At 70.9% G+C, this 48,775-nt stretch carries 43 protein-coding genes; 16 read left to right on the forward strand and 27 right to left on the reverse strand.

The genetic code is table 11. The features are described from left to right. From M3C17_RS10940 to M3C17_RS10960, 5 genes are all read right to left on the reverse strand, one after another. On the reverse strand, positions 1 to 382 hold a 382-nt coding region (locus M3C17_RS10940), incomplete at its 3' end, for a nucleoside-diphosphate kinase (RefSeq protein WP_259977754.1). Between the two features lies 1 nt (position 383). Further along, positions 384 to 803 (reverse strand): DUF4233 domain-containing protein, encoded by a 420-nt coding sequence (locus M3C17_RS10945; RefSeq protein WP_259977755.1) that lies wholly within the window; start codon positions 801 to 803, stop codon positions 384 to 386. Further along, a complete protein-coding gene (locus M3C17_RS10950) occupies positions 800 to 2,152 on the reverse strand; it encodes a folylpolyglutamate synthase/dihydrofolate synthase family protein (protein WP_259977757.1) in 1,353 nt (450 codons plus the stop codon). The genes M3C17_RS10945 and M3C17_RS10950 overlap by 4 nt, the downstream gene beginning before the upstream one ends. Next, on the reverse strand, positions 2,149 to 5,538 hold the full coding sequence (gene ileS / locus M3C17_RS10955) for an isoleucine--tRNA ligase (protein WP_259977758.1): 3,390 nt from the start codon (positions 5,536 to 5,538) through the stop codon (positions 2,149 to 2,151). The genes M3C17_RS10950 and ileS overlap by 4 nt, the downstream gene beginning before the upstream one ends. A 324-nt stretch (positions 5,539 to 5,862) precedes the next feature. Continuing rightward, on the reverse strand, positions 5,863 to 6,714 hold the full coding sequence (locus M3C17_RS10960; RefSeq protein ID WP_259977759.1) for an endonuclease domain-containing protein: 852 nt from the start codon (positions 6,712 to 6,714) through the stop codon (positions 5,863 to 5,865). Between the two features lie 636 nt (positions 6,715 to 7,350). Between M3C17_RS10960 and M3C17_RS10965 the strand changes: the two genes are divergently transcribed. Next, the gene (locus M3C17_RS10965) at positions 7,351 to 7,995 is read left to right on the forward strand and encodes a pentapeptide repeat-containing protein (protein WP_259977760.1); all 645 of its coding nucleotides are present in this window, start codon (positions 7,351 to 7,353) and stop codon (positions 7,993 to 7,995) included. Here the strand turns inward: M3C17_RS10965 and M3C17_RS10970 are convergent. From M3C17_RS10970 to M3C17_RS11020, 11 genes are all read right to left on the reverse strand, one after another. Then, positions 7,985 to 9,493, reverse strand: a complete 1,509-nt coding sequence (locus tag M3C17_RS10970) for an ABC transporter ATP-binding protein (RefSeq protein ID WP_259977761.1) — start codon at positions 9,491 to 9,493, stop codon at positions 7,985 to 7,987. The two genes, M3C17_RS10965 and M3C17_RS10970, sit on opposite strands and share 11 nt — an antisense overlap. After that, positions 9,490 to 10,302 carry an ABC transporter permease gene (locus M3C17_RS10975; RefSeq protein ID WP_259977762.1) on the reverse strand — a complete coding sequence of 271 codons (813 nt, stop codon included), beginning with the start codon at positions 10,300 to 10,302 and terminating at the stop codon, positions 9,490 to 9,492. Before M3C17_RS10975 ends, M3C17_RS10970 begins: the two co-directional genes overlap by 4 nt. Further along, the gene (locus M3C17_RS10980; RefSeq protein ID WP_259977763.1) at positions 10,299 to 11,243 is read right to left on the reverse strand and encodes an ABC transporter permease; all 945 of its coding nucleotides are present in this window, start codon (positions 11,241 to 11,243) and stop codon (positions 10,299 to 10,301) included. The genes M3C17_RS10975 and M3C17_RS10980 overlap by 4 nt, the downstream gene beginning before the upstream one ends. Before the next feature lie 47 nt (positions 11,244 to 11,290). Next, entirely contained in the window at positions 11,291 to 12,904 is a 1,614-nt protein-coding gene (locus M3C17_RS10985; RefSeq protein WP_259977764.1) for an ABC transporter substrate-binding protein, read from the reverse strand. Between the two features lie 95 nt (positions 12,905 to 12,999). Then, positions 13,000 to 14,523 (reverse strand): serine hydrolase, encoded by a 1,524-nt coding sequence (locus M3C17_RS10990; RefSeq protein ID WP_259977765.1) that lies wholly within the window; start codon positions 14,521 to 14,523, stop codon positions 13,000 to 13,002. Beyond that, a complete protein-coding gene (locus tag M3C17_RS10995) occupies positions 14,520 to 15,233 on the reverse strand; it encodes a type 1 glutamine amidotransferase (RefSeq protein WP_259977766.1) in 714 nt (237 codons plus the stop codon). Before M3C17_RS10995 ends, M3C17_RS10990 begins: the two co-directional genes overlap by 4 nt. Further along, a complete protein-coding gene (locus M3C17_RS11000) occupies positions 15,230 to 16,342 on the reverse strand; it encodes a dipeptidase (RefSeq protein ID WP_259977767.1) in 1,113 nt (370 codons plus the stop codon). Before M3C17_RS11000 ends, M3C17_RS10995 begins: the two co-directional genes overlap by 4 nt. 1 nt (position 16,343) lies before the next feature. Continuing rightward, on the reverse strand, positions 16,344 to 17,234 hold the full coding sequence (locus M3C17_RS11005) for an aminotransferase class IV (RefSeq protein ID WP_259977768.1): 891 nt from the start codon (positions 17,232 to 17,234) through the stop codon (positions 16,344 to 16,346). A 30-nt stretch (positions 17,235 to 17,264) separates the two neighbouring features. Beyond that, a complete protein-coding gene (gene menC / locus M3C17_RS11010; protein WP_259977769.1) occupies positions 17,265 to 18,413 on the reverse strand; it encodes an o-succinylbenzoate synthase in 1,149 nt (382 codons plus the stop codon). Further along, positions 18,410 to 19,105, reverse strand: coding sequence for a MurR/RpiR family transcriptional regulator (locus M3C17_RS11015; protein ID WP_259977770.1), 696 nt, complete (start codon positions 19,103 to 19,105; stop codon positions 18,410 to 18,412). Before M3C17_RS11015 ends, menC begins: the two co-directional genes overlap by 4 nt. Beyond that, on the reverse strand, positions 19,102 to 19,884 hold the full coding sequence (locus M3C17_RS11020) for a GNAT family N-acetyltransferase (protein WP_259977771.1): 783 nt from the start codon (positions 19,882 to 19,884) through the stop codon (positions 19,102 to 19,104). The genes M3C17_RS11015 and M3C17_RS11020 overlap by 4 nt, the downstream gene beginning before the upstream one ends. Positions 19,885 to 19,976: 92 nt before the next feature. On the opposite strand from M3C17_RS11020, the gene M3C17_RS11025 reads away from it, so the two are divergent. From M3C17_RS11025 to M3C17_RS11060, 8 genes are all read left to right on the forward strand, one after another. Beyond that, on the forward strand, positions 19,977 to 21,125 hold the full coding sequence (locus tag M3C17_RS11025) for a M20/M25/M40 family metallo-hydrolase (protein WP_259977772.1): 1,149 nt from the start codon (positions 19,977 to 19,979) through the stop codon (positions 21,123 to 21,125). Positions 21,126 to 21,442: 317 nt separating this feature from the next. Further along, entirely contained in the window at positions 21,443 to 23,248 is a 1,806-nt protein-coding gene (locus tag M3C17_RS11030; protein ID WP_259977773.1) for an ABC transporter substrate-binding protein, read from the forward strand. 70 nt (positions 23,249 to 23,318) lie between these two features. Beyond that, complete coding sequence (locus tag M3C17_RS11035; RefSeq protein ID WP_259977774.1) at positions 23,319 to 24,362, forward strand: ABC transporter permease; 1,044 nt, start codon at positions 23,319 to 23,321, stop codon at positions 24,360 to 24,362. Continuing rightward, a complete protein-coding gene (locus M3C17_RS11040) occupies positions 24,359 to 25,273 on the forward strand; it encodes an ABC transporter permease (RefSeq protein WP_259977775.1) in 915 nt (304 codons plus the stop codon). The genes M3C17_RS11035 and M3C17_RS11040 overlap by 4 nt, the downstream gene beginning before the upstream one ends. Position 25,274: 1 nt before the next feature. After that, positions 25,275 to 26,924: an ABC transporter ATP-binding protein gene (locus M3C17_RS11045; protein ID WP_259977776.1), complete on the forward strand. Its 1,650-nt coding sequence runs from the start codon at positions 25,275 to 25,277 to the stop codon at positions 26,922 to 26,924. Continuing rightward, on the forward strand, positions 26,921 to 27,886 hold the full coding sequence (locus M3C17_RS11050) for an LD-carboxypeptidase (protein ID WP_259977777.1): 966 nt from the start codon (positions 26,921 to 26,923) through the stop codon (positions 27,884 to 27,886). The genes M3C17_RS11045 and M3C17_RS11050 overlap by 4 nt, the downstream gene beginning before the upstream one ends. After that, entirely contained in the window at positions 27,883 to 28,716 is an 834-nt protein-coding gene (locus M3C17_RS11055) for a serine hydrolase (protein ID WP_259977778.1), read from the forward strand. The genes M3C17_RS11050 and M3C17_RS11055 overlap by 4 nt, the downstream gene beginning before the upstream one ends. After that, the gene (locus M3C17_RS11060; RefSeq protein WP_259977779.1) at positions 28,713 to 29,525 is read left to right on the forward strand and encodes a serine hydrolase; all 813 of its coding nucleotides are present in this window, start codon (positions 28,713 to 28,715) and stop codon (positions 29,523 to 29,525) included. The genes M3C17_RS11055 and M3C17_RS11060 overlap by 4 nt, the downstream gene beginning before the upstream one ends. Positions 29,526 to 29,620: 95 nt before the next feature. Here the strand turns inward: M3C17_RS11060 and M3C17_RS11065 are convergent, their stop codons facing one another. After that, on the reverse strand, positions 29,621 to 30,670 hold the full coding sequence (locus M3C17_RS11065; RefSeq protein WP_259977780.1) for a P1 family peptidase: 1,050 nt from the start codon (positions 30,668 to 30,670) through the stop codon (positions 29,621 to 29,623). 157 nt (positions 30,671 to 30,827) lie between these two features. Here M3C17_RS11065 and valS point away from each other — a divergent pair, with 157 nt between their 5' ends. Both valS and M3C17_RS11075 read left to right on the forward strand, forming a co-directional pair. Beyond that, a complete protein-coding gene (valS, locus tag M3C17_RS11070) occupies positions 30,828 to 33,422 on the forward strand; it encodes a valine--tRNA ligase (protein ID WP_259977781.1) in 2,595 nt (864 codons plus the stop codon). After that, positions 33,422 to 33,634, forward strand: coding sequence for a hypothetical protein (locus tag M3C17_RS11075; RefSeq protein ID WP_259977782.1), 213 nt, complete (start codon positions 33,422 to 33,424; stop codon positions 33,632 to 33,634). The genes valS and M3C17_RS11075 overlap by 1 nt, the downstream gene beginning before the upstream one ends. Positions 33,635 to 33,722: 88 nt before the next feature. Here the strand turns inward: M3C17_RS11075 and M3C17_RS11080 are convergent, their stop codons facing one another. From M3C17_RS11080 to tdh, 4 genes are all read right to left on the reverse strand, one after another. Then, the gene (locus M3C17_RS11080; RefSeq protein WP_259977783.1) at positions 33,723 to 33,941 is read right to left on the reverse strand and encodes a hypothetical protein; all 219 of its coding nucleotides are present in this window, start codon (positions 33,939 to 33,941) and stop codon (positions 33,723 to 33,725) included. Next, entirely contained in the window at positions 33,938 to 34,558 is a 621-nt protein-coding gene (locus M3C17_RS11085) for a transcriptional regulator (RefSeq protein ID WP_259977784.1), read from the reverse strand. The genes M3C17_RS11080 and M3C17_RS11085 overlap by 4 nt, the downstream gene beginning before the upstream one ends. Before the next feature lie 73 nt (positions 34,559 to 34,631). After that, the gene (locus M3C17_RS11090) at positions 34,632 to 35,810 is read right to left on the reverse strand and encodes a glycine C-acetyltransferase (RefSeq protein WP_259977785.1); all 1,179 of its coding nucleotides are present in this window, start codon (positions 35,808 to 35,810) and stop codon (positions 34,632 to 34,634) included. Next, positions 35,810 to 36,853 carry an L-threonine 3-dehydrogenase gene (gene tdh / locus M3C17_RS11095; RefSeq protein ID WP_259977786.1) on the reverse strand — a complete coding sequence of 348 codons (1,044 nt, stop codon included), beginning with the start codon at positions 36,851 to 36,853 and terminating at the stop codon, positions 35,810 to 35,812. Before tdh ends, M3C17_RS11090 begins: the two co-directional genes overlap by 1 nt. An 81-nt stretch (positions 36,854 to 36,934) precedes the next feature. Here tdh and M3C17_RS11100 point away from each other — a divergent pair, with 81 nt between their 5' ends. The 3 genes from M3C17_RS11100 to M3C17_RS11110 are packed head-to-tail and all read left to right on the forward strand — an operon-like array spanning position 36,935 to position 40,448. Then, on the forward strand, positions 36,935 to 37,870 hold the full coding sequence (locus M3C17_RS11100) for a LysR family transcriptional regulator (RefSeq protein ID WP_259977787.1): 936 nt from the start codon (positions 36,935 to 36,937) through the stop codon (positions 37,868 to 37,870). A 9-nt stretch (positions 37,871 to 37,879) separates the two neighbouring features. Next, a complete protein-coding gene (locus M3C17_RS11105; protein WP_259977788.1) occupies positions 37,880 to 39,931 on the forward strand; it encodes a M3 family metallopeptidase in 2,052 nt (683 codons plus the stop codon). A gap of 19 nt (positions 39,932 to 39,950) precedes the next feature. After that, positions 39,951 to 40,448, forward strand: coding sequence for a GyrI-like domain-containing protein (locus tag M3C17_RS11110; RefSeq protein ID WP_259977789.1), 498 nt, complete (start codon positions 39,951 to 39,953; stop codon positions 40,446 to 40,448). A 125-nt stretch (positions 40,449 to 40,573) separates the two neighbouring features. Here M3C17_RS11110 and clpX read toward each other — a convergent pair whose 3' ends face one another. Together clpX and M3C17_RS11120 are read right to left on the reverse strand one after the other, a co-directional pair. Next, a complete protein-coding gene (clpX, locus tag M3C17_RS11115; RefSeq protein ID WP_259977790.1) occupies positions 40,574 to 41,842 on the reverse strand; it encodes an ATP-dependent Clp protease ATP-binding subunit ClpX in 1,269 nt (422 codons plus the stop codon). Positions 41,843 to 41,970: 128 nt separating this feature from the next. Then, the gene (locus tag M3C17_RS11120; protein ID WP_259977791.1) at positions 41,971 to 43,722 is read right to left on the reverse strand and encodes a GAF domain-containing protein; all 1,752 of its coding nucleotides are present in this window, start codon (positions 43,720 to 43,722) and stop codon (positions 41,971 to 41,973) included. 168 nt (positions 43,723 to 43,890) lie between these two features. Between M3C17_RS11120 and M3C17_RS11125 the strand changes: the two genes are divergently transcribed. Further along, a complete protein-coding gene (locus tag M3C17_RS11125; protein WP_259977792.1) occupies positions 43,891 to 44,559 on the forward strand; it encodes a response regulator transcription factor in 669 nt (222 codons plus the stop codon). A gap of 100 nt (positions 44,560 to 44,659) precedes the next feature. Here M3C17_RS11125 and M3C17_RS11130 read toward each other — a convergent pair whose 3' ends face one another. The 4 genes from M3C17_RS11130 to M3C17_RS11145 are packed head-to-tail and all read right to left on the reverse strand — an operon-like array spanning position 44,660 to position 47,940. Then, entirely contained in the window at positions 44,660 to 45,937 is a 1,278-nt protein-coding gene (locus M3C17_RS11130) for an arginine deiminase (protein WP_259977793.1), read from the reverse strand. Next, a complete protein-coding gene (locus M3C17_RS11135) occupies positions 45,934 to 47,316 on the reverse strand; it encodes an amino acid permease (protein WP_259977794.1) in 1,383 nt (460 codons plus the stop codon). The genes M3C17_RS11130 and M3C17_RS11135 overlap by 4 nt, the downstream gene beginning before the upstream one ends. Beyond that, a complete protein-coding gene (locus M3C17_RS11140) occupies positions 47,306 to 47,491 on the reverse strand; it encodes a hypothetical protein (RefSeq protein WP_259977796.1) in 186 nt (61 codons plus the stop codon). The genes M3C17_RS11135 and M3C17_RS11140 overlap by 11 nt, the downstream gene beginning before the upstream one ends. Beyond that, entirely contained in the window at positions 47,488 to 47,940 is a 453-nt protein-coding gene (locus M3C17_RS11145; RefSeq protein WP_259977797.1) for a universal stress protein, read from the reverse strand. The genes M3C17_RS11140 and M3C17_RS11145 overlap by 4 nt, the downstream gene beginning before the upstream one ends. 144 nt (positions 47,941 to 48,084) lie before the next feature. Between M3C17_RS11145 and M3C17_RS11150 the strand changes: the two genes are divergently transcribed. After that, positions 48,085 to 48,744 (forward strand): BON domain-containing protein, encoded by a 660-nt coding sequence (locus M3C17_RS11150; RefSeq protein WP_259977798.1) that lies wholly within the window; start codon positions 48,085 to 48,087, stop codon positions 48,742 to 48,744. Positions 48,745 to 48,775: the final 31 nt, after the last annotated feature.

Here is a 48,775-nt window from a genome sequence, read left to right on the forward strand (position 1 = left end):
ACTCGGGGCTGTCCGAACCGTGCACGAGGTTCTGCTGCACCTTGAGGCCCCAGTCGCGACCGAAGTCGCCGCGGATCGTGCCAGGAGCAGCGGTCGTGGGATCGGTGGTCCCGGCGAGGGAGCGGAAGCCCTCGATCACGCGGTTGCCCGCAAGGCGGATCGCGACCGACGGCCCCGACATCATGAACTCGAGCAGCGGCTCGTAGAAGGGCTTGCCCTCGTGCTCGGCGTAGTGCGCGGCGAGCAGATCGCGGTCGGGCTCGACCAGGCGGATGTCGACGAGCGCGTAGCCCTTCGCCTCGATGCGCGCGAGGATCGCGCCGGTGAGGCCGCGGGCGACGCCGTCGGGCTTGACGAGGACGAGGGTTTCTTCGGTGGCCATGTCATTCACTCTCTGTGTCTGCGTTCTGCGCGGTCGACGCGTCGGAGGGACGTCGTGCATCCAGCCGCGCCCCCATGATGGTCGCATACGCCCACATGCCGCCGAAAATCAGCACGACCAGCAGCACGGCCGGAACCGCGATCGCCGCCAGCGCCACGACGACCTGCACGATCCACCCGGCGGCGATCGCCCAGGGCCGCGTGATCATCCCGGCGATCACGATGCAGGCCACGGCGAGCACCGCACCGCCCACGATCGCCCACCAGGGCTCGATGCCGGCGGGGAGGGCCTTGAGGCCGAACATGGTCAGGCCGACCAGGAACACCACGAGCGCCTCGAAGCCGAGCACGATCGGGGCGAGCTTCTGCACGAGGGTGCGCGGGCGACGCGGCGGACGCGGTGCGGCGGCGGCGGTGCTCATGCGCGCCACCCCGACTTCCAGTCCTCCTCCTCGGAGAGCGCGATCGCCTCGCCGGCGAGCACCACGGAGCCCGCGATCACCACGGCTCGACGCTCGGACGACGCCGCCCACTCGCGCGCGGCGTCGGCGGCGTCCGCCAGCGACGGATGCACGGTGGCGCGCTGCCCCGCCTGTTCCACGAGGTCGGCGATGGCGTCCGCGTCGTTCGCGCGATCGGACTCCGGGGCGGTCGCGAACACGTGCGCCGCGACGGGCGCGAGCCGCTGCACGATCCCGGCCGCGTCCTTGTCGGCGAGCACGCCCAGCACGAGGCCCCACTCGTCGAAGTCGAAGCTGTCGTCGAGGGCCTGAGCGAGCGCCGCCGCGCCGTGCGGATTGTGCGCGGCGTCGACGATCACCGTGGGGGCGATGCCGAGCAGCTGCAGCCGCCCGGGCGACGTGCTGGCCTGCAGTCCGTCCGAGATGATGCCGCCCGCGATGGCCTGCGAGGCGCCGCCGATCAGCGATTCCACCGCGGCGACCGCGAGAGCCGCATTGTGCCCCTGATGGGCGCCGTACAGCGGCAGGTACTCCTCCTCGTACTGCCCCGCGAGGCCGCGGATGGTGAGCAGCTGCCCGCCGACCGCGAGCTTCTGCTCCGCGAGACCGAAGTCCTCGCCCTCGAACGCGATCGTCGCCCCGCGCTCCGCGGCGACACGGCGCAGCACCTCAGCGGCCTCCGCCGGCTGCTGCGCGGACACCACAGCGGCGCCATCCTTGATGATGCCGGCCTTGACCTGCGCGATCTCCGCGATCGTGTCGCCGAGGCGGTCCGCATGGTCGATGTCGATCGGGGCGAACACGGCCACGTCGCCATCGGCCGTGTTCGTGGAGTCCCACTCGCCCCCCATGCCGACCTCGAGCACCAGCACGTCGACCGGGGCATCCGCCACCGCCACGAACGCCAGCACCGTCAGCAGCTCGAAGAACGTCAGCGGCTCCTCGCCCGCGGCCTGCAGCTCCGCATCCACGATCTCGACGAACGGCTCGATCTCGTCCCACGCATCGGCCACGGCCTCGTCGGCGATCGGCTCGCCGTCGATCATGATGCGCTCCGTGAAGCGCTCCAGGTGCGGGCTCGTGAACAGTCCGGTGCGCAGGTCGTGCGCCCGCAGCAGGCTCTCGATCATCCGCGCCGTCGACGTCTTGCCGTTGGTGCCCGTGATATGGACCACGCGGTACGTGCGCTGCGGGTCGTCCAGGTAGGCGAGGATGCGTGCCGTGCGCTCCTTGCGCGGCTGCACCCACCGCTCCCCTGCTCGGCTCAGCAGCGTCTCGTAGACGGAGTCCGCCCGGTCCCTCGCGCTCATGCGCCCACCTTCTCCAGGTTCGTGTCGATCGTGACGAGCAATGGCGCCTTCCCGGCACCGAGCGCCCGCGCACCGCTGCGGTGCACGCCGTCGCCAGGGCTCGTGACCTCGTCGACGAGCCGGTCGAGGTCCTCCGTCGGCTGCACGGCGAACGCCACCGCGAGGGTCTCCGCAGCGATCAGGGCCGCGTGCGCCTCCAGGGCCGCCGCCTCGTCGGGGGCGGCGTTCAGCGCCAGCACGATCCGATCGCTGACCTCCAGCCCCGCATTCTTGCGCGCCTCCTGCACGACACGGATGGCGTCGCGGGCGATGCCCTCCGCCTCCAGCTCCAGCGTGGTGTCGGTGTCCAGCAGCACGAATCCGCCGGACGGCACGATCGCCAGCGCCTCGCCCTCCGGTCGCCCCGAGGTCTCCAGCACGAGCTCGTACTCGGCGGGCTCCAGGGCGATGCCGCCCGCGGTCACCACGCCGTCGGCCTCCGACCAGTCGCCGGAACGAGCCGCCTGGATCGCCTTCTGCACGTCCTTGCCCAAGCGCGGTCCTGCCGCTCGGGCGTTGACGCTCAACCGGTGGCTGATGCCGTACTCCGCCGCCGCGTCGTCGGTGAGAGTCACGAGCTCGACCGTCTTCACGTTCAGCTCCTCGCGCAGGATGTCCTCGAACTGGTCGAGACTGCCCGCCAGGGGCGAGACCACGGTGAGTCGAGCGAGCGGGAGCCGCACGCGCAGCTTCTCCTTCTTGCGCAGCGCGTTGCCGACGCTCGACAGCTCCCGCACAGCGTCCATCGCATCGCGGATGTCGTCCGCCGCCGGGTACTGCGCGGCGTCCGGCCAGTCCTGCAGGTGCACGCTGCGACCGCCGGTCAGGCCCTGCCACACGCGCTCGCTGATCAGCGGCACGAGCGGCGCCGCCACCCGGCACAGGGTTTCGAGAACGGTGTAGAGGGTATCGAACGCCTCGCGGCTCTTCGGGTCGTCGGTCACGCCCACCCAGAACCGGTCGCGCGAACGGCGGATGTACCAGTTGGTCAGCACCTCGGCGAAGTCGCGCAGTCGCGCGGAGGCCGTGGTCGAGTCGAGTCCCTCCAGGTCGGCGCGCACCTCGCGCACCAGGTCGCCCAGGCGCGCCAGGATGTAGCGGTCCAGCACGTCGGTGGAATCGGTGCGCCACGAGGCCTCGTACCCGCCGTCGCCCGAGGCGTTGGCGTACGTCGCGAAGAAGTACCACGAGTTCCACAGCGGCAGCAGGAACTCGCGGACGCCGGCGCGGATGCCCTCCTCCGTGACGATGAGGTTCCCGCCGCGGAGCACCGCACTCGACATGAGGAACCAGCGCATCGCGTCAGAGCCGTCCCGGTCGAGCACCTCGGACACGTCCGGGTAGTTGCGCAGCGACTTCGACATCTTGTAGCCGTCGCTGCCCAGCACGATGCCGTGGCAGCTGACGCCCGTGAACGCCGGGCGGTTGAACAGCGCGGTCGACAGCACGTGCATGACGTAGAACCAGCCGCGGGTCTGGCCGATGTACTCCACGATGAAGTCCGCCGGGGAGTGCGAGTCGAACCACTCCTGGTTCTCGAACGGGTAGTGCACCTGCGCGTACGGCATGGAGCCGGAGTCGAACCACACGTCGAACACGTCCTCGATGCGGCGCATGGTGCTCTTGCCGGTGGGGTCGTCCGGGTTCGGCCGCGTGAGGTCGTCGATGTACGGCCGGTGCAGGTCGACCTCGCCCTCCGGGTTGCGCGGCAGCGTGCCGAAGTCGCGCTCCAGCTCCTCCAGAGAGCCGTACGCGTCCACGCGCGGGTACTCCGGGTCGTCGCTCTTCCAGATCGGGATCGGCGAGCCCCAGTAGCGGTTGCGGCTGATGGACCAGTCGCGTGCACCCTCCAGCCACTTGCCGAACTGCCCGTGCTTCACGTTCTCGGGCACCCACGTGATGGGCTCGTTGTTGGCGAGCAGGTCGTCCTTGATGTCGGTGACGCGGATGAACCAGCTCGACACCGCCTTGTAGATCAGCGGGTTCCGGCAGCGCCAGCAGTGCGGGTAGGAGTGCTCGTAGCTCTGCAGCCGCACGAGTCGCCCGTTGTCGCGGATGATCCGCACGAGCGGGCTGTTCGCATCCATCCAGAGCTCGCCCGCGACGTCGGTCACGTTCGGCAGGAAGCGTCCGCCGTCGTCGAGCGACAGGATCGTCGGGATGCCCGCGGCGCCGGCGACGCGCTGGTCGTCCTCGCCGTAGGCCGGAGCCTGGTGCACGATGCCGGTGCCGTCCGTCGTGGTGACGTAGTCGTCGACCAGGATGCGCCAGGCCTGCTGCGTGCCGTAGGTCTCCTCGTCGGCGTAGTAGTCGAACAGTCGGTCGTAGGTGACGTCGGCGAGCTCAGCGCCGCGCAGTGTCGCGTCGACCGCGGCGAGCGCCTCCTCCGGGCTCTCGTACCCGAGGTCCTTGGCGTAGCCGCCCAGCAGGTCCTTCGCGAGCAGATACCGATGCGCCGAGGACTCCACCGCGACGAGGTCGGCGGAGGGTGCACCACGGCCCTGGTGCACGTCGGCGGCGCCCGCGGGGCCCGCGGGAAGCACGACGTACTCGATGTCGGGGCCCACGGCGAGCGCCAGGTTCGTCGGCAGGGTCCACGGCGTGGTGGTCCAGGCGAGGGCCCGCACGCCGGTGAGGCCGAGTGCCTCGGCCTTGGCCCCGGTGAGCGGGAAGGTGACGGTGACGGACGGGTCCTGCCGCATCTGGTACACGTCGTCGTCCATGCGCAGCTCGTGCGCGGACAGCGGCGTCTCATCGCGCCAGCAGTACGGGAGGACGCGGTAGCCCTCGTACGCGAGGCCCTTGTCGTACAGGGTCTTGAAGGCCCAGAGCACGCTCTCCATGTACCCGAGGTCGAGCGTCTTGTAGCCGCGCTCGAAGTCGACCCAGCGGGCCTGACGGGTGACGTAGTCCTGCCACTCGTGCGTGTACTTCAGCACCGAGGAGCGCGCCTTCTCGTTGAAGACGTCGATCCCCATGTCCTCGATCTCGCTCTTCTCGGTGATCCCGAGCTGCTTCATCGCCTCGAGCTCAGCGGGAAGGCCGTGCGTGTCCCACCCGAACACACGGTCGACCTTGTGCCCGATCATGGTCTGGAAGCGCGGGAACACGTCCTTCGCGTAGCCCGTGAGCAGGTGCCCGTAGTGGGGCAGGCCGTTCGCGAACGGCGGGCCGTCGTAGAACACCCACTCCGGCGCGCCCTCGCGCTGCGCGATCGAGGCGCGGAAGGTGTCGTCGGTCTTCCAGAAGTCGAGCACCTCCTGCTCGATCTGCGGGAAGCGGGGGCTCGGCGCCACAGTGGCGGCCTGGTCGGCGGCGGGGCCGAAGGAGGAGCGCGGGTAGGTCATGGTGTCTCGCAGTGGTCGTCGTGGCGGATGCTGCTGCGAGGACGACCCTCGCGGACCGCGGTACCACCTCGCGTGCCGCGTCTCGCGACGCGACCACTCTCACTGCGGCTGTGACGGGCCTGCCCCGCTCGGTTCTACTGGGCCGTGACCGTGGGTCGCGACCGTTCTTCCGAGAGCTCCCCGGTGATGGCCGGATCGATGCTCGTCCTCCCAGTGTACGCATGCCATGGGCTGCGCGCCCGCCGGCCGGTGGCCGGTCGCAGATTCCGTCCGACGTCGCACCGGAACGGGCATGCCCTGCGTCCTCGGACAGAATCTGCGACATCACGCCGTCCGTGCATGAGCGAGTCCCTGCGCGATGGCACGCATGATCAGATCCTGGACGACGGGCCACTCCCGCATCATCTGGTGGTAGCCGATGCGGATGACGTGATAGCCGCGGAGTTTCAGTTCCGCGTCGTGACGGTTGTCCGCATCGCGCTGAGCGCCGACGTGCGTGCCGCCGTCGATCTGCAGCACCAGCCGCTCGCCGATCAGCGCATCCACGCGATGACCCGCGATCCACGTCTGGGAGTACAGCGGAAGGCGCAGCCAGCGCAGCCGGAGCCGGAGGTACGTCTCCAGCCCCGCATCCGCGAACGGGATCGCCTCGCCCAGCAGCCGTCGGCCGGCGGGGCCCCATCGCAGGCTCGTCAGCCTTTCGCGGTCGACCAGTCCCTTGTTCAACGCCGACTCCCAGGTCGCGAGGGCCTGTTCGTACGGCTCGCACGTCGCGACGAGGCTCAGCACGTTCTCGATGGGGTCCTCCAGAGCATCGGGGTGACGGGGGACGAGGGGCTTCGCCCAGTGCACGCACGCCTCGCGCGGTTTGCCGCCGCGGCTGCCCGGGGTGGCGGCGAGGTGCAGTCGCGGATTCTGATCGTGCACCCAGATCCCCAGGCGCCGCGCCTGAGTGACACACGTCAGGACCGCTCCGTGCCGGGCAGCGAGGAGCCGCAGCGGGTCGGCGTCCGGCAGCGCCACCCACCCGACTCGCACGCGAGAGATCATCCGTTCAGCGACCGCGGTCTCGATGTCATACCGACTCACGCATCGTTCCCCGAGCCGTGCCACCCGTGCGACCCCGTCGACTTCGCGCATCGCCTGCAGCAGCCGCGCCCGCCTCATCTCGTCCATGCCCTCATGCTGCGCGCCTGCCGCATCCCGCTTTGGCCCCGCCCGAGCCTTTCCCCGCTCGCTGTGCACAACTCGCTCCTCTTCCGCATCGTGCAGCCTCGCCCCCGCCTCTCCCCCTACTTCCCCCCTCCTTCCCCTGCTCCTCCCTTCTTCCCCTACCCACGTCCTCCCGCGGCTTCCGCCGGTCGCACGGCTTCGCATATCCGCATCCCCGTCGCAGGATTCCTCCCGCCGACCTGCGCACCCGTGCGGATCAGCGACATCCCACACGCCCACGCCACCTCCCCTCCCGCTTCGCAGTCGCCTCCCTGCCCATGCCAGCTCCCGCGGGCCCCACTCCCCACGTGCCCCGCAGATTCGCGTCCGCGTCGCAGAGTTTCGCCCACAGACCTGCGCCGGTACTCGAATCTGCGGCGCACAGCACCCTTCCGGGGGTCCTGGTGGGTCCCGGTGGCGATGCCAGAGGCTCGAGGCGGCAGGCGCCCGAGGACGCGCATTCGCACTCGGGTCGCAGGAATGAGAGCAGCGTGTGCGTCGCGGAGGCGAAACTGCGACGCGAACGAGACACAGACACAGACACAGACACAGACACAGACACAGACACAGGGTGTCGGAGGGAGGACATAGCCTCGGAGGATGCCGCGCACGTCCCCCGTCCCGCCCCGTGTCTCCGCCCCCGACCTGCCTCCCGTGCTGGAGCCGCACGAGCCCACGCGCGGCGCCGACCTGCTCGCCGCGTCACTGGAACTCGCCGGCACCGCAGACCTCGCCCATGCCACGGTCGAGCAGTGCGTGCTGCGTGCGGATGCGGAGAGCGTCGACCTCACCGGGGCCACGCTCCTGGACGTGGAGCTGCCCGACCCGCGTATCGCGTCGCTCCGCCTGCGCACGTCCAGCATCCGCCGCCTCCGGATCACCGGTGGCCGCATCGGTACCCTCGACCTCAGCGAGGCACGAGTGGCGGAGCTCGAGCTGCGGGACGTGCGCATCGACTACCTGAACCTCGGAGCCGCCCGCGCCGAGGATGTCGATGTCGTCCGCTGCACGATCCGCACGCTCGACCTGCCGCGGGCCGAACTCACGAGGGTCCGGTTCCAGGAGACCCGCAGCGACGAGCTCGATCCGCGGGGGCTGCGCGCCAAGGACCTCGATCTGCGCGGTCTCGACGCGCTGTCCTACCTCGACGTGCAGAGCCTCCGCGGGGCGACGCTGTCCTCCCTCCAGGTGCAGCAGCTCGCCGCGGTGATGGCGGCGGGACTCGGGATCCTCGTCACCGACTGACGGGACCGCTCGCGTCCAGCAGCTCTCGTGTGAACGCGTGCTGCGGTGCGGCGAACACGCGAGCCACCGCGCCCCGCTCCACGATCCGCCCCTGCTGCATCACGATCACCTCGTCCGCAACCGCCCCCATCACGTCGAGGTCGTGCGAGATGAGCACCATCGTCAGGCCCCGCTCCCGCTGCAGCCGGGCGAGCAGCCGGAGCACCTTCTCCCGCACCGAGGGGTCGAGCGCCGATACCGGCTCGTCGAGCACGAGCACCTGCGGGTCGGCGGCGAGCGCACGGGCGATCGCGGCGCGCTGCCGCTGTCCCCCGGAAAGGGCAGCGGGCCGGCGCTCGGCGAGTTCGGGCGCGAGACCGACCTCGGCGAGCAGCTGGGTCACCCGGCTCCGGCGAGCGGCACGCGGCACCCCTCCGGCCTCCAGCGCCTCGCGCAGCGAGCGTCCCACCGTCCACCGCGGATCGAACGCCCCGAGCGGATTCTGGTGCACGAGCTGCACCCCAGGGGCGCCCGTCCACTCCAGGGTGCCGACATCCGCCGTCTCGACGCCGACGAGCATGCGGGCGAGCGTGGTCTTGCCGGAGCCCGACTCCCCGACGACGCCGAGCGTGCACCCCTCCCGGACCGTGAACGTCGCGTCGACCACGGCCGCGGTGGAGCCGAACGACTTCGACACCCCGGTCGCGACCAGCACAGGACGGGGGTCGTCCGTGCGGGGCGGACGCGGTGCATGGGCGGTCGCGGCGATCAGCAGCCGCGTGTGCTCGTGCTGCGGATCCTCCAGCACGTCCGCCACGGCGCCCGATTCCACGATCACGCCGTCCTTCATCACGAGCACCCGGTCGGCGAGGCGACGCACGGCCGCGAAGTCATGGCTGATGAACACCACCGCCGTCCCGTCGTCGGCGATCCGCCGCAGCAGTGCGAGGATGCGGGCCTGGACGGTCGCATCGAGGGCCGTCGTCGGCTCGTCCGCGATGAGCACGGCGGGGGCGCCCGCGAGTGCGGAGGCGATCAGCGCGCGCTGCCGCTGTCCCCCGGAGAGCTCGTGCGGGTACTGGCGGGCGCGACGTTCGGCCTCCGGCATCCACACGCGCCGCAGCAGCTCCTGCACCCGCTGTGTCACCGCCGTCCGTCCGCGCACCAGCCGGTGCAGCCGCAGGGGCTCCGCGACCTCCGCGCCGATGCGCCGCAGCGGATCGAGCGACACGAGGGCATCCTGCGCGACCAGGCCGATGCGCGCTCCGCGGAGCCGACGCCACCCGTGCTCACCCGACGTCGTGGCATCCGCACCGTCCACCGCGAGTCGCTCCACCGTCACGGCGGCGCCGCCCGGAGCGAGGCCGAGCAGGGCCCTCGCCGTGAGCGACTTGCCCGCGCCGGACTCCCCCACGATCGCGACGACCTCCCCGCCGTCGACCATGAACGACACGTCATCCACAACCGTCCTTCCGCCGAAGCGGATGCGCAGCCCGCGCAGCTCGAGCGCCGCGGTCATGCGTCCCTCCCGTCGGCCCGCGCCCGCAGGATCCGCCCGATCACGGTCGCGCACACCACCGTGAGGGTGATCGCGAGCCCGGGGAACACCGAGACCCACCACGCCTGTCCGAGCACGTTGCGCCCGCCCGCGAGCATGAGGCCCCACTCCGGAGTCGGCTCAGACGGCCCGAGACCGAGGAAGCTGAGGCCGGCCGCGGCGAGGATGCTGGAGCCGATGCCGATGGTGGCCAGCACGCTGAGGGCACCGAGCACACCGGGGGCGACGTGCCGTCGGAACGCGCGCAGCGGCGGAACGCCCAGGATCCGTGCGGCCTCGACGTGCTCGGCCACCCGCAGCGTGCGGGTCTGCACGCGCGCGAGCCGGACGTAGACGGGTGCGGCCGCGAGTGTGACGGCGATCGCGATGTTCACGGGACCCGGCCCCAGCACCGCGACCACGACCAGGGCGACCAGGAACTCGGGAAACGCCATGAGCACGTCGTTGACCCGCATGAGCGCGAGGTCGACCCCGCGGGGCGCGGTGCCGGCCAGCGCGCCGATCAGAAGTCCGGCGGCGAGGGCGATCGCGGTCGCCAGCAGACCGATCCCGACCGAGCGCCCTGCGCCGAACACGACCCGGGAGTACACGTCGCGACCGCTCTGATCGGTGCCGAACAGGTGCGCGCCGCTCGGCGGCAGCAGCGCCGCGCGCACGTCCGTCTGCAGCGGGTCGTGTGTCGCGAGCAGACCGGGCCAGAGCGCGGCGACGCCCACGACCGCCAGGACCGCGACGGCGACCCCGAGCCCGATGCGCTGCGCCCCCGTCATCGCGCTCCTCGTGAGCTCGACGTGCGCACGCGGGGGTCGAGCAGCGGATGCACGAGCTCGACGACGATGTTCACGACCACGAACACCAGGGCGCTCAGCAGGATGATCCCGGTGAGGACGGGCAGATCCCTGTCGCTGATCGCGGCGAGGGTCACGCGTCCCAGTCCTGGCCGCGCGAAGACGGTCTCCACGAGCACCGCCCCGCCGAGGACCGACCCGGTGAGGTACGCGGCGAGGGTCACCGCGGACGACGCTCCGTGCCGGAGGCCGTGCCGCACCGTGAACCAGGAGGGGCTCGCGCCGCGGGCCCGCACGGTCTCCGCGAACGGCATGCCCTCCGCCTGCACCAGCGCATCCCTCAGCACCTGGCTGAGCAGTGCCGCGACCGGGAGCGCCAGCGTGACGGAGGGCAGCACGAGCGTGGCGGGGTTGCGCGCCCCGGACACCGGGAACCAGCCGAGACCGAAGGCGAACACGCTGAGCAGCACGAGCCCGATCCAGAACACGGGCGAAGACAGCACCACGAGCTCCACCCCTGCCGCGACGGCTCGACCCGTCCGGCCCCGCACGAGCACGGTCACCGCGAGCGCGAGCACGACCGCGATCAGCAGGGCCAGTGCCGACAGTTGCACGGTGGCACCGAGCTGCCGCCCGATCACCTCCGTCACCGGGAGCCGCAGCTGGTAGGACTCGCCGAGATCGCCGCGCACGAGCTGCCCCAGGAACGTCAGGTACTGCTCGAACGGCGGACGGTCCAGCCCCAGGTCGGCGCGGATGCCGTCCTTGACCGCCTCGCTCACCTGCGCCTGGGGCCCGAGCATGACCGACACCGGGTCACCGGGGATCACCCGGAACGCCAGGAACGCGACGGTCGCAGCTCCCCACAGCACGACGACGAGGGAGGCGACGAGTCCCGCGATGCGGACGAACGCAGCCTTCACGGATCCGTCACCCCGCCCTGCTCCCCTCGATCGACGGCCGAGGGAACTCAGCCGAGGGTCACATCGTAGAACAGCGGCCGACCGTAGATGTCGTACTGCAGGTCGGCGACGCGCTCGCCGACCGCCGTGATCGCCGAGGGGCTGTAGAGCGGGACGATCGCCGTGTAGGTCGCGTTCCACTCCTGCAGCTGCGTGTACAGCGCGTTCCTCGTCTCCTGGTCGCTCGATCCGACGGCCTGCTCCAGCAGCGCGTCGACCTCGGGGTCGGTGACCTGGGAGGCGTTCTGGAAGCCCTCGCTGTGCAGGTGCGCGCGGAGGAAGTCGGCATCGGCGCCGGAGAAGCCCCAGTCGGTGAGATCGAAGGTCTTCGGCTCGTACTGCGCGTTGTAGGCGCCGGGTTCCAGCACCTCGCGCTCGACCTCGAACCCGATAGCCTTGAGGTCCGACTGGATGGCGTTGGCGAGAGCGGCCCTGTCGTCGGGCACCGGGGTCCAGGCGATCCAACGCACGGAGAGACGCTGGCCGTCCTTCATGCGGATGCCGTCGGTGTCGCGCTCGGTCCAGCCCGCCTCGTCGAGCAGGGCGTTCGCGGCGTCCTGGTCGACGGGCCACGAGCCCTCCAGCGCGGCGTCGTAGCCGGGGGTGGTCGAACCGAGGATGCTCCACGCGCGCGGGAACTGCCCGAAGTAGATCTCCTCGACCGCCGCGTCGATGTCGATGCCGCGGGCGAAGGCCTGACGCACCTTCTCGTCGGCGAACACGCCGTACTTCTCGTTCAGGTACAGCGAGTAGGGCAGGCCGGGGTACTCGACCGAGTCGACCGTGACGCCGTCGCCCAGCTCCGACACCTGGCTCGGCGGGATGTTGCTGGCGAGGTCGGCCTCACCGCTGCGCACCACGCCGGTCCGCACGGACGCCTCCGGCTGGATCGCGACGCGCAGCGTCTGGAACGACGGCGCCTTCTCTCCGTGCGGGCCCCACGCGTAGTCGTCGTTGCGGGTGTACACGATCTCCTGGTCGGCGGTGTACTCCGTGAGCTCGAACGGACCCGTCCCGACGGTGATGCCAGGGCCTCCCGCCGCGAGCTGATCCGCCGACTCGGCGAGCACGGCCGGTGAGTAGAAGCCCAGTTGCGGCGTGCTGGCCGCCTGCAGGAACGGAGCGTACGGCTGGCTGAACGTCACGCGTGCCGTGTGCTCGTCCACGACCTCGGTGCCCGTGTAGAAGTCGGCGCCCATCATGCTCGCCGCCTGCTTGGACGCGGTCTCCGGGTCGGCGATGCGGTCGAGGTTGGCCTTGACCGCAGCCGCGTCGAACGGCTCGCCGTCCGTGAAGGTCACATCATCGCGGAGCGTGAAGGTGTAGGTCGTGCTGTCGTCCGACACCTCCCAGTCCGTCGCGAGCCACGGGGTGAAGCTGCCGTCCTGCTCCTGGAAGACGAGCGAGTCGAGCACGGCCCGCTGCACCATCCCGGACACGTCGAGCTGGCTGACCTGCGGATCCATGTGACCGGCGGCGAGGTTGGCGCCCTCGATCGACCACACGAGCTCGTCGCCGGCCGCGCCGTCGGAGGACGGTCCGGCGCAGGCGCTCAGCACCAGGGCGGTGGCGGCGGCGAGCGCAGCGGCGGGCAGGAGACGACGCACGGGGGTGGCGGGCATGACGGTCCTCAGAACGAACGGGTCGGGATGACTCCATCCTAGATCCGATTTTTGGACTCGGTCGATCTGTGTCGCGCCGCGGCCTCGCGTCCGTCTCAGTCGGCAGGCAGCTCCACGCGGTGACGGTCCGCGGGCGCCGGCAGCTCGCCCTCGATCCGCGTCTCCCCTCGCGGCACCACGGCCGTGGCCAAGCCCTGCACGCGCGGCTCCGGCAGCCCGACGAGCCGCACCTCGACGCGCAGGTCCGCCCGAGCGCCCGCGATGCGCCAGCGCAGCTCGGCCTCGTCCGCCGCCCTGACCACCCGCTCGGCGAAAGGCGCCTGCGTGGCCGCCAGCCCGCCGACCTCCTCGAGCTGCGCGGCGAGGCGCGCGTCGCGCACCGGAGCAGGCACATCGGCGAGGACGTGCCCGGCGAGGAAGGGGTACTCCGTGGCCGGACGGCCCGCGAGGATCGCCGCGTCGATGGCGCGCGCAGCCGTCACGGTCTCGCGCCAGGGCCGCACGACGGCCGAGGGGGCCTCGATGCGCCGCAGAAGCTCCCCCAGCGCCGTGCCGGCCACCCGCCGGGCGCCGAACTCGTCCGAGTTCCCGAACGCGACCACCCCGACTCCCGTCGCCGCGTGCCACCGCATGTGCGAGGAGAATCCCGGGAGCCCGCCGGAGTGCTGCACGACCCGCCCGAACCGCTGATCCTCCTCGACGAAGAGGCCGTAGCCGTACCCGGCGCCCGCGAGGTTCCGCCCGTCGAACATGCCGGACGGCACCGGGATCGGGGTCCGTGGCTGCTGCAGCTCGATCCGCGAGGCCGGAGCGAGCACGTCCGGGGCCACGGGGTCGTCGCCGAACGCCGAGCCCAGGAACCACATCCAGGCTGCGATGTCGTCCACGGTGCTGAACATGCTGCCGATGCAGCCGAGGGCGCCCGACCCCACGAACGGCTCCGGGGTGAAGCTGCCCCCCTCGTCGAAGGTGCGGAAGCCGCCCGCGAGCGCGTCCGCGGCATAGCCGTCCGCCGTATGTGCGGTGCGGCGGAGACCCAACGGCTCCAGCAGGGTCTCCCTGACCACGTCGTCGACCGGGCGCCCGGTGACGACCTCCACCACGCGCCCGAGCAGCGACTGCCCCAGGTTGGAGTACTGGTAGGTCGTTCCGGGGGCCGCGGCGAGCGGCACGCCGGCCGCGCACAGAGCCGCGATCTCCGCCCTGCTCACCCCGAGATGCCTGTCCACCCAGGCGTTGTCCTCTCCGAGACCCGAGCGGTTGGACAGCAGCTGCTCCCCGGTCACCGTCGCCTCGTGTCCGCGGTGGTGCAGGCGGACCGAGGGAAGGTACTCCGTGATCGGGGCGTGCAGGTCGATGAGCCCGCGGTCGCGCAGCGCGAGCACCGTCGCGGCGAGGAAGCTCTTCGACATCGAGGCGATGCGGAAGACCGTGTCGCGGGTGGTCGGGGCGTCGTCGGCGCGAGGGTGGCCGTGTGCGGCGAACGCCCGCACCTCGCCGCGCTCGCACACGGCGGCGAGCGCTGCAAGGGCGAGCCGGCGCGCGCGCTCGTCCAGCCCGAGCGCGAGCGCGGCTTCCGCGGTGTCGTCGGTGAGGGCGGCGTGCAGCTGCGCACTCATGCGGCCGTCTCCTCCTGGACCTCATCGGCGAAGGCGTCGATGAGCCGCCGACTCGCCGCGGTGTTGTGGTCGTCGACGCGTTCCGCGGCGGCGATCAGCTCCGGCAGGGAACGCCCCTCGCCGCGCAGGGCCGCGTCGTCCCAGCGGGCGAGGTCCGCGGCTGACGCCTCGGGGTGGAACTGCACGCCGCGCACCTTCGTCCCCAGACGGAAGGCCTGATTCTCGATCGCGGCGCTCGATGCCATGAGCACGGCCTGGGGCGGGAGACGGGTGATCATGTCCTGGTGATTCTCGATCATCGGGGCCTCGTCCCCCAGCGCGGAGAACACCGCGTCCGCGCGGCCCTCCACCGTAGGACGGATAGGGGTGGCCCCGCGTTCGATCGGGCCCGTCTTCGCCTTCACCTCTCCCCCGGCGACATGAGCGAGCAGCTGGCCGCCCAGGCAGATGCCGAGCGTCGGCAGATCCCTGGCGATGGCCTCGGTCGCGAGCGCCCGCTCGGCCGCGAGCCAGGGCGCACGCTCGTCGTCGTCCGGCATCAGTCCGCCTCCGAGGAGCACAAGCCCGGCATAGCCGTCGAGCGTCAAGGGAAGAGCCTGCTCCGCCCCGACCACGGCATCAATCGCGATCCCGCGCTCCTCCAGCCACGCGCCGAGGCGCCGGGGGCCGGAGCTGGCCGAGTTGACGATCACGAGCACGCGCGCGGTCATGAGGCGCCCTCGCGCGTCGCCGTGTCGACGGCCGGCACGACCGCCGCGGCGGCGGGGCTGCCCGCGCGACCGGCGAGGAAGGCCTCGTGGTCGGGGTCGGACGCCTCCAGGACGCGCAGCACGTTCTCGTGCGCGGCGGCGGCGAGGTCGTCCTCCGTCCAGCCGCGGCGGCGCAGCTCCGCGAACAGGGCGGGATACGTCGACACGTCGCCGAGCCCGTCCGGCATCACGTCGCTGCCGTCGTAGTCGGCCCCGATGCCGACGGCCTGCGGCCCGGCGACCCGGCGGATGTGGTCGAGGTGATCGGCGGCGTCGCTCACGCCGACCGTCGGGGGGTCGCCGACGGCGCCCGCCTCCCACCAGTCGCGCCGGGCCTGGGACAGGAACGTCGGCACGAACGGGACCATCACCACACCGCCCTGCGCGCCGATCGCCGCGAGCACGTCGTCCGGGACGTTCCTGGGGTGGTCGCAGAGCGCGAGCGCGCCGGAATGGCTGACGATCACCGGACGGGTGGTCTCGGCGAGCGCGTCCCGCATGGTGCTCGGCGCGACGTGCGAGAGGTCGACCAGCACGCCGATGCGGTTGAGCTCGCGCACGACCTCGCGCCCGAACGCGGTCAGGCCGTCGTGGCGCGCCTCGTCCGTGGCGGAGTCCGCCCAGTCGATCGTGCGCGACCAGGTCAGGGTCAGGTAGCGGGCGCCGAGCCGCGCGTACTGCCTCAGCACCGCGAGCGAGCCGCCGAGCTGGTCGCCGCCCTCCACGCCGATCAACGAGGCGATGCGTCCCTCCGCCATGGCCGCGCGCGCCTCGGCCGCGGTGCGCGCGAACGCGAGACGGTCGGGGTGGGCCTCGACCAGCCGGTGCACGAAGTCGATCTGCTCGAGCGTCGCCACCACCTGCTCGGCGCCCTCAAGCACCGGGTCCACCCAGACCGACCAGAACTGACCGGCCACGCCGCCGTCCGCCAGGCGCGGCAGATCGGTCTGGGTCGCCGGCACCGATCCGGCGAGCGCGTCGACGCCGTAGCCGAGCAGGGTTCTGCTCGCCCACGCCAGGTCGTTGTGCCCGTCGATCACCCGGTCGAGCGGGCGCTCCTCTTCAGCCATCTCAGTCCTCTCGTGCGTCCAGCACCGCGTTCATGCGCGCGGTGAGCTCGTGGTGGATCGGGACGGCGGCGCCGTCGAGAGCACGCACCGGCACGGCGCCGCGCGTGCTGGAGCACAGCCACAGGGCGTCCGCGCGCTCCAGATCGTCTCGCGACAGGGTCGCGGTCAGCGTGGTCAGGTCGGCGAGTCCCGCGAACACGTCGCCCTGCGTCGTGCCCGGGAGCACACCGAGCTCGGGCGGTGGCGTCACCAGAGTCCCGTCGAGCAGGGCGATCACGGTGGAGCGCGGTCCCTCCAGGACGAAGCCGTCGCCGCTGGTGAAGATCACGTCGTCCGCGCCGCGGCGCCTGGCCTCGCGCAGCGCCGCCTCGTTCACGGCATAGGCGAGGGACTTGGCCCCCTGCAGCAGCCAGGGTGCGGTCTGCATCACGTCGTGGCGGTAGCCGCGGTCGAGCACCACAGCCGTCGTCCCGTCTCTCCGCACCCGCTCCGGGTCGGCGCCCGCGAAGCCCAGCACCCACCCGGTCGGTCCGGCCGGTTCGATCTCGTCGCCCCTGGTCATTGCGAACTTGACCGAGGCGAGTTCGCCCGCCCGCAGCACCCCAGGCCGCGACACCGCCTCCGCGGCCGCGCGCACCGTCGTCCGCCACAGCTCCCGTCGCGGGGCGGGCAGCTCGAGCAGCGCAGCGGAGCGCGCGAACCGGTCCAGGTGGGCTTCTAGCGCCTGGGGCGCGCCGCGCCGGACCACGGCTGTCTCGAAGACGCCGTCGCCGCGGGTGACGCCCAGATCGGTCGCCCGGATGATCGGCTCCCGCGGATCCACCGCACGGATGTGCTCCTCCCCGTCCGCCCCTGCGGTCAGGTCGAGCCGGTACAGCAGCAGTGCACGCATGGTCGTCCGATCCTCGCCGTCGTCCTCGTGTCAGCCTGCGCTCAGTGCGGCATCGCGCACGCCCGCCGCTGCCGAGTCGAACACGCGGGACGCCTCGTGTTCGATGCGCGCGACACGGACCCGGTGACCGATGCCGGGCGCAGTGGGCACCCGCACCCGTCCGGACGCCGCCACCACCGGCGGCTCGATGATGTCGCTCTCGTAGTACTTGTCCGAACCGGAGACGTCCGACGGCAGCAGGAAGCCGGGCAGCGCGGAGAGCGCCACGTTCGCGGCCCTGCCCACCCCGAACTCGTGCATTCCGCCGCACCACACCGGGATCCCGGCGTCGAGGGCCAGGTCGTGCGCGTTCTTCGCCACCTGCAGCCCGCCCATGCGGGACACCTTGATGTTGAGGATGCGCGCGGCACGCAGCCGGATCATCGCCCGCAGGTCGCCCAGCGCCACGACCGACTCGTCGAGGCAGACGTCGGTGTCGAGCCGCGCCTGCAGCTCCGCGTGCGCCACCAGTTCGCGCGGCGCGTACGGCTGCTCGATCATCGTGAGCCCCTCGCGGTCGAGGCGCGCGAACACCGCGGCGGCCTCGTCGTCGTCGGGGTAGGCGCCGTTCGCGTCGACGTGGAGGTCCAGGTCCGGGTGCGCGGCGCGCACGGCCCGCACGGGCTCGACGTCCCATCCCGGCGCGATCTTCAGCTTGACCCGCGGGTACCCCGCGTCGCGCTGCAGCTGCACCTGCGCGAGCAGCTCGTCGATGGACGGCTCGATGCCGAGCGACACCCCGGCGACCACCTCGTCGCGCGTGCCGCCGAGGGCCGTGGCGAGCGCGATGCCGTTGGCGCGGGCGTACAGGTCCCACACCGCTCCGGAGAACCCGGCCTTGGCGAACTCGTGCCCGCGCACCCGCGCCCAGGTCCGCTCGAGGTCGGACGGCTCGTCCCCCTCTGCACCGAGCAGCGCGGGCACCAGGTAGCGGGTCGCGATCTCCCAGGCGGTGGCCGTGGTCTCCGCGCCGAAGTACGGATCGCTCGGCGACGCGATCTCGCCCCACCCCGTGCGCCCGTCGGCGTCGGTGACCTCGACGAGCACGTGCTCGATGCCGGACTTGCGGTGCGAGCTGGTCTCGAAGCTGTGGCGCAGCGCCTGGCGCAGCGTGAACAGACGGATGCGGGCGATCTTCACGCGTCCTCCGTCCCCTCGGTCCGCGGCCGGGGCTGCTCCGGGCCATAGAGGCCGAGCCGTGCGACGAGGCGATCGCGCTCCGCCAGTCGCCGTCGCGCCCCCTTGGCACTCGCCGTGGTCAGAGCACTCAGCAGATGGCACACGGCGGCGACCGGGGTGGGCGAGTCGGCGTACGAGGCCGAGCCGGTGCGCACCCGGATGAGCGAGGTCGCGAGCGGCGCCAGCGGGGCGTCCTCGCTGTCGGTGATGACGACGAGCTGACCGCCGGCCTCCCGGAAGAGCCGGCCGAGGCGGACGGTCTCCTCACGGTACCGTCGCAGCGAGAAGGCGATGAGCACGTCCGATGCCCGCACGTCGGTCAGCACGGTGAGCGGCTGCAGGGCATGCCCGTCCACGAGGAAGACGTTCGACAGCGTGGCCGACAGGTCGGCCGTGAGCAGCTGCGCGTACGCCGCGGCCTTGCCCTCTCCCGCGACGTAGCGACGCCGGGCGCCGAGCAGCAGCGCCGCCGCCTGCGGCACCTGCGCCGAGCGACTGAGCTCCTCGAAGGTCTGCGCGAGCGTGCGCTGCTCCGTCTCGATGATGCGGGCCTGGATGCTCTCGGCCGACTGGTTGGTGCGGATGCGCTCGCCGAAGCGGTCGCGCGGCGAGACGAGATCCCGATCCTCGTGGTCCTGGCCGTGGTCGCTCATGCCGTGCCCTCCCCTGGTGTCGCGCGGTAGACCGCGGTCTGCTCGTCGAGGCGCACCGCCGCGACGAGGATCTCGCCGCGCTGGAACGCGTCGGTCATGGTGCGTGCGAGATCGCGTCGCAGGATCGCACGGTCGTCCGCGGCGAGGTCGTCCGGCCGGGCGGGCACGGCGATCCAGCGGCCGCCGTCGTCGGCGACGGCGCGCCCCCAGTCCCGGCGTCCGAGCGCGGGAGGCGGGGGGACTGCGCGCCGGACCGCCGGCGTCTCCGCGCACAGATCCCAGGCCACGACGAGACGGTCGGTGTCGGGGCGGGCGTAGTAGTCCGGCTCGAACGCGATGCCGACCGCTCCGAGAGCGTTCAGGTTGAAGTGCGCATTGCGCGACAGCAGGGGGTCGAACGTCCAGCGCATGATGCGCTGCCCCCAGCCCAGGGCGACGGTGCGCTGCGCGAGCTTGAGCGCCTGCCCAACGCCCCGTCCCTGATGCTCCGGATCGACGGCGGCGGCCTGCGAGTAGTGGAACACCGACCCGTCGGTCTCGCACCCGGCGAATCCGTAGGCGAAGCCGATGAGCGTGCCGTCGTCGTCGAAGGCGCCGATGGCCGAGCCGCCGTTGCGGGTGAGCGCGGTCAGCAGATTGGTGTTCAGCGCGTACTCGCTCTCGGTGTAGCGGAAGACCCGCGCGTACAGCGCGGCGGCGTCGCGGAACTCGATGTACTGGGTCAGCTCGCGGCAGCCGTAGCCGATGCCCGCGTCGGCGGCCACGGAGGAGTGAGGCACGATACGTTTCCTAAGATCGAAGAGTTCTGCTGCTTCGAGCGATGTTATCGGCGGGTTGCAGCGGGATCAAGAGCCGGATACGGTTCGTAACCGTGACGACTTCTTCGACGGCGCACGCGGCGGACCACTCCTCAGACGACATCATCGCACTCGTGCGCGAACTCGTGCTGATCGAGACGCCGAGCCGGGACAGGGACGCGAGCGCGCTGATCGCCGAGCTCGTGGCGACGCACTTCTCCGCCGTGGGCGGGCACGTCGAACGCGTCACCACCGAGGCGGGAACCGACCTCGTGATCGACGTGCCTGGCACCGGCGCCCCGCTCCTGCTCATCGGACACACCGACACGGTCTGGCCGCGCGGGACCCTCGACGCCGAGGTGCCGTGGACGATCGACGGCGACATCGTGCGCGGCCCTGGCGCCTACGACATGAAGGCCGGCATCGTCGTCATGCTGGAGACCCTGCGCGAACTGCAGGAGCTCCCGCTCGACAGGCGCAGGGCCGTGCGGGTCGTGCTGGTGTCGGATGAGGAGATCGGCTCCCCCGCATCGGGACCCCTGCTGGCCGCACGAGCCGATGGCGCGGTGGCCGCGATCGGCTTCGAGTCCCCGCACCCGGATGGCGCCCTCAAGGTCGGGCGTCGCGGCAGCGCGCGTGTGCGACTGAGCGTGACCGGACGCGCCGCCCATGCCGCCCTCGATCCCGAGCACGGGGTCTCCGCCGTGGACGAGCTCGTCGACCAGCTCCTGCGGGTGCGTCGCCTCACCGAGGACCCGGCACTGCCCGGCCCCGTGCTCTGCAATGTCGGCACCATCTCCGGTGGCGCGCGCACCAACGTCGTGTCCGCACAGGCCGAAGCGGAGATCGGGCTGCGTTTCGTCGACCCCGACACCGAGCACCGGGTGCTGGGAGCGCTCGCCGCGCTGCGTCCGGTACGGGACGGCGCCCGACTGTCGGTGGAGGTGTTGAGCGCGCGGCCCGCGTGGCAGGCATCGGCGCAGGACGCGGATCTGCTCGATCGCATCGCGCGGGCGGGAGCGACCATCGGCCAGACGGTGGACGGCCGCCCTGCCGCCGGCGCCGGCGACACGAACCTCCTCGGCGGGCTCGGTCTGCCGACGGTCGACGGCTTCGGGCCGCGCGGGGGCGGTGCGCACGCGGTGGACGAGCACTTCCTGCGTTCGTCCTTGCACGAGCGCATCGCACTCCTGCGCGCCGTGCTCACGATCCCCGCGGAGTGAGGATACGATTCCCGTTCGTGCGCCGCGCGCGTCTCGAACAGGGATACGTTCCGGATCACTTCCCGTCGGGGAGGCCGCTTCCGGTGACCGTCGACGGAGTGCGCATCCTGCCAGCCCCGTGTTTCCGCTGTGTTACGCGCTCTGCACATCCCAAAGCGCGATCCCTGCATCGCACATTTCTTGCGCGATACGCATCCGATCTCTTGACCCCGGGGCCGACTTCCGCTTGCATGGTCTGCACCGACCCGGCTTCATCGTGGATCCGGGCGGCGCCCGAAGGGACTTCTTCCATGCGTCTTGCCCCCCGCTCGAAAACAGTGCGAAGTCTGACCGCCGCCGCGATCGCCTCCGCGCTCCTCGTCGCCGCCCCGGTCGGTGCCGCTCAGGCCCAGTCCGTGAGCGCGGCGACCGAATCCCCCGCCGCAGACACCACGCTGCGCATCGCGACCTCGGGATTCGTCGACACGTTCAACCCGTTCATCTCGATCTATCTGACGCCGACGAACATCATCCGGTACGTGTACGAGTCCCTCGTCCAGAACGACGCCGAGGACGGCTCGCCCACCAAGGGCCTCGCCGACTCGTGGGAGGCCTCGGACGGCGGGCAGACCTGGACCTTCACCCTGCAGGACGACCTCGTCTGGTCCGACGGAGAGCCCATCACCTCGGCGGACGTGAAGTACACCTACGACCAGATGATGACCGTGCCCGCCCTCGGCACCGCGAACGGCAACCTCGTCTCCAACTTCGACACCGTCGAGGCGCCCGACGACAAGACCGTCGTCATCTCCCTGAAGACGCCGCAGGCGCCCAACCCCGGTTCCGAGATCCCGATCGTGCCGAAGCACATCTGGGAGGAGGTCGACGACCCCACCACGTTCGCCAACGACTCCGACGTGGTCGGCTCCGGGCCGTTCCTGCTCGACAGCTACTCCGCCAACCAGTCCATCGAGCTCAAGGCGAACGAGAACTTCTGGCGCGGCGCCCCGAAGATCGACGCCATCCAGTACGTGTACTACACGAACTCCGACGCCCAGGTGCAGGCGCTCAAGGCCGGGGACGTCGACCTGGTGACCGGCCTCACCCCCACCCAGTTCGGCGCGCTCGAAGGCGTCGACGGCATCACGACCCACTCGGGTGAGGGCCGCCGCTACCACTCGATCAGCATCAACGTCGGCCAGCAGACGCGCGACAACGTGCCCTACGGCACGGGCAACGCCGCGCTCAAGGAGCTCGAGGTCCGCCAGGCGATCCGGCTCGGCACCGACACGAAGACCCTGCTCGACAAGGTGCTCGACGGCGAGGGCACGCTCGCCACGAGCTTCATCCCCGCCTCCTTCCCGAAGTGGCACCTCCCGGAGGACGACGACGTGATCGTCGACTTCGACCCGGAGGCCGCCCAGGCGAAGCTCGACGAGGCCGGCTGGGCGCCCGGCGCGGACGGCATCAGGGAGAAGGACGGTCAGCGTCTCAGCCTACGACTGCTCATCGACGCCGACGACGCCAACGAGCAGTCCATCTCGGACTTCTTCGTGCCGTGGATGAAGGACATCGGCGTCGAGATCACGGTCGAGTCGACCGATTCCGACACCATCAGCGCGAAGGCCGTCTCCGGCGACTACGACCTCTACTTCAGCGGCTGGTCCGTGAACCCCGACCCCGACTACCAGCTCGGCATCAACACCTGCGGCAACCTGCCCACCGGGACCGACGGCGCCGGCGGCACCACGCAGGACGGCTACTGCAACCCTGAGTTCGACGAGATGTACGCGCAGCAGCGCTCCGAGATCGACGAGGAGAAGCGCCAGGAGATCGTGCACGACATGCTGGCGCTGAACTACACCGGCACCGCGCAGATCGCGACCTGGTACGCGAACTCGCTCGAGGCGTACCGCTCCGACCGCTTCACGGGCTTCACCCTGCAGCCCAAGGACGGCGGCATCATCGCCAACCAGGCCGGCTACTGGGGCTACCTCACGGTCGAGCCGGTGGAGGGCGCGACCGAGGGCGGCACCGGCACCAACACCGGCCTCATCATCGGCGGCGTCGTCGTGGGGGTGATCGTCGTCGGAGCCTTGGTCTTCTTCCTGATCCGACGTCGGAACATCGCCGACGTCGAATGAGCCCAGCGAGACGCCGCGGGCGGCGGGCATCCGCCCCCGCGGCGTCTCCCGGTCCGCAGTTAGGAGACCCATGTCGAACGCGGTACCCCCCTCCACCTCCGCCATCGCCACGAGCGCCGCCGCCGAGGAGCAGCCGAAGGGCGTCGGCGCCCTCCGCTACGTCCTGAGCAAGCTCGGCGGCGCGGCCATCAGCCTGGCGATGGTGATCCTCCTCGGCTTCTTCGCCTTCAAGATCCTCCCCGGCGACCCGGTGGCCTCGATCGCCCGCGAACGCGGCATGAGCCCGGAGCAGGCCGATCAGCTCCGCGAGCAGCTGGGGCTGAACAAGCCCCTGTGGCAGCAGTTCTTCGACTATCTCGGGAACGTGTTCACCCTCAACTTCGGTACGAGCTACGTGTACCGCACCTCGGTGTCCGAGCTGATCGGCGACTACTTCTGGAACACGATCCTCCTGACCGGCACGGCGGCCGTGATCGCGATCGCCCTCGGTCTCTGGCTCGGGCAGAAGGCCGCCTGGAAGCACGGCTCCACGTTCGACCGCATCGTCTCCGGCACGTCGCTCGTGTTCTGGTCGGTGCCCACGTTCTGGCTCGCGCTGCTGCTGCTGATGGTCTTCGGCGGCACGCTGCACTGGTTCCCCACCGGGGGCATGGTCTCCCCCAACCCGCCCGCCGACCCCGTGGGTGCCGTGCTCGACGTGATCTCGCACATGGTGCTCCCCGTCATCACGATGGTCGCGGTCGTGTACGCGCAGTACCTGATGGTCATGCGCAGCTCGCTCCTGGAGGAGATGGGCGCCGATTACCTGACCACCGCGCGTGCCAAGGGGCTTCGGGAGGATCTCGTCCGCCGCCGGCACGCCGTGCCCAACGCGCTGCTCCCGACCGTTACGCTCGTGTTCATGCACATCGGCGGCCTGATCGCCGGTGCGGTCACGGTCGAGACCGTGTTCTCCTGGCCCGGGCTGGGCAAGCTCACGTTCGAGGCCATCTCCGGCCCCGACCTCCCGCTGCTCCAGGGCACCTTCGTGGTCTTCTCGACCATCATCATCGTGATGAACCTCATCGCGGACCTCATCTACCGTCAGCTCGACCCGAGGGTGAGGCGCGCATGAGCACGGCATCTCCATCCATCCGTTCACCCCGCGCCCTGGCCTGGCATCGCCGCGGCACCGCGTTCGCCGACTTCTGCCGCCAGTTCGCGCAGCACCGCGCCGGCATGATCGGCCTCGTGTTCCTCGTGATCGTGGCACTGATCGCGATCTTCGCGCCCGTGATCGCCCCCGCGAGCATGCTCGACGTCACCAAGCTCGTGGATGTGCAGCGCTTCGCCCCGCCGTCCTGGGAGCACCCGCTCGGCACCGACCATCAGGGGCGGGAGATCTGGGTGCGCATGGTGTGGGGCGCCAGGGTGTCGCTGCTCGTCGGCCTCGCCGCGACCGCCATGTCGATGATCATCGGCACGCTGGTCGGGCTCTCGGCCGGGCACTTCACCGGCTTCTTCGGCGGCCTGATGATGCGCATCATCGACTTCTTCCTCGTGCTGCCGTCGCTGATCCTCGCGATCGTGCTTTCGTCGGTGCTGAGCCGCGGCGTCTGGACCATCATCATCGCGATCGGCCTGACCTCCTGGGCCGGCACGGCCCGCGTGGTGCGCGCGCAGACGCTCTCGGTCGAGTCCCGCGACTACATCGAGCGCTCCCGGGCTCTCGGCGCCGGCCACTGGCACATCATCATGAAGCACCTGCTGCCGGGCGTCCTCCCCCTGGTCCTCGCCAACACCACCCTCACCGTGGGATCGGCGATCATCTCCGAGTCGACGCTCGCCTTCCTCGGTCTCGGCGACACCACCCTGCAGTCGTGGGGGTCGATCCTGAAGAACGCCATGGACGTCTCCGCGGCGACCAGCGGCTACTGGTGGTACGTGCTCGTGCCCGGCGTCGCGATCGTCCTTGTGGTGCTGTCGTTCACCCTGATGGGACGCGCCGTCGAGAACATCACCAACCCGACGCTGAGGAGCCGTTGAGATGCCCGACCTGATCTTCGACGACGTCTCGATCACGTACCGCACCTCCGGCCGCTCCGGTCGGGACGAGGTCACGGCCGTGCGCAACGTCTCACTCACCCTCCCGGCCGGGCAGACCCTCGGCATCGCCGGCGAGTCCGGCTCCGGCAAGTCCACCCTCGCGATGAGCGTGCTGCGCCTCCTGCCGCGCAATGCCCGGCTCAGCGGCCGGGTGCTGCTGGGCGACCAGGACGTGGCGACCCTCTCGTTCGGGCAGCTGCGCGCCGTCCGCTGGGCGCAGACCTCGATCGTGTTCCAGGGCGCCATGCACTCGCTGAACCCGGTGCGCACGGTCGGCTGGCAGCTGCTGGAGGCTCTGGAGCTGCACGCCTCCGACCGCTGGAAGACCGAGAAGGCCCGCAAGGAGCGGGTGCGCGAGCTGATGGACGTCGTGGATCTGCCTCCGCAGAAGAGCGAGGCCTATCCGCACGAGCTCTCGGGCGGTCAGAAGCAGCGCGTCATGATCGCGATGGCGCTCGCGTGCGATCCCGAGGTCATCATCGCGGATGAGCCGACGACGGCACTCGACGTGATCGTGCAGAAGCAGATCCTCGACATGATCTCCCGACTCGTGGCCGAGCGCGGCATCTCGATGCTGATGATCAGCCACGACCTCTCGGTGCTCGCCACGGCGTGCGACCGGATCGCGATCATGCGCGACGGGGAACTCGTGGAGGTCGGGGAGAGCTACGCGGTGTGCACCGCGCCGGAGCAGGCCTACACCCGCCAGCTCGCCGACGCCTTCCCCACGATCGGCGACCCCGCCTCGCGCATGGCCCCGGTGACCCGCCACGGCCGGAACGCGGACGACGTGCCGGAGATCACGCACGGCGACGAGGTGCTGCTGGAGGCGCAAGGGCTCAACGTCACGTACCGCTCCGGCGGGCGCCCCGTGCACGCGGTGCGCGACGTCGACCTGACCGTCCGTCGGGGCGAGATCGTCGCACTCGTCGGGCAGTCCGGATCGGGGAAGTCCACGCTCGCTCGTGCACTCATGGGGCTGCAACCCGCCGACGCGGGGTCGCAGATCCTCTTCGGCGGCGCACCGATTCCGTCGAAGGGACGCGGCCTCGCGCGATTCCGCTCGCAGGTGCAGCTCGTGCTGCAGGACCCGTGGGCGGCGCTGAACCCCAAGCACAGCGTGTACGAGTCCGTGGCAGAGGGGCTGCGAGTGCAGCGGTACCCCGGGGACGAGCGCGAGCGCGTCGCCCAGAGCCTCGCCGATGCGGAGCTCACTCCGCCGGAACGGTACTTCGGCGCGATCCCGCAGGAGCTCAGCGGCGGGCAGCGGCAGCGCGTCGTGATCGCCGGCGCTCTCGCCGTGCAGCCGCAGCTGCTCATCGCGGACGAACCTGTGGCGTCGCTCGACGCCTCCGTCCGCGGCGAGATCCTGGGGCTGCTACTCGACCTGCGGCGAAGGCTCGGCCTGTCGGCGCTCGTCATCACGCACGACCTCGGCCTCGCGTGGAACATCGCCCACACGGTCGCCGTGATGTACCACGGACAGATCGTGGAGCACGGCCGCACCGAGGATGTGCTGCTGAACCCGCAGCACGAATACACCAGGCACCTGCTGTCGGCCGCACCGCGCATCGAGGAGAAGACGGCATGACCACCGCGACCGAGGCGACCGTGTCGCCGTACCTGGACACGGCCCCGCTGCAGCCGGGAGACACCGTGGCGATCGTGTCGCCCTCCGGGCCCGGGAACGAAGAGAACACGCAGCGCGCCGTCGGCTACTACGAGTCGTGGGGGCTGAACGTCCGGGTGGGCGCGCACGTGCTCACCCCGCACCCGCGCGCGTCCTACCTCGCGGGACCGGACGACCTCCGCCGTGCCGACCTCGTCGACGCGTGGCTGGACCCCGAGGTCGACGCGGTGATCACGGCACGCGGCGGGTACGGGGCGCTGCGGCTGCTCGACGGCATCGACTGGTCGGCCATGCGACACGGGGCCCTCCGCCGCGACGGACGGCCGAAGCTCCTCACCGGCTCGTCCGACGTGACGGCGCTGCACGAGACCTGGCGGGCGCACCTCGGCGTGGCCACGCTGTTCTGTCCGATGGCGGGCAACAACGTGTTCCGCGACTCGGAGCGGGTGCGCGACGACGTGCAGCGGTGGCTGTTCGAGCCCTGGCGCGGACGGGAGCTGATCGGCCCGAAGACCGAGATCATGACCCCCGGTCGCGCCGAGGGCCGCTTCAGCGGAGGCAACCTCAGCCTGCTCGCGGCCGGGCTCGGCGCCCCCGAGGCAGCCGTGCCCGCGCCGGGCATCCTCTTCCTGGAGGACATCACGGAGGAGCCCTACCGACTGGACGGCTTCGTGACCCAGCTGCGGCGGGCGGGCCGTCTCGCGCAGGCCACGGGCGTGGTGCTCGGGTCCTGGCACGAGTGCGGCGACCTGGAGCTCGTACATGCTCTGATGCGCGACGAGTTCCAGGACACAGGGGTCCCGGTGCTGTGGGAGCAGGGCTTCGGTCACGACCCGCACGCGCTCACCGTCCCCCTCGGCGTCGACGGGGTGCTGGACGCCACGGGCGACGAGCCCCGCCTGACGGTCGGGCTCCCCGCATGATCGCGCTGCCGCCCCTGGACCCCCGTGCGACGTGGTCCGTCCGGATCCTCGATGCCGACACCGGCGAGGTCCTGTCCGAGCACGAGCCGCACACGCAGTGCGAGACGGCGAGCATCGGCAAGATCTTCCTGCTGCTCGAGGTCGCCCGCCGCCTGAAGTCCGGCGCGCTCGCCGCCGACGACCGCATCGACATCCCCGACGAGCACAGGGTCGAGGATTCCGGGCTCCTCTACCGCATGCGCGACCAGCGCGTCACGGTGCACGACGCCGCCCTGCTCGTGGGCGCGGTGAGCGACAATCTCGCCACGAACGCGCTCATCCACCTGTGCGGGCTCGACGCCGTGCGCGCCGTCGCGCCCGCGCTCGGCTACCGGGACACCGCGCTGCACGACTACATCCGCAACGAGCGCACGCCCGACCTGCCCTGGACCCCGTCCTACGGCACCGCGGCGGAGCTGTCCGACGTGATGCGGCGGCTCGGCGCCGGCGAGGCCTTCTCCCCTGCGATCAGTGCGCGCGTGCTGGACTGGCTCGCTGCCGACACGGACACGTCCATGACCGCGGACTCCTTCCTCCTCGACCCGCTCGCCCACGTCGAGGCCGAGTATCAGGGCATGGTGCTGCGCCACAAGACGGGCAGCGTGGGGTTCGCGCGCGTCGACGTCGGACTCCTGCGCGGCCCGGCGGCGGCGGTCGCCTATGCAGTGGCGGCGAACTGGAAGGGCTCGCCCGTGGACCTGCGGGCGCCCGTGCTCGACGACATGCGCGCCGTCGGGGAGAGCATCCGCGCGCACGTGACGGGGCGCCCGCGCGACGCGGAGGACGCATGAGCGCGATCGATGTGGAGCTGCCCTCGAGCGACGGCACCGTGTGGTCTGTGCTGGTGCAGGACATCGACTCGGGCGAGGTGCTGTTGGCGCACGACCCGGAGGCCGTGCAGGACACCGCGAGCGTGGGCAAGATCTTCCTGCTGCACCGGCTGCTCGCCGAGGTCGACGCGGGCACGCGCAGCCTGGAGGATCGGGTGACGAGGCGCCCCGTGGAGGCCATCGAGGACTCCGGCCTCTGGTACCTGCTGCAGGCCGACGAGCTGTCGCTGTATGACGTCGCGGCGCTCATCGGGGCGGTCAGCGACAACGCCGCGACGAACACCCTCGGCCGCGTGATCGGCATCCCCGTGGTGCAGGAGCACACCCGAGCGCTCGGCTACACGGCGTCCGGCCTCGACGACATCGTGCGCTGGCCGATCCCTCCCGGAGCCCCGCGCACGCTCTCGCACGCGAACGCCGCGGAGCTCGTGCGCTTCATGTCACGGCTGGCCGACGGTGCCGATCTGTCACCCGCCTCTGCCGACACGCTGCGGCGCTGGCTCGGCGCCGGCATGGACCTGTCGATGGTGGCGTCGGCGTTCGACCTGGATCCGCTCGCGCACTGGGGTTTCGACCGCGGCGTGTGGCTGCTCAACAAGACCGGGACGATTTCGCGGGTGCGCGCCGACACGGGCATCGTGATGTCGCCCACGCGGCGCCTCGCCTATGCCGTGCTGGCGAACTGGAACCGCGACGCCGACCGCAGGGGTCCCGCGCTCGCTGCGATGCGGCGCATCGGCGAGGGTATCCGCGACGCGCTCGCCGACTGACGCGGTTCACAACTCAGGAGTTCCGTCCGCAGTCGGTGCCGAACCGGCCGCTCCCGGCGCTCGCGGCGCGGTTCTCCTGAGTTGTGCGCAGGAACTCAGACGACCCCGGCGCGCGCGAGCCGTTCCCGCACCCGGTCGACCGGCACCGCATGGGCCGTGCGCCCCTCGGGCCCCACGGTGGTCTCCGCAGCGAGCACGGAGTTGATCAGCGCTTCCTCGACCGCGTCCATGGTCGCGGCGAACAGCGGCGACAGGTCGTCGTCGGCCGCGAGACCGCCCGCCGCAGGGTCGTGCACGGAGAACGCGATGGCGTAGTCCCCGCTGCCCTGGGCGTAGTCGGCCCCTACGCCGCGCATCGCGAACACCGCACGGTTCGCGACCCGGCCGAGCTGGCGCCCGTCGACCGGGGCATCCGTGGCGACGACGATCATGCACGAGTTGCCGACGGGCTGGGCCGGGTCCGACCCCAACAGCTCCTCCGCGGGCAGCGGCACCCCCGCGATCCGCAGTGTCCCGCTGAAGTTGGTCTGCACGAGAGCGCCGACCACCGACGACCGCCCGGCGACGTCGACCAGACGCGAGGCCGTACCGATACCGCCCTTGTATCCGAGGGCAACGGTTCCGGCGCCGGCACCGACGCACCCCTCGGCCACCGGGCCCGGCGCCGCCGCAGCCAGTGCCGTCGTCACCTGCTCCTCCTCCACGGCCCGCCGACGGATGTCGGAGAGGAAGCCGTCGTTCGTCTCTCCCACCACCGGATTCAGCGTCGTCGTCCGCGCGTGCATCGGCGTCGCCAACAGGTGCCCGAGGAGCGCGTCGGCGACGCGGAACACCGACAGCGTCGAGGTCAGCAGGATCGGCGTCTCCACCGCCCCGAGCTCGCGGAGCTGCGTGGCGCCGACGAGCTTTCCGTAGCCGTTCCCGACGGAGAGGTTGGCGGGCAGGCTGCGGCGCTCGGCGGTGAGGGCGTCGGGCACGATCGCCGTCACGCCCGTGTGCAGGCCGTCGCCGTGCAGCGTGGCATGGCCGACCCGCACACCCGGGACGTCGGTGAGGGCGTTCGCCTGGCCGCGCGCGAAGGCCCCGGACGGGACGCCGAGATCGGCGAGACGAGGACGGGAGGCGGGCGACGACGGCGGTGTCATGCCCCGATCCTTCCAGCGGCGGCGGGGCGGGCCGCAGCGCCGCGCCGGATGCTCCTCCGGGTCGAGCGTCCCGCTTCCCCGCTCGGTAGACTGGGCGGCACCACCCACACTCAGGCACGCTCACACAGTGCCGCATACATCGCTCGAGGAGTCCTTCATGTCCGCCATTCCCGACAAGCCCGCACTCGAAGGTCTCGAAGCGAAGTGGGACGCCGCCTGGGCGGAGCAGGGCACCTACCTGTTCGATCGTCTGCGCGCCGCCGAGCTCGGCCGCGAGGGCGTCTACTCGATCGACACCCCGCCGCCCACGGCCTCCGGGAGCCTGCACATCGGCCACGTGTTCTCCTACACGCACACCGACGTCAAGGCGCGGTACGAGCGCATGCGCGGCAAGACCGTGTTCTACCCGATGGGCTGGGACGACAACGGGCTGCCGACCGAGCGCCGCGTGCAGAACTACTACGGCGTGCGCTGCGACCCGTCGCTCCCCTACGACCCCGACTTCACTCCCCCGTTCGAGGGCGGTGACAACAAGTCCAGCCGCGCGGCCGACCAGCAGCCGATCAGTCGCCGCAACTTCATCGAGCTGTGCGAGCGACTGACGGTCGAGGACGAGAAGCAGTTCGAGTCGCTGTTCCGTCAGCTCGGGCTCAGCGTGGACTGGACGCAGACGTACCGGACGATCTCGGACGACACGATCCGCCAGAGCCAGCTCGCGTTCCTGCGGAACCTGGAGCGGGGTGAGGCCTACCAGGCTCTCGCGCCGACGCTGTGGGACATCGACTTCCGCTCCGCCATCGCGCAGGCGGAACTGGAGGACCGCGACCAGCAGGCGGCATATCACACCATCTCCTTCCCGTTCGCGGACGGCTCCGGCTCGATCCCGATCGACACCACCCGCCCGGAGCTCCTCCCCGCGTGCATCGCGATCGTGACGCACCCCGAGGGTCCGCACAAGCACCTGATCGGCACGAAGGTGCGCACGCCGTACTTCGGTGCCGAGATCGAGATCCACGGTCACCACCTCGCCCAGCCGGACAAGGGCACGGGCGCGGCGATGGTCTGCACCTTCGGTGACGTGACCGACATCATCTGGTGGCGCGAGCTGCGCACCGCGACCGGCGACGACCTGCCGAACATGACGACGATCGGCCTCGACGGTCGGTTCCTCCCCGAGGCCCCTGCGACGGTCGGCAATGCCGAAGCCCGCGCCTGGTACGCCGACGAGGTCGCCGGCAAGACCGTGTTCAGCGCGCGCAAGGCGATCGTGGAGAAGCTGCAGGAGACGGGCGACCTGACCGCCGTCGGCAAGCCCTTCCAGCACGCGGTGAAGTTCTTCGAGAAGGGCGACCGTCCGCTCGAGATCGTGTCCACGCGCCAGTGGTACATCCGCAACGGCGCCCGCGACGGCGAGCTGCGCGACCAGCTGCTCACCCACGGGCAAGAGCTCGCCTGGCACCCCGACTTCATGCGCGTGCGCTACGAGAACTGGGTGGGCGGCCTCACCGGCGACTGGCTCGTGTCGCGGCAGCGGTTCTTCGGCGTGCCGATCCCGCTCTGGTACGCGCTCGACGAGGAGGGGAAGCGCGACTACAGCCGCGTGCTGACCCCCGACGCTGATTCCCTGCCGATCGACCCCACCACCGACGTGCCCGCCGGCTACACCGAGGACCAGCGCGGTGTGCCGGGTGGCTTCGACGCCGAGGCGGACATCCTCGACACGTGGGCGACCTCCTCGCTCACGCCGCAGCTCGCGGGTGGCTGGCAGCGTGACGAGGAGCTGTGGCAGCTCACCGCGCCGTTCGATCTGCGTCCGCAGGGGCAGGACATCATCCGCACCTGGCTCTTCTCCACCATGCTCCGCTCCACGCTGGAGGACGGCCGCGTCCCCTGGCGCAATGCCGCGATCTCGGGTTTCATCGTGGACCCCGACCGCAAGAAGATGTCGAAGTCGAAGGGCAACGTGGTCACCCCGGCCGATGTGCTCGACGCCCACGGCTCGGATGCGGTGCGCTACTGGGCGGCGTCGAGCCGTCTCGGCATGGATGCGGCGTTCGACCCGCAGAACCCGACGCAGGTGAAGATCGGCCGTCGTCTCGCGATCAAGGTGCTCAACGCGGCGAAGTTCGTGCTGTCGTTCCCCGTGCCCGCAGGCGCGCAGGTGACGCACGCGCTCGACGCCTCGATGCTCACAGCGCTCGACCAGGTCGTGGCCGAGGCGACCAAGGCGTTCGACCGTTACGACGCCGCGCGGGCGCTGGAGCTGACGGAGGCGTTCTTCTGGACGTTCTGCGACGACTACCTGGAGCTCGTGAAGGAGCGCGCCTACAACCAGAACGACGTCGGTCAGGCGTCGGCGGCCCTCGCCCTGCGCCTGGCGCTGTCCACGCTGCTGCGGCTGCTCGCCCCGGTGCTGTCGTTCGCGACCGAGGAGGCGTGGTCCTGGTTCGAGGAGGGATCCGTGCACACGGCCTCCTGGCCGCAGCCGCTCGGCATCGAGGGCGACCCGGCCGTGCTGGCCGCCGCGAGCGAGGCACTGATCGGCATCCGTCGCGCGAAGACCGAGGCGAAGGCCTCGCAGAAGACCCCCGTGTCGCGCGCGGCCATCGCCGCCCCGTCGGCGAAGCTCGACGCGCTGCGTGCCGCGGCCGAGGACCTGCGCGCGGTGGGCCGGATCGCCGAGCTCGAGTTCACCGAGGCGGAGGAGTTCGCGGTCACCGCGATCGAGCTCGCTCCGGTCGAGGCCTCCTGATGCAGCTCGGCACCCGCTGGGCCACCGGGTCGGAGCCGCCCGCCTCCGTCCCCGCCGTGTTGCGCCCCGCCATCGCCGAGGTGGAGGCGAAGGGGCTGACCGGCCACTGGACGCTCACGTGGCTGGAGGGTCGCGCGATCGCCGAGCTCGACGCGGGCTGGGAGGTCGTGCAGACCCCCTCCGGCGAGGTCGTCGCTCGGCCATTCGACTGACCGCGTCCGCCGGGACTTCCTTCACGCCGAGACCCCCTCGTTTCCACGCGGATACGAGGGGGTCTCGACGCGTTCCGGGGTATCGGCCTCAGCGGCGGGAAGCGCCCAGTTGCGCCAGGAGGTGGTCGACGGCGTGCGGGTCGTGGCGGCGGGCCTGCTGCTCGCGCAGGAGGTCGAGGGCGAGTGCGCGACGCTGAGCGCGGCGCTCGACACGGTGCTCGACGAAGGTGGTGAGACGGTCGGCGAGCTGGAGCATCCCCCGCTCGGTGCGAGTGGGGCTGACGAGGTGCAGCGTCGCGGCGGTCATGACGGCTCCTCAGCGCCCGCGGCTCGGGAGGACCCGGCCGGCGGGGTCGGCAGGTCGAAGAGCTCGGCCCGCACCGAGACCCGGCGCACGTCGGGTCCCGTCTGTCCGCGATGGCGCGCGATCGCCCGCTCGATGACGGCCTCGAGCTCGCTGCGGAGCTCCTGTGCCTGCGCCGCGGTGATGTCGAGGTGCGTGGTCATCGTCATGCCGACGTCCCGCCAGTCCTCCGGAACCTCGGACGCGGGACGGTTGAGGTACGCCATCAGCGTCTCGTGACGGAGCCGGAAGAACTCGGAGGTCACGATCTGCGCGGCTGCCCGGTTGGCTGGAGAGGTCATGTCGTCCGGCCCCGGCACGTCGATGCGGCCCCGCGGACGCTCCCACCACCGTTCCCGCGCGGTGCCTCGCCCTTCGACCTCGCGGATGAGGTCGTGCGCCGCGAGGGCGCGCAGGTGATAGCTCGTCGACCCCGACGTCTCCCCGACCAGCGCCGCGAGCGAACTCGCCGTCTGCGGGCCGCGCGAGGCGAGCAGATCGAAGATCTTCACCCGCAGGGGGTGCGCCAGCGCCTTGAGCGCGCCGGCATCGAGGGTGCGGACCTGCGTCTCGTTCGTCATAGATGCAAAGGTATCCTTGCAACTGTTTCTTTGCAAGCATTTCTTTGCATCAGCGACAGCCGCCGCACACGGCTCAGTCGACGGCGGCGCGCGCAGCCACGAAAGCCGCGACGCAGCGCTCGACCTGCGCGGGTGTGTGCGCCGCCGAGAGCTGAACGCGGATGCGCGCCAGCCCGCGCGGCACCACCGGGAAGCTGAACGCCGTCACGTACACACCCTGGGCCTGCATCTCCTGCGCGATCCGCGCGGTCTTGGCCGCATCGCCGAACATCACCGGCACGATCGGGTGCTCGCCCGGCAGCAGGTCGAAGCCCTCCTCCGTCATCCGCCGTCGGAACAGCGCGGCGTTGTCACGCAGCCGCGCGCGCAGGTCGGCCGAGCCCGCGACGAGGTCGAGCGCGGTGAGCGTGCCGGCGACGATCGCGGGCGCCAGCGTGTTCGAGAACAGGTAGGGGCGCGAGCGCTGCCGCAGCAGGGCCACGACCTCGGCGTGCGACGCCACGTATCCGCCGGAGGCGCCGCCGAGCGCCTTGCCGAAGGTCCCGGTGTAGATGTCGACGCGGTCGGCGACGCCGCACAGCTCAGGCGTTCCCCTGCCGTGCTCCCCCACGAAGCCCACGGCGTGCGAGTCGTCCACGAACACCAGGGCTTCGTAGCGCTCGGCGAGGTCGCAGATCTCGGCGAGCGGGGCGATGTAGCCGTCCATCGAGAACACGCCGTCCGTCACGATCACCCGGAAGCGGGCGTCGGCGGCGGCGCGCAGCTGCTCCTCCAGATCCGCCATGTCCCGGTTCCGGTAGCGCAGGCGGCGTGCCTTCGAGAGCCGGATGCCGTCGATGATCGACGCGTGGTTGAGCTCGTCCGAGATGATGGCGTCCTCGGCGGAGAAGAGCGTCTCGAACACTCCGCCGTTCGCGTCGAAGCACGAGGAGTACAGGATGGCGTCGTCCGTGCCGAGGAAGTCCGCGAGCCGCCGCTCCAGCTCCAGATGCTGCTCCTGCGTGCCGCAGATGAAGCGGACGCTCGCGAGGCCGTATCCCCACTCGTCCAGTGCCGTCCGTGCGGCGGCCACGATGCGCGGGTCGTCTGCGAGACCGAGGTAGTTGTTGGCGCAGAAGTTCAGCACCTCCGCACCGTCTGCCGTGATCTCGGCGCTCTGCGGTCCACGGATGCCGCGCTCGCGTTTCGTGAGCCCCGCCTCCTCGATCCCGGCCAGTTCCGCCGCCACCTGCGTCTTGAAGTCTCCGTACATCACAGCTCCGTCCAATCGAGGATGATCTTTCCCGTCCCCGCCGATTCCGCGGCCGCGAACCCGCGCTCCCAGTCGTGCGCCGGCACGACCTCGGCGATCACGCGACCGATCGCCGTCCGCAGGGTGCCACTGGTCTGCAGCATGGCCCCCATCGCGTTCCAGGTCTCGAACATCTCCCTGCCGTAGATGCCCTTGATGGTGAGCATGTGCGTCACCAGCTTCCCCCAGTCGATGTCGAACCGCGAGCTCGGCAGCCCGAGCATGGCGATCCGTCCCCCGTGGTTCATATTGTCGATCATCGCCGGGAGCGCAGACGGCGCCCCGCTCATCTCGAAGCCGACATCGAAGCCCTCCCGCATTCCGAGCGCACGCTGCGCGTCGCGGATGTCGCGCACCGAGACGTCGACCGCGTCGTCGGCTCCCATCTGCCGCGCCATCTCCAGCCGCGGGGCGCTGATGTCGGTGGCGGCGATGAACCGCGCGCCGGCGTGCCGTGCGACCGCGATCGCCATCAGTCCGATCGGTCCGCATCCGGTGACCAGCACGTCCTCGCCGACCAGAGGGTACGTCAGCGCAGTGTGCACCGCGTTGCCGAGCGGATCGAAGATCGCACCGAGCTCGGGGCTCACCTCGGCATGATGCACCCAGACGTTCGCGGCCGGCAGCGCCAGGTACTCCGCGAAGGCGCCGTCTCGCTGCAGGCCCAGTCCGATCGTGCGGATGCACATCTGTCGACGGCCGGCGCGACAGTTGCGGCAGGTGCCGCACACGATGTGGCCCTCCCCCGACACGCGGTCGCCGACGGCGATGTCCTGCACGAGGGACCCGACCTCCACGACCTCGCCGTAGAACTCGTGACCGGGGATCAGCGGGGCCTCGATCGCGGACGCGGCCCAGTCGTCCCAGCGGGCGATGTGGAGGTCGGTGCCGCAGATGCCCGTACGCAGCACGCGGATGACGACCTCGTCGGGTCCCGCCGTGGGCTCCGGGCGGTCGACGAGAGCGAGGCCGGCGCCGGGTTCCGCCTTGAACAGTGCCTTCATGTTTCGATCATCACCGGCCTCAACGGTGTAGAGCAATCGGCGCTTTCTGCATTGTCTCTGTAGTCTGCCTAAACTGTCCCCGTGGAACTCCATCAGCTCCAGATCCTGCGCGAACTCGGTGCCCTCGGCAGCCTCACCGCCGTGGCGGAGGCGCTGCGGGTCACGCCGTCCGCCGTGTCCCAGCAGCTGGCGGCGCTGCAGCGTCTGTTCCCGACCCCGCTCACCCGCCGTCAGGGCCGGACGCTCGTGCTGACCGCCGCCGGCGAGGTCCTGGCGGCCGCCGGCTCCGACGCCATCGACGCGATGGCCGCGGCGCGCCACGCACTCGACGACTTCAAGGGCGCCGCGTCGGGCCTGGTCAGCATCAGCGGATTCCACAGCGTCGGGCAGGCGCTGTTCGGCCCGCTGCTGCGCGAGCTCTCCGTCGCCGATTCCCCCACCGTGCAGCTCACGGACGAGGATGTCGCGCAGAGCGAGTTCCCCGCCCTCACCGCGCGCTACGACCTCGTGCTCGCGCATCGCATGGAGCACTCCGCCCCGTGGCCGACGCAGGGTGTGCGCTCTCTCACCCTCGTCCGCGAGCCGCTCGACGTCGCGGTCGCGGCCGACCACCCCCTCGCCGGGCGCACGAGTCTGCGGCCGAGCGACATCGCCGGCGAGCCCTGGGTCACCAGCCGTATCGGCTATTCCCCCGATGACGTGCTGCGCGCGGTGGCGGCGGTCGCGAAGCGCCCGGTCGACATCCGTCACCGCATCAACGACTACGGTGCGGTGTCCGCCGTCGTCGCGGCCGGTGGCGTGCTCGGCATGCTGCCGCGGTTCACCTCACGCAGCGTCGACGACAGGGACATCGTGCGGATCCCGCTGCGCGGCGTGAGCACCCACCGCATGATCGATCTGCTCGCTCGACCCGAGAATCTGCGGCGTCGCGCGGTGCGTATCGTGGTCGACGCGCTCCAGCAGGTCATGTCGCGTCTGAGCGCCGATGCCGCAGGAACCGCTCTCCGCGCTGGCTAGGCTCGGAGGATGACCGACGCCACGAACCCGTTGCTGGAGCCGCCCTCGCTGCCGTACGGACTCCCGGACTATCGCGCGATCCGGCCCGCCCACTACCTCCCGGCCTTCCGCGCCGGCTTCGCCGCGCACCGGCAGGAGATCGCGGCGATCACCCGCGTGCGCTCGATGCCGACGTTCGAGAACACGATCGTGGCGCTGGAGCAGGCGGGCGCGCTGCTGGAGCGGGTGTCCCATGCCTTCTACACCGTGAGCTCGGCCGATGCGACGCCGGAGATCCAGGCCGTGGACGAGCAGCTCGCGCCGCTCATGGCCGCGCATCACGATGCGATCGCACTCGACAGCGCCCTGTACTGGCGGGTGCAGCAGGTGTACGAGCGACGCGACGAGGTGGAGCTCGACGCCGAGCAGCGGTACCTCGTCGAGCGGCATCGCCGCGAGATGACGAACGCCGGCGCGGCGCTCGACGACGAGGCGAAGGCCCGGCTCACGCTGCTCAACCAGCAGCTGTCCACCCTCAGCAACACGTTCGAGCGCAACCTGCTGAACGACACGAACGAGCTCGCGGTCGTGTTCGACGACGCCGCTCAGCTCGACGGGCTCGGCACGGGCGAGCTGTCCGCCGCCGCGCGGGCGGCCGAGGAGCGCGGTCTTCCCGGCCACTACCTGCTCACGCTCCCCCTGTTCACCGGGCACCCGGCGCTCGCCCAGCTGCGCGACCGCGAGTCCCGTCGGCGCATCATGGCCGCCTCCCGTGCCCGCGGTGCGCGCGGCAACGCGAACGACAACCGTGCCGTGCTCGCCGAGATCGTCCGGCTGCGGGCCGAGCGCGCCGCCCTGCTCGGCCACCCGTCGCACGCGGCGGCGGTCACGGCCGACGAGACCGCGGGCTCGCCCGAGGCGGTGGAGCGGATGCTGCGACGCCTGGCGGGAGCCTCGGCGCGCAACGCGCACGCGGAGCGCGAGGCGCTGCAGGCCCTCGTCGACAGCACCGAGCCGGAGCCCTTCCGCGTCGAGGCGCACGACTGGGCTTTCTACACGGAACGAGTCCGCCGCGACCGCTACGACATCGACACCCTCGCGCTGCGCCCGTGGTTCGAGGCGGAGCGGGTGCTGCGAGACGGCGTGTTCTTCGCCGCGACCGCGCTGTACGGGATCACCTTCCGCGAGCGCCCCGAGCTGGTCGCCTACCACCCGGACGCGCGCGTCTTCGAGGTCGCGGAGGAGGACGGCACGCCGTTGGGGCTGTATGTGCTCGACCTGTACACGCGCGACTCCAAGCGCGGCGGCGCATGGATGAACCCGATCGTCAGCCAGTCGCGGCTGCGAGGCACCGCTCCCGTGGTCGTGAACAACCTCAACGTCCCGCGGCCGGGCGACGGCGAGCCCACCCTGCTGACGCTCGACGAGGTGACCACGCTCTTCCACGAGTTCGGGCACGCGCTGCACGGCCTGTTCGCCACCGTGACGTACCCGCACTTCGCCGGCACCAACGTGTTCCGCGACTTCGTCGAGTTCCCCAGCCAGGTGAACGAGATGTGGATCCTGTGGCCGGAGGTGCTCGACAACTACGCCCGCCACCACGAGAGCGGTGAGCCGCTGGATCCCGGGATCGTGGAGCGGCTGCGCGCCACAGGAACCTTCGACCAGGGGCACGCGACCAGCGAGTACCTCGCCGCGGCGTGGCTGGATCAGGCGTGGCATCGGCTCTCCGTCGACGACGCGGTCGACGACGTCGCCGGGTTCGAGGCGGCCGCGCTCGCCGACATCGGGCTCGATGACCCGGCGGTTCCGACGCGGTACTCCTCGACGTACTTCGCGCACGTGTTCTCCGGCGGCTACAGCGCCGCGTACTACTCCTACATCTGGAGCGAGGTGCTCGACGCCGACACCGTGGAGTGGTTCCGGGAGAACGGCGGCCTGACCCGCGAGAACGGCGACCGCTTCCGCGACCGGCTGCTCGGTGTCGGCGGTTCGAAGGACCCCCTGGCCGCGTACCGCGACTTCCGCGGTCGGGACGCCGAGATCGAGCCGCTCCTCGAACGCCGTGGACTGGGCTCCTGAGTCGTGAGACCCTGAGCGCATGAACGCTTTCCCCGACGCCCCGTTCGGTCCTGCGGACAGCCTGGAACTCGACCCCGTTCCCCTCGCCGTCATCCGTCACGAGGGCATCCGCATCGCCGACCTCCGCGACGTCTTCGACGGCGGATACGCGGCGATCGGCGCGGCCTTCGCCGCCGGCACGCTGATCCCCACCGGTCCGGCACTCGCGATCTATCACGGTGACCCGATGGGCGTGTTCGACCTGGAGCTCGGCTTCCCCGTGCACGCTCCCCCGACCGACCCCATCGGCACCGGCGAAGGGACGGCCATCGTCGCGTCGACGCTGCCGACGGGACCCGCCGTCGCCACCACCGTCCTCGGCTCGTACGACGGGCTGGGAGCGGGTTGGGCCGGGCTCGTGGAGCGCGCCGCCGACGCCGGACTCCATCCGCGTGGCGTCTGGATCGAGGTCTACGTGTCCGATCCGAGCACCGCTCCCGAGGAACTGCGGACCGATCTGCTCATGCCCGTGGCGTGAGCCTCGCGCTCGCAGAGCCGGTGTCGCACACTCTGCTCATGCCCGTGGCGTGAGTCTCGCCGGTCACCCGTTGCTCGGCGCGTCCTGCGCGCCTGCCCGCTCCGCGGTTTCGCGGTGGACGGCGACTACGCGCTCTTGCGCTTGCGCTCCATCACGATGGTGGGCGGGGCGCCCTCGTCGACGGCGGCGCGCGTGATGATGACCTTCGCGACGTCCTCCGCGGACGGGATCTCGAACATCACAGGTCCGAGGACGTCCTCGAGGATGGCGCGGAGTCCGCGGGCTCCGGTCTTGCGCTCCACCGCCAGGTCGGCGATGGACCGCAGCGCCTCCTCTTCGAACTCGAGCTGCACGCCGTCGAGCTCGAACATGCGCTGATACTGCTTCACGAGCGCGTTGCGCGGCCCCGTGAGGATGTCGATCAGGGCGGCCTGGTCCAGCGGAGACACGTTGGTGACGACGGGGAGACGGCCGATGAACTCGGGGATCAGCCCGAACTTGTGCAGGTCCTCCGGCAGCACCTCGCTGAACAGGTCGAGGTCCTTGCCCTTGTCGTGCAGCGGGGCGCCGAAGCCGACGCCGTGCTTGCCGACGCGCGCCGACACGATGTCCTCCAGGCCGGCGAAGGCGCCCGCCACGATGAAGAGCACGTTGGAGGTGTCGATCTGCAGGAACTCCTGGTGCGGGTGCTTCCGACCGCCCTGCGGCGGTACGGAGGCCACCGTGCCCTCGATGATCTTGAGCAGCGCCTGCTGCACGCCCTCGCCGGACACGTCGCGCGTGATCGACGGGTTCTCCGCCTTGCGGGCGATCTTGTCGACCTCGTCGATGTAGATGATGCCCTGCTCGGCGCGCTTGACGTCGTAGTCGGCGGCCTGGATGAGCTTGAGCAGGATGTTCTCGACGTCTTCCCCGACATAGCCCGCTTCCGTGAGCGCCGTGGCATCGGCGACCGCGAACGGCACGTTGAGGCGCTTCGCGAGCGTCTGCGCGAGGTACGTCTTGCCGCAGCCGGTCGGACCGATGAGCAGGATGTTGCTCTTCGCGATCTCGACCTCTTCGGCCTTCTGCTCGGCCGGCTGCAGTGTGCCGTGTGCGCGCACCCGCTTGTAGTGGTTGTAGACCGCCACGGCCAGAGCGCGCTTTGCCGGCTCCTGGCCGACCACGTACTCCTCCAGGAACGAGAAGATCTCGCGCGGTTTGGGCAGCTCGAACTCGGCGACGCCCTCGGCGGAGGACTCCGCCATCCGCTCCTCGATGATCTCGTTGCACAGCTCGACGCACTCATCGCAGATGTACACGCCGGGCCCGGCGATCAGCTGCTGCACCTGCTTCTGGCTCTTTCCGCAGAAAGAGCACTTGAACAGGTCAGCGCTTTCACCGATGCGTGCCATGCGCGTCCTCCTATGGGGGATCAGAGATCGTCCTTCGAGCCTAACCGCTGCATGAGACACCGGGCCGCATTGGCGCGGACTCGCCGCGACGCGGGTCCCCGCGCGACGACACGCCGCGGAGGCACGGGCTAGAGATCGCTCGCGGACCGCCGCACCGCTCTCGACAGACCGTCCGCCTCGGCGGTGTCGAGACGAGATCGCGTGAGCGGCGCGGACCAGCACGCCGCGGCGCCTCTCCCCGGCCGATCCGTGAGCTCGAACCTCCCGCCCCGCGCGGCGGCGCGCTCGGCCAGGTTGGCCGTTCCCCCGCTATGGGCGCCGCGCGTCGGCGACACGCCGACCCCGTCGTCCTCGACCGTGACGGTGACCGCGGTGTCCGAGGCGGAGACCGTGACGGCGACCGCGTGCGCGTCGGCATGATGAGCGACATTCGCCAGGCTCTCGCGGACGACGGTGACCACGTCCTCGGCGAGGTCACCCGTGATCGCCTGGTCGAGCGCACCGACGAAGGTGACGGCCGGGGAGGACCCCAGTCCGGGCGTGAGCTCCACGACCACATCGAGGATGCGCTGGCGCAGCGGACGGTCGCCTCGCTTCGCCGACCCTGCCCGGAGAGGGAAGATGCCTTCGCGGATGTCGCCGATGGCCGCATCGATCTCCGTGACGATCCGCTCGAGCTCGTCGACCTGTTGCGGCGCGGCGAGCGCGAGTCCCTGAAGGCTCAGCCCGGCGGCGAACAGCCTCTGGATCACATTGTCGTGCAGGTCACGGGCGATCCGGGCGCGCTCCTCCACGACCTCGAGACGCTGTCTGTCGCGCCTCGCCAACGCCAGCGAGATCGCGAGGCCCGTCTGCGTCGCGAACTCCGCGATGGCGTCGAGCTCGACCTGGGAGAACACCGCATCCGGGGCGCAGCGGGTCACGCACAGTGCGCCCAGCGGACGGCCGGCTGTGACGAGCGGCACAGCCACGGTGACGCCGGAGTCCTCCGCTCCGCTCGGCGTTTCCCCGTCGGCGAACCGGCCGCTCACCACGGCGCCCGTGTCGATCGCGCGCGCCGCGATCGAGGTCCCCGCCGGGACGATGCGCTGCTCATGGAAGGCTGCGTGCCGACCGCGAGCGACCTCGACGCGAAGCCGTTCGTCATCGAGCGGCACGACCACGGTCACCAGATCGACCGGCACGACTCTGGCAACCCGCTCTGCCACGACACCGAGCACCTCGTCACCCTCCGCGGCGAGGAGGCTCGCGCTGACCTCCGAGAGCGCACGGCTGAGACGCTGCTGGCGGCGTGCCTCCTCATACAGTCGCGCGTTGTGGATGGCGATGCCCGCCGCTGCGGCCAGAGCCTCGATGTGCTCCTGATCGCCTTCGGTGAAGATCCGCCCGCGCCGGTCGGTCAGGGCGAGGGAGCCGTAGATCTCTCCGTACAGCTTCACGGGCACGCCGAGGACGGAGTCCATGGGTGGATTCGCGGTGTCCTCCGCGTGGGGTTCGCGTCGGTCATCCCGGCCACTCCGTCGGATCGTCCGCCCGGCGTCGATGATCTCCCGCAGCAGCCCGCCGCCGTCCGTCGGGCGCGCGAACCCCTCCGCGGCGGCCTGAGCGCGCCCGCCCTGCGTGAATCGCTCGAGCATTCCGTTCTCGTCCACCACCAGGAGCGCGCCGTGCTGTGCATCCACGAGGTCGACGGCGACGTGGACGATGCGGGTGAGCACGCGCTCGAGGCTCAACTCGCCGGTGAGCTCCCGCGTCGCCCGGAGGAGATCTCGGAGCTGGCTCTGTGCGACGAGGATCCGACCGTCCTGAGCCTTGCGGCTGCACGTGCCGATCGATGGGCGCGGACCCGGAAGCTGCGGTTCCCGGAATCCGTCGTCCATCCGTCCAGCTTCGCCTCGGCAGGTACCCCCTGCAATGCCGGGCCGATATACGACAGGGCCGGCGAGCGCTCACGAAGGACGAAGGTCCCGTGGCGCCACCCCTTGCGGGTCTACATTTGCCGGGGCGGGGTCGGCGGGATACGGGCCGACGACATCGGAGGTGCGGAGATGACCGGGGTCTTCCTGGTCGACGATCACGAGATGGTACGGCGCGCCGTTGCCGCCGTCATCGATGCGGCGACCGATCTCTGCGTGGTCGGTGAGGCGGGGAGCTGTCGAGAAGCCCTCCGCCGGATCGCGGCGACCAGACCCGACGTCGCCGTGCTCGACGTGCACCTGCCCGACGGCAGCGGCATCGAGCTGTGCCGCGCCGTTCGCCGCGAGCACCCGGGATGCCGGTGCCTGATACTCACCGGGTACGACGATGCAGGCGGGGAACGCGCCGCGGCTGCCGCGGGGGCGGATGGGCTCCTTCTGAAGACCGTCCGCACGGCGGACGTCGCCGGCGCGGTGCGCACCATCGCCTCGGGACGACCGCTGCCCGGTTCCCCCGGCTTCGCCGCCGGCGCCCGCCGTCTCGATCGCACCGCGCAGGAGCGGCGCGAGACGCGCGAGGACGCTCATCCGGATCCCCGGATCGCGTCACTCAGCCTCCGCGAGCGCCAGGTCCTGGCCCTGATCGCCGATGCGCAGACGAACAGGCAGATCGCTGAACGGATGCACCTCGCTGAGAAGACGGTGAAGAACTACGTGACATCGCTCCTGAGCAAGCTGGGCTTCACGCATCGGACCCAGGCCGCGGTGTTCGCGTCCTCCCGTCAGCGACCGCTGGACTGACTCGGACGGCTCGGACCGCTCGCGAGAGCTCACGACGGTCATCAGCTCTCGAAGCCCCTCACCTGTCTCCTCGTACGAATCCCGCTCCCGCAGCCGTGTATCAGGACGAACCGGAGACCGAGTCGCGTCGGATCGGACACGTCATGCAGCGCGGACCGCCGCGGCCGCGGCCGAGCTCGCCACCGCTGATCGTGATGACCTCGATGCCGTGCTTGCGCAGCATGGTGTTCGTGAGGACGTTCCGGTCGTAGCCGACGACGACGCCGGGACTCAGTGCCAACACGTTGTTCGCGTCGTCCCACTGCTCCCTCGCCGCGATCCGTGCGTCCGCGCTCACCGTCAGGAGTCGAACGGACTCCGCTCCGAGCGCATCCGAGAGCAGCCCCACGAGCGGTTGCGGTCGACCGACGACCAGCCCTTCGCCGCCCACGCCCGGTGTGAGGAGATGGCCGCGCAGGGCCTCGCGATCCATGACGGGCGACAGGACGAAGGTCCGTTCGTCGACCATCGTCAGCAGCGTGTCGACGTGCATCATGGCGTGCGAGCGCGGGAGCGGCAGCGCGATCACCCGATCGGCCTGACCGCTCAGGAAGACGCTCCGCGCCAGCAGCTCCACACCGGCCGGCGTCGTGCGCTCTCCCATCCCGATCAGGACCGTGCGATCACCGAGGACCAGGATGTCGCCGCCTTCGGTCGCCGCGGCCGCTGGACCTTCTCCCTGAGCCAGGCGCTCGACGCTCGATTCGCGAAAGAGGCGATGGTACTCGTACACCGCGCGGACGAGGACGGTCTCCGGCCGCCTGGCGGGCATCGACATCGTGGTGATGCTCAGCCCCTTGTATATCCAGCTCGCGGTATCACGGGCGAAGAGCATGTTCGGCAACGGCGGCACCAGGAAGCCGAACGGGTCGCTGTGCTGGGCGACCAGCCCGTCCGCTCGAGCACCCCATTCCTCCACCGTGATGCCGCCGATGAGCGCGCGGGCGAGGTCATCCGACTCCCCCGCGTCCAACCGCCGACGCAGCTCGGGGGCGAGTACGACACCGAAGCGGTCCTCCGCGCAGACGCTGTCGAGCACGGACCCGCGCGCCTCCGCATCCTCGAGGACGTCCGCGAGCAGGTCGGCTATGTCGTGCACCACGACGCCGTGGGATCTGAGGACGTCGACGAACGCGTCATGCTCGCTCCGTGCACGCTGCGACCACACCACATCGTCGAAGAGGAGGAGATCGTGATTCTCCGGCGTCAGTCGATCGATTTCGACCCCTGGCCGGTGGACGACCACCTCCCGCAGCACGCCCGCCTCGGAATGCACACCGAGCGCATGCGCGTCGATGCGACCGGCGGGCGGACGGGACGGCGAGGCCTCGGTGCTCATGCGTGCTCCTCTGATCGGCGTGCGGCTGATGCCTGACGCGATGGCGTGGTGGCGGAGGGGTCGGCCGATACAGCGGATCTGGTGGCCCGCGTCCACAGGTACAGCGGCACGCCGAGGAACAGCGCGAACGCCCCGAAGTACGTCGCCTCGGCCCCGGTGCCGAGCATCGACCAGTAGCTGAAGGCCAATGCCAGCACCGACACGGTGAGGTCGCGAGCGAGCTGCCGGACGGAGAGGGTTCGCCGACGCGTGAGAAGCCACGACAGCTGAGCGGCGGCGGAGAGCAGGTAGGGAATGACGGCGGTGAACACCGTCAGCAGGACGACCGTCGTGAAGACGCGCTCGAAGCTGGTGTAGGCGAGGATCATCAGGGCTGTCGCCAGGACGGTAGAACTGATGATGCCGACCGCTGGCACTCCGCGATGCTCGCGGGCGAAGAAGCGCGGGAAGAGGCCATCACCGGCGGACACCGATGGCATCTCGCCGACGACGAAGGTCCATCCGACCAGACAGCCCAGCCCGGACACCACCGCCGACACGGCGATGACCTGACCCGCCCACTCTCCGCCGAAGAGGACGACGGCCGCGTCGCTGTAGGGAGCGGAGGAGGTTCGCAGGTCGGCGCTCGTGACCGCACCGAACACGGCGGCCGTGCCGAGCAGGTACAACCCGCCGCACAGGACCGTGCCGATCACGGTGGCACGCGGAACGTTGACCTCCGGGTCGCGCACCCGGCCGGCGGCAACCGAGGCGGTCTCGATGCCCAGGTAGGCGAACAGGGCGACCGCCCCGGCGCTGGCCAGGGCCGTGCCGACGCCGGTTCCGGAGGCGTTGAAGGGACCGAGCTTCGACACGTCGAAGGTGAGAAGGCCGACGACGGCGATCACGACGAGGGGCACGACCTTGAGCACGGTGAACACCACCTGCGCTCCCCCCATGCTGCGCAGACCCAGGAGGTTGATCGCCACGGGCAGCCACAGGCAGCCGCTCGCGATGGCGATGGACCACATCACGTCATGCCCGGTGTTCAGGAAGACCTCGATGTAGCCCGTCAGAGCCACCACGATCGCAGCGTTCCCCGCCCAGGCCGTGAGCCAGTAGGACCACGCGGCGAGGAACCCCGCGAACTCGCCGAAGGCCTCACGGGCGTAAAGGTACGGGCCTCCCGAGCCGGGGATCCTCTGCGTCAGGCGGCCGAAGACGAGGGCCAGGGCGACGGCCCCGAGGGTCACGAGCGCGAACGCCACGATGCTGATCGGACCGAATGCCGCGAGTGCGCTCGGAAGTCCGAAGATGCCGGTGCCGATGACGGAGCCGACCACGAGCGCCGTCGCGGAGGTGACGCCCAGCCCGCCGTGCCTGCCCGTCTCAGTCGCCATCGAAGGCTCTTCTCCGCGCCGTCCCGGCACGCGGATCGGCCACGATGTCGAGCGGCTGCGTGGCTGTGAGCGAGGCCGTCACACGATCCGCGGCGTTCGACGTGCGAGCGGCACGCATCGGCGTCGTGGGAGGCATGAGACCACGCCGGTCTTCGCCGCCGGCACGCGGGGTCATGATGCCTGCTCCCGCGGCTTCGGCTCGTGGTAGATCAGCACGGGGCACTGCGCGTGTTGCGCGCAGGCCATGCTCACCGATCCGAGGAGGAGACCGGTGAAACCTCCGTGACCGCGGCTGCCGACGACCAGCATCCGAGTGGTCTCGCTGAGATGGATGAGCGTACGCGCGGCTGGTCCCGCCACCACGCTCCGCCGGAGATCGTCGGGCGGATCATCGCCGAACGCGACACCGATAGTCGAGTCGAGCGTGTGGGCCGCCTCTTCCTCCGGTGACCAGCCCGGCATGGGATACGGCTCCGCGAGGGTCGGATACGTCCAGGCGATCACCGCCTCGAGACGGACGCCGAGCGCTCGCGCAAGACCGGCGGCGTACCGCAGCACTTCCGCGGAGCACCGTGACCCGTCGACGCCGACGATGACCCGGTCTGATTCTGTGATGTCGTCCATGCGCCCAGCTTCCGCCGCGGCGCGCCCCCCGCCAGGGACCTAGGTCCTGTCGACGCGGCGGGACGAAGGGCCCGCCTTCCGCTGTCGAATCGGACCACAGTGGAGCGGGTATCGGCCTCGGAGAACCCAGGAAAGGAACAGACGATGACGATAGCTACCGACAGCGATCTCGCTGTGCAGACCCGCGTCGGAGAGGAACTGGAGTGGAGTCCGGACGTCGACGCCTCGTCCGTCGCCATCGCGGTGGAGCGTGGCGTCGTCGCGCTCTTCGGCGAGGTGGCGACGAGTGCCGAGCGCCTCGCCGCCACGCGTGCAGCCGGTCGCACGAGAGGCGTGCGCACTGTCGTGAACCACCTCCGGGTGCATCCCACCCGCGCGCCCGCCCCGGAACTCGCCCGGATCGTGTCGCGCTGCCTGGCAGCAGCGAGCAACGTGCCGACGTCGGTGACGGCGGAGGTGCGGGGTCGCAGCGTCCGACTCAGCGGAGAGGTGGACTGGAACTTCCAACGGCATGCCGCCGTGCGCACGACCCAGTATCTCCGTGGTGTGGAGGTCGTCGAGAACTGCATCACCCTGCGGCCGCGGGCGTCGCTCGCAGCTGATGAGGGAGAGGCGATCATGGACGCACTCACGCGCACGTCCGCGCTGGATTCCCGGCACCTGGAGGTGATCGTGTCCGGCGACACGGTGACGCTCACGGGCATCGTGCGTTCCCTGCTCGAGCGCGAGGCCGCCGCCGCAGTCGCATGGCGTTCGTCCGCCGTCGCCCGCGTCGACAACCGCATCGTCGTGCTCGCGGAGTGAGGCGGGGATGACGCAGCGCCCCGCCCGGGTG

The organism is Microbacterium sp. p3-SID336 (genome assembly GCF_025143365.1).
Classification (GTDB): domain Bacteria; phylum Actinomycetota; class Actinomycetes; order Actinomycetales; family Microbacteriaceae; genus Microbacterium.

Coding starts and splice junctions, on each gene's coding strand:
- M3C17_RS11075 (WP_259977782.1), top strand. CDS start 33,422: ATGCAGCTCGGCACCCGCTGGGCCACCGGGTCGGAGCCGCCCGCCTCC.
- M3C17_RS11135 (WP_259977794.1), bottom strand. CDS start 47,316: ATGGCGACTGAGACGGGCAGGCACGGCGGGCTGGGCGTCACCTCCGCG.
- M3C17_RS11110 (WP_259977789.1), top strand. CDS start 39,951: ATGAACGCTTTCCCCGACGCCCCGTTCGGTCCTGCGGACAGCCTGGAA.
- M3C17_RS11005 (WP_259977768.1), bottom strand. CDS start 17,234: ATGCGTGCACTGCTGCTGTACCGGCTCGACCTGACCGCAGGGGCGGAC.
- M3C17_RS11050 (WP_259977777.1), top strand. CDS start 26,921: ATGACCACCGCGACCGAGGCGACCGTGTCGCCGTACCTGGACACGGCC.
- M3C17_RS11120 (WP_259977791.1), bottom strand. CDS start 43,722: ATGGACGACGGATTCCGGGAACCGCAGCTTCCGGGTCCGCGCCCATCG.
- M3C17_RS11085 (WP_259977784.1), bottom strand. CDS start 34,558: ATGACGAACGAGACGCAGGTCCGCACCCTCGATGCCGGCGCGCTCAAG.
- M3C17_RS11035 (WP_259977774.1), top strand. CDS start 23,319: ATGTCGAACGCGGTACCCCCCTCCACCTCCGCCATCGCCACGAGCGCC.
- M3C17_RS11150 (WP_259977798.1), top strand. CDS start 48,085: ATGACGATAGCTACCGACAGCGATCTCGCTGTGCAGACCCGCGTCGGA.
- M3C17_RS10995 (WP_259977766.1), bottom strand. CDS start 15,233: ATGACCGCGCGCGTGCTCGTGATCGTCAACTCGGCCAGCTCCGGCCCC.
- M3C17_RS11015 (WP_259977770.1), bottom strand. CDS start 19,105: ATGAGCGACCACGGCCAGGACCACGAGGATCGGGATCTCGTCTCGCCG.
- ileS (WP_259977758.1), bottom strand. CDS start 5,538: ATGACCTACCCGCGCTCCTCCTTCGGCCCCGCCGCCGACCAGGCCGCC.
- M3C17_RS11090 (WP_259977785.1), bottom strand. CDS start 35,810: ATGTACGGAGACTTCAAGACGCAGGTGGCGGCGGAACTGGCCGGGATC.
- M3C17_RS11125 (WP_259977792.1), top strand. CDS start 43,891: ATGACCGGGGTCTTCCTGGTCGACGATCACGAGATGGTACGGCGCGCC.
- M3C17_RS11145 (WP_259977797.1), bottom strand. CDS start 47,940: ATGGACGACATCACAGAATCAGACCGGGTCATCGTCGGCGTCGACGGG.
- M3C17_RS10975 (WP_259977762.1), bottom strand. CDS start 10,302: ATGACGGGGGCGCAGCGCATCGGGCTCGGGGTCGCCGTCGCGGTCCTG.
- M3C17_RS11130 (WP_259977793.1), bottom strand. CDS start 45,937: ATGAGCACCGAGGCCTCGCCGTCCCGTCCGCCCGCCGGTCGCATCGAC.
- M3C17_RS10990 (WP_259977765.1), bottom strand. CDS start 14,523: ATGAGTGCGCAGCTGCACGCCGCCCTCACCGACGACACCGCGGAAGCC.
- M3C17_RS11140 (WP_259977796.1), bottom strand. CDS start 47,491: ATGACCCCGCGTGCCGGCGGCGAAGACCGGCGTGGTCTCATGCCTCCC.
- M3C17_RS10945 (WP_259977755.1), bottom strand. CDS start 803: ATGAGCACCGCCGCCGCCGCACCGCGTCCGCCGCGTCGCCCGCGCACC.
- M3C17_RS10985 (WP_259977764.1), bottom strand. CDS start 12,904: ATGCCCGCCACCCCCGTGCGTCGTCTCCTGCCCGCCGCTGCGCTCGCC.
- M3C17_RS11000 (WP_259977767.1), bottom strand. CDS start 16,342: ATGGCTGAAGAGGAGCGCCCGCTCGACCGGGTGATCGACGGGCACAAC.
- M3C17_RS11105 (WP_259977788.1), top strand. CDS start 37,880: ATGACCGACGCCACGAACCCGTTGCTGGAGCCGCCCTCGCTGCCGTAC.
- M3C17_RS11045 (WP_259977776.1), top strand. CDS start 25,275: ATGCCCGACCTGATCTTCGACGACGTCTCGATCACGTACCGCACCTCC.
- M3C17_RS11080 (WP_259977783.1), bottom strand. CDS start 33,941: ATGACCGCCGCGACGCTGCACCTCGTCAGCCCCACTCGCACCGAGCGG.
- M3C17_RS10960 (WP_259977759.1), bottom strand. CDS start 6,714: ATGGACGAGATGAGGCGGGCGCGGCTGCTGCAGGCGATGCGCGAAGTC.
- M3C17_RS11055 (WP_259977778.1), top strand. CDS start 27,883: ATGATCGCGCTGCCGCCCCTGGACCCCCGTGCGACGTGGTCCGTCCGG.
- M3C17_RS11065 (WP_259977780.1), bottom strand. CDS start 30,670: ATGACACCGCCGTCGTCGCCCGCCTCCCGTCCTCGTCTCGCCGATCTC.
- tdh (WP_259977786.1), bottom strand. CDS start 36,853: ATGAAGGCACTGTTCAAGGCGGAACCCGGCGCCGGCCTCGCTCTCGTC.
- valS (WP_259977781.1), top strand. CDS start 30,828: ATGTCCGCCATTCCCGACAAGCCCGCACTCGAAGGTCTCGAAGCGAAG.
- M3C17_RS11040 (WP_259977775.1), top strand. CDS start 24,359: ATGAGCACGGCATCTCCATCCATCCGTTCACCCCGCGCCCTGGCCTGG.
- M3C17_RS10965 (WP_259977760.1), top strand. CDS start 7,351: ATGCCGCGCACGTCCCCCGTCCCGCCCCGTGTCTCCGCCCCCGACCTG.
- M3C17_RS11060 (WP_259977779.1), top strand. CDS start 28,713: ATGAGCGCGATCGATGTGGAGCTGCCCTCGAGCGACGGCACCGTGTGG.
- clpX (WP_259977790.1), bottom strand. CDS start 41,842: ATGGCACGCATCGGTGAAAGCGCTGACCTGTTCAAGTGCTCTTTCTGC.
- M3C17_RS10970 (WP_259977761.1), bottom strand. CDS start 9,493: ATGACCGCGGCGCTCGAGCTGCGCGGGCTGCGCATCCGCTTCGGCGGA.
- M3C17_RS10950 (WP_259977757.1), bottom strand. CDS start 2,152: ATGAGCGCGAGGGACCGGGCGGACTCCGTCTACGAGACGCTGCTGAGC.